Source organism: Nitratireductor sp. CH_MIT9313-5 (genome assembly GCF_037029545.1).
Taxonomy (GTDB): domain Bacteria; phylum Pseudomonadota; class Alphaproteobacteria; order Rhizobiales; family Rhizobiaceae; genus Chelativorans.
In genome coordinates this window covers 1-57228 of sequence record NZ_JAYMER010000006.1, presented here as the reverse complement: position 1 = coordinate 57228, position 57228 = coordinate 1, and the positions used below count along the sequence as shown (strand labels likewise).

Here is a 57228-nt window from a genome sequence, read left to right as displayed (position 1 = left end):
GTGGCCTTGTCGCCCGAGACTTTCCTGTGGCAGTCGTGCCTCAAATCAGGCAGCGGGATGTGCTGCCCGTGGAGGAGAGAACAGACATGCTTGAGAATGACGGCATCTATCTGGGGCGGGTGTGGCGTAGCGATGCAGAAGGCCCGAGCATCGTAACCCTGCGCGACGGCCGTGTGATCGATATCACGTCGCGCGAGGCGCCCACGAGCCGAGATGTCATGGAGCTCGCAGATCCTGCAGGCCATGTGGCATCTGCAAAGGGCGAAGACCTCTGCAGCCTTCAGGAATTGCTCGACAGCAGCCGCAGTACTGCAAGGGGGACGGCTCCCTATCTGCTCGCTCCCGTTGACCTGCAGGCAGTGAAGGCGTGCGGCGTGACCTTCGCGCGCTCCATGATCGAGCGCGTGATCGAGGAACGTGCGGCAGGTGACGCATCGGCTGCCAGCGACATTCGCAAGACTGTCGGCAACATCATTGGCGACAATCTGCGGGACCTGGTGCCGGGTTCCCCGCAGGCCATGGAGGTGAAGAAGGCTCTGGTCGAGGCTGGCCTCTGGTCACAATATCTGGAGGTGGGCATCGGTCCCGATGCGGAAGTCTTTACCAAGGCACAGGCCATGTCTTCCGTCGGATGGGGGGAGGAAATCGGCATTCACCCGATCTCCTCATGGAACAACCCCGAGCCGGAGGTCGTGCTTGCGGTGTCGAGCGATGGCACGGTCAAGGGCGCGACGCTGGGCAATGACGTCAATCTGCGCGATGTTGAAGGACGCTCGGCACTGCTTCTCGGCAAGGCCAAGGATAATAATGCGTCTTCCTCCATCGGGCCGTTCATAAGGCTTTTCGACAAGAGCTTCACGATTGAGGATGTGCGTGCGGCGGAGCTGGATCTGATCGTAGAGGGTGAGGACGGCTATCGCCTTGAAGGTCGCAGCTCGATGAAGGAGATCAGCCGTGATCCCCTGGATCTCGTCAAGCAGACCGTTGGCCGCCATCATCAGTATCCGGACGGTTTCGTTTTGTATCTGGGCACGCTCTTCGCGCCAATCGAGGATCGCGACACGCCGGGCGGCGGGTTCACGCACAAGGTGGGCGACCGGGTAACCATCTCCAGCTCGCGGCTCGGCAGCCTGGAGAACACGGTTCGTCTCTCGACCGAATGCGCTCCGTGGACATTCGGCGCTGCCGACCTCATGAGAAACCTGGCTCGACGCGATCTGCTTTGATCCACCTTCCGGTTCAGCCCAAGCGGGTTTATTGGCTGGGCCAGCCCCTGTGCGCTCGACGGTGCAGGCAGTAGAAGCCTATTGAGCACGAAGGAGAGAGCACAGGTGGCATTGGCAGCGGCAGCAGACGCAGGCACGCGTTTTCAGGCAATCGCCACGATCTGCGTGGGTGTGCTTTTCATGGTCGTCAATGACGCCATGGCGAAATGGCTGACCGAGGATTACGGCGCGCTGCATATCTATGCCTGGCGCAGCATGATGGCGCTGCCAATGATCGCGGCGATGCTCTTGTTGACGCGGGGACGCAAAGGCTTTGCAACCGCGTCTGTCGGTGTACACGCCCTGCGGGGCCTTTTTGCCATTGCTGCGGCCTGGTGTTTCTTCACCAGCCTGAGGCAGCTCACGCTTGCCGGCGCGACCTCGCTGGTATTCGCAGCGCCGCTTTTCATCACGGCGCTTTCGGTATTGCTCCTTGGGGAAAAGGTGGGATGGCGCCGCTGGTCCGCGGTGATTGTCGGTTTTATTGGCGTGCTGGTCATTGTCAGGCCGGGCGCCGAAACATTTCAGGCGGCCTCTCTCTTTGCCGTCGGTGCGGCATTCTTCTACGCCCTGTTCATGATCAGCGCGCGGTGGATCAGGCGTGAAGAGCCGATGACCACCATGATGTTCTATGTCTCGCTCTTTCCGCTTGTTTATTGCGCGCCGGTGCTGGTGATCGACTGGCAACCGGTAGCACTCGAACATCTGCCGCTCTTTGTCGGGATGGCGCTTTTCGGCACGATCGGCATTACCATGATCGGCCATGCCTTTCGTCTTGCTCCTGCTGCCATCGTCGCACCATTCGATTACACGGCACTGCTTTGGGCCACGGTGCTCGGCTTCATGTTCTGGGGCGATCTGCCGGACCTTTGGACCTATGTCGGCGCGCTCATTATTATCGCAAGCGGCATCTACATTGTCCTGCGTGAGGCGCGGGCAGGGTAATGTTCAGCCCGGATGGATGACCGCCCCGGCGTCAAAGCGCCGGGTCGGTTTTCCGCTGTTGCCGGTTCGGCTTACCTGAAGCGGCCGCCGCGTTCGAGCACCTCGATCTGGTAGCCGTCAGGATCAGCGATGAAGAAGAACCGCGCCACCTGCGTGCCGTCGGGAGCGAAGTCGACGATTTTTCGCGGCTCCAGCCCAGCAGCCACGAGGCGTGCATGTTCCTCGTCAAGATTTTCCACCGACACCGCAAGATGTCCGTAGCCATCGCCCAGGTCGTAGGGTTCGGTGCGGCCCTTGTTTACCGTCAGTTCGAGCTCGAACTCGCTTTCGGCATTGCTAAGATAGATCAGCGTAAAGCTTTCGAATTCCAGTCGATCAGCGATCTCCAGGCCGAATGCGGTCTTGTAGAACGCCAGCGAGCGTTCCTCATCCAGTACCCGGATCATGCTGTGAATTGCCTTGGCCATCGCTTTGTCCCTCGAATTGATGATCACGGCGCGGTTTAGGTGAAACTCGCGCCTGGCGAAACCTTTCCAAGGATCAAAGCCACTCTAATTTCGTTACTGGAAGGTCCAACCGGAGCTGACAGCGGGGAAATGGCCGTGAATGTGGAGTGGAACCAGATCTATTGCGGACCGGCTCCTCATCCTGCTGTGTTGTGGGAACGGTGGAATCTTGATCCTGTGGTTCTGCTGGCGCTTCTCCTGATGGCGTATCTGCTCAGGCGGAGCAGGCGTGGTGCTGCAGCGGTGTTTGTCCTTGCGGTCGCGTTTGTCTCGCCGCTATGCGCGCTTTCTTCTGCGCTGTTCTCTGCCAGGGTGGTTCATCATCTGCTGCTGATAGCCGTTGCAGCACCTCTTCTTGCCGATCTCATCCGTTTGCCAAGCCGGGGGCAGGCGGGTCTGGCCCTTGCCGTGTCAACGACCGTGCTCTGGGGGTGGCACGTGCCGCAGGCTTATGATCTGGCGCTCTCCAATATCGGTATCTATTGGCTCATGCAGCTTTCGCTCATCGCAAGCTTTGTATGGTTCTGGCAGTCGGTGTTTGCGCCTGACCGTACCCCCGTGGAAGCGATCGCACTTGTGGTGGCTGGCTTTACCCAGATGGGAATGCTCGGGGCCCTGCTGACCTTTGCTTCCTCGCAGCTTTACGAAGCTCATGCATTTGCACCGCTGGAGTGGGGCATGCTGCCGCTGACCGATCAGCAGCTTGGCGGCCTGATCATGTGGATTCCGGCTGGAATACCCTATGCCATCATTGTCGCGGTTCTTGCTCGACGCTTCTGGGGTGCGGGCAGGGTGTCGGCGACATGATCACGTCGCTACCCGGGTTCATTACCCTGCTGAAAATCATCCATATCACGGCACTTGTCCTGTGGTGTGGCGGGTTGATGGCCATGCCGCTGATGCTCACGCGTCATGATCCGGCAATTGCCGCTGAGGAGTATGAGCGCATTCGACGCGCCTCGCATCGCGCCTATGTCGGGATGGTTACGCCTGCCGCGCTGTTGGCGATCATTGCCGGCACCTGGCTCATCTTTTTCCGAGAAGTCTTCGTCACCTGGCTTTATGCCAAGCTTCTGTTCGTGGCGGCACTGGTTGCCGCTCATGCCTGGGTGGGCCACATCGTGGTGCAGATTGCCGAGCAGCCCGAAGACTACGAGCCGCCGCGGCCGACGGTTCCTCTGCTGCTTATCCTTTTTCCCATCCTGTTCATTCTGCTGCTTGTTCTGGGCAAGCCGGAACTTGAATGGGTACGGTTGCCTGATTGGGTTCAAGAGCCGCGCGGCTATGAACTGCCTTTCGAAGTGCCCAAACGATAGTCAAAGACAAGTTTTCCGCCATGCCAACCCGTAAACGCGACCATTGCAGCACCGAGAGCCGAAAGGAAGATGCCGTATGGCAGAACGCCCTGCTCGTATCCATAGAGGCGGTGGCCCCAATTGGCGCCGAGAACAGCAAGCAGGGTGACAGCTATAACCGCATGGGTCCAGGCTGCAGCGCGGGCGCGGATGCCTCTGACAATCAGAAGCTCGGCCGTGCCGGAAAATGCGGCAAGCAGGCCGAACAGGAAACCGGTGCCCGCCGCCCAAAGTGCGGCCCGGGCCCAGAAGACGTCACCGCTCCACCAGTAGAGAATGTCCGCACCGAGAAGGCAAAAGGACAGCGCCACGGGGAACGCCACGCTCATGGCGTGAATGGGATGCCCCAATATCGCGATGCGGGATTCCGTCTGCGTGTAACTCGGTCTTGCAGCGATTGGGTCGACAAGCTGTTCCCGGGTATCCGTTTCGCTCATTGCAGAAAGCTCCTCATCCTCGGTACCGCGGCTACATGTCTGACGCTTTCGGGCTGCCAGGGGGAATATTCGACGCTTGATCCGGCCGGCCCGGCTGCGCGCTCCATCGCAACACTCTGGTGGGTCATGCTGATCGGTGCGGCGATCATCCTTCTTCTGGTAATGGGACTGCTGGCTGCAGGGTTCCGTCGCAACAAGAAAGAGGTGGGTGATGCCGCGCATATGCGGTTCTGGATCGTGGGCCTGGGACTTGGCTTTTCCATGTCCGTTCTTGCTGCACTTCTGGCCTACGGCCTTGTTGTGGGGGAGCGCTTGCTGCCTCGCGCGGATGCCGATGTGGTGGAGGTTCATGCGCAGGCGGAACGCTGGCGCTGGCGTTTTTCATACGCATCTCAACCTGATTTCGAGACGGAAAATGTGCTGCATATTCCTGCAGGTCGCCCGGTGGATGTTCATGTGACCAGTCTCGACGTCGTGCACAGCTTCTGGGTGCCACGGCTGGCCGGCAAGCTCGACGCCATCCCCGGGCATGTGAACCGCCTGCGCATTGAGGCGGATCAGCCTGGCGTCTTCAAGGGCCTGACGGCAGAGTTCAACGGCGAAGGCTATGGCGGCCACGTCTTTGATGTCATCGCCCACGCGCCCGATACCTGGGAAGCATTCCTGAGGGAGGAGGCCCGATGACCGCACTTCGTCGCCATCGCGCGCTCGACGCCACCTGGAGTTCAAGGCCCGGCTTCAGGGGATGGTTCAGCACGGTGAACCACAGCGATCTTGGCCGCATGTTCCTGGCGACCTCGTTCTTCTTCTTTCTGGTCGGTGGCATATTAGCCATGCTGATCAGGGCTCAGCTTGCCACTGCGGATTCGGCCTTTGCCGGACCCGAGATCTACAGTCAGATCTTCACCATGCACGGGACCATCATGATGTTCCTGTTCGCGATACCGACATTCGAAGGTCTGGCCATCTATCTTCTGCCCAAGATGCTGGGCACGCGCGACCTGGCTTTTCCGCGGCTCACAGCCTACGGCTATTGGTGCTATGCCTTTGGCGGCACAATGCTGCTCGTGTCGTTGCTTCTTGGCATCGCACCGGATGGGGGCTGGTTCATGTATCCGCCGCTGACGGGCGCGATCTACTCGCCCGGCATCAATACGGATTTCTGGCTTATCGGCATTACTTTTGTTGAGATCTCGGCGATCTGCGCCGCAGTAGAATTCACTGTTTCGATCCTCAAATATCGTGCGCCCGGCATGTCGCTGGACAAGATGCCGATCTTCGCGTGGTATGCTCTCGTCACATCCCTGATGATCCTGACCGGCTTTCCGCCGCTCATACTGGGCTCGATCCTCCTGGAGGTGGAGCGTGCGTTTGGCCTGCCTTTCTTCCAGGCTGATCTGGGTGGCGACAGCCTGTTGTGGCAGCACCTGTTCTGGCTCTTTGGTCATCCGGAAGTCTACATCATCTTCCTGCCGGCAGCCGGGGTGATCTCCACCATCCTGCCAGTCATGGCGCGCACAACGCTTCTTGGATACGGATGGATCGTGGCGTCGGCTGTGGCCTTGGCCTTCTTGAGCTTCGGGCTGTGGGTGCACCACATGTTCACGACCGGCATTCCACATATGGGGCTGGCCTTCTTCTCGGCAGCTTCAACTCTCGTTGCGGTTCCTACCGGTGTGCAGGTCTTTGCCTGGATCGGCACATTGTGGAAAGGGCGACCGGAACTGCATCTGCCGATGCTGCACCTTCTCGGCTTCTTGTTCACCTTTGTCATTGGCGGGCTGACCGGTGTGATGGTCGCCGTCGTACCATTTGACTGGCAGGCCCATGACACGGCCTTCATCACTGCGCACCTGCATTACGTCCTGTTTGGCGGCTTCGTGTTCCCAATCCTTGCCGGGATCTATTACTGGCTGCCGCTTTTCACGGGGCGCACGCGCTTCTTCAAGCTGGGTGAGATGGCTTTCGTTCTGATCTTTCTCGGCTTCCATGGCACATTTCTGGCAATGCACTGGGTGGGGCTGATGGGGCAGCGCCGCCGGATCGACACCTATGACGTGGAGACAGGGTGGAGCACGATCAATCTGATATCGTCGGTCAGCAGTTTCATCATGGCCATTGGGCTTGCGATGGTGCTCGTGGACATCATCCTTCACGTCTATGTGGCACTGCGGGGGCGGCGCGATCCCTGGAAATCCGGAACGCTGGAATGGGCGATGATGGCTCCGCCTCCGGCATATAATTTCGCCAGCCTTCCCCGTGTAACTTCGCGTGCGCCGCTTCCAGACATATCCGGGCTTGCAAACAGGCTTGCGCGGGGGGAGGGCTATCTGGGCAATCGGCCAGCAGTCCGGCGGGAAACGCTGGCAGTCGACATATCCTCTGGCCAACCGGACTATCTCGTCGTCTATCCGGGCAATACAGCTTTGCCGATCGTATTTGCCGCGGTCACCGGGCTCTTCTTCCTGTCCCTGCTCATCAAGTTCTACTGGCTGACGCCGCTGGCCGTCCTTGGCATGATGGTGCTTGCACTGGTCTGGGTCTGGCGACTGGGGGCGAGGGAAGATAGCGGGCTTCAGGAGATCGGTCATGGCGACAGGGTGCCCATGGCGGGAGAGACATCGCGGTCGCCGGGCTGGTGGGGTTCTGCCTTCCTGCTGGTCGCCAACGGCACATTTTTCGGGTCACTGCTTTTCGGCTACGCTTTTCTGTGGACCGTAGCTCCGGGTTGGCCGCCGTCACAATGGCTGGAGCCGTCCGTGGCCGAAACGATCGCAGTCACTGGCGGGGCATTGGTTGCTGTTGGTGCCATGCGAATTGCGGCCCGTCACAACAGGCGCGGTGGAAGAGGCCTGTCCTCAACCGTGATTGCCCTTATGGGTACGCTGGCCGTGGCCGCGGCAATTGCCACCATGCTGCATCGGATGCCTTCTGCTGGCAGCCATGCCTATGCGGCAACGCTCTTCGTGCTGGGCTCATATGTTCTCTTCCACGCAATACTGTGTGCGCTGATGCAGGCAAATCTATTTGCGCGGATTGTTGCGGGCTACACCTCGCCCCACCGCCGGGCGGAATTTGCCATCGTCGCGCTCTGGGCAGACTATCTGGCAGTCATTGCAGCAATTGGCGTCGCTGCAGCACAGATACCGGGAATGCTGGCATGAGGGACCTGCTGCGCATACTCGCTCCGCTGGTGCTGTGGCTTGCGAGTTTCAGCGCCATCTATGGCCTGCACGGTCTCGGCTGTGCGCAGGGCTGGGCGCAGATTACCCTTGGGCCTCTCACATTGTTCCGCAGCATGATGATTGCCGCATGGCTGTTCGCCTTGCTCGCACAATTCGCCCTCTTATGGGGAACGCGCACCTGGCCATTTGGTCCGCAGGGAGGGTTTGCGGGGCGCACGGGCATGCTAACCGGTTGGGCTGCAGTTGTGGCTACGCTCTGGACGCTTCAGCCCGTCATGACCACTACGTCATGTGCCTGAGCAAGATGGCAGGCGGGTCGACTGTTACTTGATCGACCGGGATCAGTCGCCGCTTATCCCATGCTAAACAATACTTATGATGTACTCCAATTCTCAACTATAACTGGTACATAAAATAGTCCAAGTTCCCAGGCATCCAGTAGGCGTGTGTGGATTTGACTGATGCGATCGTAAGCGATTGATTGTCAGTCACTTGGTGATGATCTTTGCTAATGCCTGTTACTTTGCTTGCCAGGCCGCTGACGCTTGTCGTGGTGGCGCTGTCCGTTGTCGGCTGTTCGGGAGGTTCGGACAAAGCTGCCAGTTCAGACAAGGAGGGGTCTGACGCTTCATCAAGTGCTCCGGCACCCGCGCCCAAACCCCAACCCGAGCAAACTCCGGCTTCAGCACCGCAGCAAGGCGATGCGCCACCTGCAGAGGAGACCTGGGCCTCGCGTGGTGTCACCTTCGATCCCGTCCGGGCTGAGAAGATTCGCACATCTTCGGAATTTCGCGCAGCAAACGCAGACTGCAACTATGTCGGTTGCGCCAGTTCGGGGGCTGCTGCGGGCAAGCAATCGCATCCCTTTGAGCTTCATAATCTTCATGAGGCGCTTTCTTCCGGACTGACTGGCGCAGGCAAGCTCGTCGCGGTGGTGGATAGCGGCTTTCGCCTCACGCACCAGGAATTTGCCGGCAAGACCATCCTGAAATTTGGCGAAGTGCACAGCAGCGATCACGGCACTCATGTCGCCTCGCTTGTTGCAGGCGTGCAGGATGGCAAGGGCATGCACGGTGTGGCACCCAAGGCCGATCTCCACCTGATGGGCCTCAATCCCAAGGGAGGAACCGCCCTCAATCTTGACCATGTGACCCGGGGAACGCTTGATGCCGCAACCAAGGGTGCGGTTGCGCAGAACAACTCCTGGGGGTTCAAGGTGAAGGCACCGGACCTCGCCTCGCACATGGAAGCCAATCCCGGTAGCAGTGTGGCTGACGGGCTCAATGCCCTTATTGGCAATTACGGCTCAGCGCAGTGGCAGGCTTATCTTGACGCACTGGACAGCTTCCAGAAGGGCGGGGTTGTCGTGTGGGGGCTGTCGAATGACGAGACGATGAGCTCGGGCGACGTGATGTCCACGCTCCCTTATTTCGACAAGCGGCTGAAAGAAGCCTGGATTACAGCCGCCAATGGCTATTTCGAGGTGGACGCAGCTGGCGAACTTACCAAGGCGGTCCGGCTTTCCGCGCCATGTGGATATGCAGCCGAGTTCTGTGTTGCCGGTGACGGCACAACCGCAGCCGCCGGTGCCTCGTCCGACAGCGCCTATGGAACAGGTACGGGTACCTCGTTTGTCGCGCCGCAGATCGCCGGCACCATCGCGCTTCTGGCAGAAGCATTTCCCGACATGACGCCCGAAGAATGGACAAAGCGCGTACTGGCAAGTGCCGACAACAGCTGGTTCAAACGCTTAGGGATACCGGTGAAAGGCACTGTAAATTTCGGCAATGGCGTATCCCATGCCTATTCCCAGGAGTGGGGGCACGGTGTGCTTGATATAGCCGCAGCCCTCAGCCCCATTGGCAGCGTGTCCTACCTTTCCGGAGATAATGTCCTGACGAGCGAACGCACAGACCTTGCGGCTGCAAGGGTGGTGACGCCGCAGAGTTTCGGCGACGGGCTGAATACCGCGTTGGCCGAGACACGAGTTGCCGTGTTTGACGCACTTAATCGCGGCTTCTCCATCGAAGGCTCCCAACTGGTGGGAGTGTCCGAGGAAAATCTGCTGCCTGACCTGATGCGCTGGTCTGCATCTTCGGCTTCTGCCTCACCACTCGCGAGTGAGCCGGTGCCGCTATATGCGCGTGGCTCATATGTCTTGGCCGCGGGCATTTCGCAAAACAGAGATGCGATGGGCCTCCTTTCAGAATCCTACGCGCCGATGACACTCGGCGAGGGCTCCGTTCTTTCACTGGTGGGCGAGAATGTTGCGGCTACCGTCACGCAGGATTTTGGCGGGGTCACCGTCACTGCGGCGGGCTTCCTGGGTGAGGGGCAGAACGAGCAGCCCGGAGCCACAACCGGTGGTGGGGTGAATATTGCCCTTGGCAAGACAACCCGCGTGGATTTTGGTGTCTCTTACATTGCCGATCAGACAAGTCTCCTGGGGCTGGAAAGCAGCCGGAGCTTCAATTGGGGCACAGGTAGCAATCTTGGTGCAGTGCATCTCGGCCTCAGCCATGAGTTGCGCGCCGACTTCAGCTTGTTTGGCCGTTTCGAATATGGTGCAGCCAGGGCAACCGGCCCCGTATCGGGAATGGTCGCAGGTATCGATGATGTTGAATTCTCCGCATTTCAGTTCGGTGCCAGCCTCAGTGATGTTTTGAGCAAACACGACAGGCTAACCTTCTCCGTGTCGCAACCGCTGCGCATCGAGCAAGGACAGATGCGCCTCAACCTGCCCGTGGGCAGAAATGCGACGGGCGCGATCCAGCACGAGCAATTAGCAGCCGGTATCGAACCCAACGGACGCGAACTCGATTTCGGTGTCAGCTATGACCTCGCCACCGAAGCGGGCCATCTTCGCCTGGGAGCGCTCTACCGTGCAGATGCCGGTCACGTGTCTGGCAACCATGCGGTGGGGGCGGTGGTCGGCTTCAGCAAGTCCTTCTAGGATCTGATGCGATAAATGAAGCTTGAAAGCTGGTGCGGGCTTCTGTCCAAGCACCCGGCGCGGCGCGTTGGCAGCGATGGGTGAGGTGAGTTCCAAGCCTCAAGTCTTTGTGGTTTCGCTGGAAATTTCCTCAATTAGATCCGGCTCTGTGTGGAAAGCGGGCAAGAGCCCTGCTGTCCCGTTTCATCAGATGTCTTCACGGAGCGGGAACTGCATTCGGTCGTCCCCGTCTGAGCATCCGCGTGAACGGGGCTACGACCCTTCCAGCGAAGCACTGCGGTTCTGGATGTGCGCAGGAGGGTATTGCGCCGGCTCAATTCAGCAGCCTTAATACGAGGCTGGAACATATACTGGGAGGAACAAATGAACCGCAAGACACTGGTACTGGGCCTTGCCTCGACCATGCTGACGCTGAATGTCGCGCAGGCCGCCACCGAGATCGACTTCTGGCATGCGTTCACCGGTCGCCTGGGGGAGCTGCTGAACGAACAGGTGGATACCTTCAATTCGAACCAGGACGAATACAAGGTGGTTGCCACCCACAAAGGCAACTACTCTGAAACATTGAATGCCGGCATTGCCGCGTTCAGAGCAGGGGAACAGCCGCACATATTGCAGGTGTTCGAGGTGGGTACAGCGACCATGATGGCTGCCGAGGGTGCCATCAAGCCGGTATATGAGGTGATGGAAGAAGCGGGCGGTGAATGGGACCCTGACGGCTACATCTCCGCCGTAAAGGGCTATTACACCACCACCGACGGCAAGATGCTGTCCTTGCCCTATAATTCGTCCACGCCTGTACTTTACGTGAACCTGGATCTGCTGGAACAGGCAGGGATCGATCCGGATGTGGACCTGTCCACCTGGGAGAAAGTCGGCGAAACGCTCGACAAGCTGAAAGAGGCAGGCATCAGCTGCCCGATGACCACAGCCTGGCAAAGCTGGGTGCATCTGGAGAATTTGAGCGCCTATCATGACCAGCCCTTTGCCACGAAGGAAAACGGCTTTGCTGGGGTGGATACGGAACTGAGCTTCAACGGGCCGGTCCAGGTGAAGCATGTCGAAACCCTTGGCAAATGGGCTCAGGATGGCAAGTTCGTCTATACGGGCCGTCGCAATGAGGGTGGGGCCAATTTCCGCGGCGGCGAGTGCGCGCTGTTCACCGAAAGCTCTGCTGGCTATGCCGGGGTCAAGGCCGAAGCCGACTTCGACTTCGAGATCCGGCCGTTGCCCTATTGGAGTGATGTCGAAGGTGCGCCCCAAAACACGATCATCGGCGGTGCATCGCTCTGGGTTCTTTCGGGTCATGAAGACGAGGAGTACAAGGCTGTTGCGGAATTCCTGAAGTTCCTGTCCTCGTCCGACATCCAGGCCCAGTGGCACCAGAACACCGGTTATCTGCCAATCACGACGGCAGCCGCGGAACAGACGCGGGAAGAAGGGTTCTACGACGAAAACCCCGGCACTGATGTTGCAGGCAAGCAGATGACTGCAAAGGAGCCGACCGCCAACTCGAAGGGTCTGCGTCTGGGTAGCTTTGACCAGATCCGCGGCATCATCGACGAGGAATTGGAGGCTGTCTGGTCGGGCGACAAGTCTGCGCAGGCTGCACTCGATTCCGCTGTCGAGCGTGGAAACCAGCTCCTGCGGCGCTTTGAGCGTGCGAACCAGTAATACCGGTTCATGAAGTGGCGGTGTCCCGGACCTTCAGCCGGGACACCCACAGTCGCGCCAAGCGGGGTCTATATGGAAAAACGCGTCATCTTCCGCGGAAAGCTGTTGCCTTTGGCGCTGGTTTTTCCGCAGGTCCTCATTACTGCTGTCTTCTTCTTCTGGCCAGCCGGCCAAGCCATATGGCAGTCCCTGTTCATCCCTGACCCCTTCGGCCTGAGTTCACAATTCGTCGGTCTCGACAATTTTCGCTACCTGCTGTCGGACCCCTATTACCGAAACTCCTTTGTGACGACGGCGATCTTCTCGCTTTCTGTGACCTTTCTATCGATGGGGATTGCGCTCCTGCTTGCGATCTTGGCCGATCGGCTCATCAAGAGCTCGGGCACCTATCGGACACTGCTGATCTGGCCATATGCGGTGGCGCCGGCTGTGGCCGGTGTGTTGTGGATGTTCATGTTCAACACACGCGTGGGCATTGTGAGCTGGTATCTGGGCAAGCTTGGCTATGACTGGAACCACGTCCTCAATGGCGGGGAGGCGATGGGTTTGGTGGTTGTTGCATCGGCCTGGGGGCGCATCAGTTACAATTTCCTTTTTTTTCTGGCGGGACTGCAGGCCATTCCCAGATCTGTCATCGAGGCCGCAGCGATAGATGGCGCGCATTTCTGGACAAGGTTCAGAACGATCGTTTTCCCGCTCCTGTCGCCGATCACCTTCTTTCTGCTCGTGGTCAATGTGATCTACGCCTTCTTCGAGACCTTTGGCGTGATCCACACCATCACGGCCGGAGGCCCGCAGCAGTCCACGACGATCCTTGTCTACAAGGTCTATGCGGACGGTTTCGTCGGGCAGGATCTGGGGTCCTCCGCCGCTCAGTCCGTCATCCTGCTCGTTCTTGTGGGCATCCTGACCGTGATCCAGTTCAAGTTCATTGAGCGAAAGGTGCACTACTGATGTCCGGGATGGTAGAAAAACGCGGACGGGCGCTCTGGTTGAGCCATGCCGTCCTGATCCTCGGGGTGGCAATGATCTGCTTCCCGATCTGGCTGGCCTTTGTCGCATCCACCGTGAGCCAACCTGAGATCGCGCGTCCGCCCATGCCGCTCTGGCCGGGGGACCAGCTTGTCGAGAACTATCGAAAGGCACTATTCGCCGGCATCAATGCGCCGGTTTCGGTCATGCTCCTGAATTCACTGGTCATGGCAATCGGCATTGCCATCGGAAAGATCGTGATCTCGCTGCTTTCGGCATTTGCGATCGTGTATTTTCGCTTTCCTTTCCGGATGGCGTTCTTCTGGCTGATATTCCTGACGCTTATGCTGCCGGTGGAAGTGCGCATTGTACCGACCTATGAGGTGGTGGCGGGCCTGGGGCTGCTCAACAGCTACTCAGGCCTCATCTTCCCGTTGATCGCATCTGCCACGGCGACATTTCTGTTCCGTCAGTTCTTTCTGACCGTACCGGACGAGCTTGCTGAGGCGGCGCGCATTGATGGCGCGAGCGCCATGCGCTTCTTCCGCGATATTCTGCTGCCGATGTCACGAACGAATATCGCCGCGCTCTTCGTCATCCTCTTCATCTATGGCTGGAACCAGTATCTCTGGCCGCTCCTGATCACCACCGATCCGAGCATGAACACCGTGGTCATGGGCATCAAGCAGATGTTCCCCAGCGGGGATGACATTGCTGACTGGCCCGTGATCATGGCCACGTCCATCCTTGCGATGCTGCCGCCGGTTGCCGTGGTCATCGGAATGCAGAAACTCTTTGTCCGCGGTCTGCTGGAAAGCGAGAAGTAATGGCTACTGTCAAACTCAGCGATGTACGCAAGTCCTTCGGGAAGAACGAGGTCATTCACGGCATTGACCTCGACATAGCCGACGGTGAGTTCATCGTTATTGTCGGACCTTCGGGGTGCGGAAAATCTACCCTGTTGCGGATGGTGGCCGGGCTCGAGACAGTCAGTGCCGGTGAAATCCACATCGATGGCCGTCGTGTGAATGATCTTGAACCCATGGAGCGCGACATTGCCATGGTGTTCCAGAACTACGCGCTCTATCCGCATATGAATGTCTACGACAACATGGCCTATGGCCTGCGTATTGCTGGCAAGTCGAAGGAGGAGATCAGGGAGCGCGTCCATCAGGCAGCGGCTCTCCTGCAGATCGAGGATTATCTCGAGCGCAAACCGCGTCAACTCTCGGGCGGGCAGCGGCAGAGAGTGGCAATGGGACGGGCAATCGTGCGCAAGCCTGCGGTCTTCCTGTTCGACGAACCCTTGTCCAACCTTGATGCGAAGTTGCGGGTGCAGATGCGACTGGAAATCAAGCAATTGCAGAAGGAACTGGGCGTAACCTCGCTTTACGTGACGCATGATCAGGTGGAGGCGATGACGCTGGCCGACCGCGTCATCATCATGAATGAGGGAAAAGCCGAGCAGATTGGTACCCCGCTGGAGCTTTACGCCAATCCGGCGTCGCGCTTTGTAGGTGGATTTATCGGGTCGCCGCCGATGAACTTCATCAATGTGCGGGAGGGGCGGTTTGGCGATCTGCAGGTCCGGCCCGAGGCTGACAGTCTGGGGGTGCGGCCAGAGCATATGCGCATTACGAATGAAGGTTCTGGCCTGCTTGCGGGTAAAGTGAAGTTTCTGGAAGCTCTTGGTGCAGAAACGCTGGTGCATGTGGAGTTGGAGAACGGTAACCTGATCACCGTGCGCCAGCCGGGTTCGGAGCCAGCACCTGAGGCAGGATCGATGGCCGATATTTCATGGAAGGCACAGGACACGGCACAATTCAACAGCCAGGGGCTGAGGGTCGACAAATAAGTCGAAGCTCCTCAGCATGCCGTCATCGAGAGGTATTCTGCTGCTTGTACCTTTACAGGCCGCATCTTAAGCTTGCAGCCAAAAGGATGAGAACTTCCGCCGATGGCACTGTTTCTCCTGCATCTGGCCGGTGCTGCCGCGTTGCTGCTGTGGTCGGTCCGCCTGATCCGGACCGGCGTGGAGCGAGCCTATCTCACGCCCTTGCGGCGATGGCTGCGACATAGCGGAAGCAATGCCCTTGTGGCGGCAGGGGCAGGCGGCCTTTCGGCTCTGCTGCTTCAGAGTTCGACCGCCGTGGCACTTCTCGTAGCAGGCTTCATTTCAAGCCAGATGGTGACGCCGGCAACTGCGCTGGCGATAATATTGGGTGCTGATCTGGGATCTGCTCTCATGGCGCAACTGCTGATGTTCAGGGTCTCCTGGCTTTCGCCGCTCCTGATACTGGCAGGCACAATCTTGTTCCTGCGTGCCAAACAGCAACAGATGCGCCAGACGGGACGCATTCTTATCGGATTGGGTCTCGTATTCGTCTCGCTTCATCTGATACGCGAAGCCACCAGCCCGCTACAGGACAACCAGCTGGTGATTGCCGTTGTCGGCTATCTCAACAGCGATCTGCTGTCAGCGTTTCTGATCGGCGCGGTGGCTGCCTGGATCATGCATTCAAGCCTTGCGGCTGTTCTGCTTTTTGCCACACTTGGCGGTGAGGGGCTCTTGCCGGTCGTTGCCGCCGTTGCAATGGCTCTTGGCGCCAATCTTGGTGGCAGTTTCATTCCCTGGTTATTGGCGCAATCCATGTCAGCTGCGGCACGTCAGCCAATCGTTGCCAATCTCTTGGTGCGAGGTGGCGGCGCCATATTGGCGCTTGTCGGTCTATTGGCGGCGACTGTCGCACGGGAGGGAGACCTTCTCCAGGATGCGCGCTGGGTGCTTGCCCTTCACATAGGGTTCAATTTCGTGGTGCTTCTGCTCGGCCTCCTGCTGCGCCGTCCCCTGCTCAAGTTGTCTGCGCTTCTTCTGTCCGGCACATCTGCGGCCACCGTCTCTCGAGTGAGTGCGTTGAACAGGCAAGCACTCTCCGACCCGCGACGCGCTCTAGGCTGTGCGTCCCGCGAGATTCTGAGAATGGGAGAGACGATCCAGTCAATGCTGACGACCATCTTGCAGCTTTACGACAGGTGGGATGACGATCTGGCGGGCCATGTGGCGGCGCAGGAGAAAGACGTGGACCGCATGCATTTCGAGACCAAGCTGTACCTCGCCCGCCTGCAGGAGGGGGCATTGAGCGAGGAGAATGCCAGGCAGATGATGGTTCTCGCCAATATTGCAACCAATCTGGAGGCTGCAGGCGATCTTGTCTCGAGCGACATGATTGCGCTGGCCAAAAAGCTGCATTCCGAGAATCTCGCCTTTTCCTCGCCCGGCTGGTCGGACCTTTCCGATTTTCATGATCGGGTTCTTGCCAATATTCAGGTGGCGCTGGACCTGCTGATAACCGGCGATGTCGACGCTGCGCGCCAACTCCTTGAGGAGAAGGACGCCGTTCGCCAGCTGGAACAGGCGCTGCAGCGGCGGCATCTGGACCGCTTGAGAATGGGAAAGCCGGAAAGCATCGAGACGAGCAATGTCCATCAGGAGACAATCCGGGCTCTCAAGCAGATCAACACCGCTTTCACCATGATCGCCTATCCGATCGTGGAAGAAGCGGGCGATCTTCTCTCGTCACGCCTTGCGCAGCCCAGCCGAAACTAGGAGCGGGGGCTCTCACACCTTGTCTTGCCTTGGCGCGTAGCGGCTACTGGCTGAACCGGCTTGCGGCTTCCGTCGTTTGGCTGTTCAACAAGGCGGCATTTCGCCTGCGGGTATCTTGTGAATGCTCCGATTTGTGATAGCGGGAAGGAATAGAAGCGAGGGAGCCAGATCGTGAGCGAGCCGACACTGAACGAAGCTATCGAGAACATTTATGCATCGCTTCATTCGGACAATGAGGAGATCGACCGGCACATAGCCGAACTCAAGGCCGCCATGGCGCGGGAAGGCGCAAAGGTGGCCGTTTTTGATCCCGCCAGGCTGGCACAGAGCAATCGCGCCGGACGCAAGACCATGCAGGCCTATTTCCGTCAACGCGGCGTAAGCGTGAAATTCTCGGGTTCCTAGGAGCCGGATATCAAGCTGAGACATAGTGGCAGTGGCCGTGCGCTGGCCAACCACTCTCAGATACTCGATCACTGATGCATGATCGAAGGGAAGCAAAGCCCGCGATGAACCGCGAGCAGCTTGCCAGTTCACGGCGTATAGAGTTCGGCGAAGGCGTTGCGCACATTCTCCGTGATGGATTCCAGCCTTCGCTCGATATGTTTTGCCATCTCCGCGCGTGCGGCATCGGCGTCGCGACGCTTGACTGCTTCAAGTATGCGCTTGTGCGGCTCGGTCGTGACCACGTCCGGGCCATTTCTTTCACAAAGCGTCTTGAGATCGATCAGGCGCACGAAGTGAATGCGGCCGTTCATGTTACCTAACATGCGCACCATCTCGGCATTGCCGGAGAGGGCCGTCAGGCGGGTGTGGAACTCTTCGTCAAGTCGGACGAGCTCGACCGGTGAAGTGCCGGGTTTGTAGTCGGGCTTGGAGTTTTCGAGGAATTTTTCCAGCTCGGCGATATCTTCTGCATTCGCACGAATGGCGGCAAGCGCTGCGGCTTCGCACTCAATTGCTGCGCGTGCCTCATAAAGATCCATGATTTCAGCAGGTTTCAGTGAACGGCAGAAGAAGCCCTTGCCGCTCTTGAAGGTCAGAAAGCCTTCGGCAACAAGGCGGTTCAGCGCTTCGCGCAGGGGAGTGCGGCTCGTGTCCAGGCGCTTTGACAGCTCACTCTCGTTCAGCCGGGAATCGGGCTTGAACTCATAGCTTGCCGCCATCTCCTTCAATCGGCGGTAGGTGCGCTCCACCGTGCCTTCAGTCTCATTCATATCGCATCTACGCCCTCTGGCCCAACACACAGTCCCTTTAAGCACCCTTGTGCAAAAGAGGCAATTGATATGTGTTCCAGTCTGTGTATGATTCTGTATACAGAAAAGAATGCAAACCTGTGGCGGAAATCAGTTGATGAAGAAAATGAACGGTGCCGAAGTCATCCTCAGGATGCTGGAGCTTCATGGGGTGGAGCATGTTTTCGGTCTGCCGGGCGAGACAACCATTGGCTGGTACAAGGAGTGGCAGAAGTCTTCCGACATCAAATTCGTCCTGACGCGGGATGAGCGCACTGCCTCTTACGCGGCGGAGGCCTATGCCAAGATCACGGGCAAACCGGCTGTCCTTGAGGCGCCAAGCCCCGGTGTCACCCACTGCACGCCGGGCATCACTGAAGCCTTTCTGTCCTCGGTGCCGGTCATCTATTTCAGCTCCGACATCCCGATCAACCAGGACAAGAAGCACGGTCTGACGGGTGTTGATCAGACCGCGATGTATGAGAGCATCTGCAAGGAATCCTTCTACCTTACAAATGTGAGCGAAATCCCCTTCCTGATGCGCCGCGCCTTTCGCGTTGCGACATCCGGGCGGCCTGCGCCGGTCCATATCCGCGTGCCGATCAACATATTCCATGACGAGGCGGAGATAGGCGATCTTTATGCCGATCCCGACTACCGGGAATATCCCGCGCATCGCCCTGTTGCCGATCATGGCAAGATCCGCAAGGCAATCGACCTTCTGCTTGCGGCGAAAAAGCCGGTGATGGTTTGCGGGCAGGGCGCTCTCATCTCCAAGGCTGGCGAAGCCGTTCTGGAGCTTGCCGAGCTATTGCAGATTCCCGTTGGAACGACCACGCCGGGCAAAGGCACAATTCCCGAGACGCATCCTTTGGCGCTGCGCGTCATCGGCGCGCGCGGGGGCATGGAATATTCCAACGCCTATGTTCATGACGCGGATGCCGTCTTTTTCATCGGCTCCAACACCGATTCCAGTTCGACAAATCACTGGAAGCTTTATGGAGACCCGCAGACAAAGGCTTTCATCCACCTTGATATTGCCGAGGCGCATATCGGGAACAATTTCCCGCTCAAGGTGGGTATGGTGGGCGATGCCCGCGCAAGCCTGGAATATATGATCGAACTCATCAGGGCCGAGCATCCCGATATTCAGCGGCCACGCATCGATCTGACCGAGATGAAGCAGACCGCGCTGAACGCGGTCTTCAACTCCAACATACCGATGCCCGAAGGCACCGTTTCTCCGGTGAAGCTGACGCAGGCGCTGGACAAGCTTCTTCCCGCCAATGCCATTGTCACGGCCGAGCCGGGGGTCAGCGCGATATATCCGTCCGCGCTCCTTTCGGTTCGCGAAGCCGGCCGCCGATACATCACCAATTATTCGATGGGTGCGCTTGGCTATTCCGTCCCTGCCGGCATAGGAGCCGCGTTTGCGTCAGACGGTCCCGTGATCTCCTTCACGGGCGATGGTTCGCTTGCCTTTGTGCTGGGGGATTTCGAGACGATCAAGCGCAGCGGCAAGAATGTCACCGTGATCCTGACGCGCAACGACAATTACGGCTGGATCAGGGGCGAGGCGATCCTGCTGGATGACGTCGATGCGCCATGGACCACAGATTTCGGTGCGGTCGATTACGTCAAGATTGCCGAAGGCTTTGGCTTCGAGACCGCGCGTATCACGTCCGAAGACCAGATCGAGGGCATTCTCGCCGAGGCAATCGCCAATCCCGGTGCGAACTTCATCGAGATGATGGTGCCCTCGCAGGACAAGATCATTCCCTTCGTGCCGCCCTGGGTGGAGGCCGCGAAGGAAAAGAAGTTGCCATACTTCTACTGAAGCCAACCGCCCAAAACCCAACTTCCACAATGATAACAGGAGGGGAACCATGAATATCCGCAAGCTTACCCGCATCACCGTTGCCGCATTGGCGGTCACAGCCGCATTCGCCCAGGCAGGCCAGGCCGAGGACTATCCGACCAAGGACATCATGCACATCATGCCGTGGAGTGCAGGTGGCGGCACCGATACCGTGATGCGCACCTTCATGAACTACGCCGAAGAGCCACTCGGCGTCGGCATCAACACGCAGAATATCACCGGCGCACAGAGCGGTGTGGGTACGCTGCGCCTGATGAAGTCGCGGCCCGATGGCTACACGATCGGTTCGCTTACCTGGGACAGCGTGATTACCGTTCCTTACTATGAGCTGGTGCCGGGTTATGACACGGAACAGCTTGCCTATCTTGGCTCGGTCACCGTTCATCCGACCGCCATCGTCGTGCGCGACGATGCGCCCTGGGCCACTTTGGAAGAGTTCGTGGCTGCTGCAAAGGAAGCGCCGGGCACGCTCAAGATCTCCAATGTGGGAACCGGTGGTGTGTGGCATCTGCCAGCACTGGATTTCGCCAAGCAGGCCGAAATCGATGTGCAGCACGTACCTTATCCGAAGGGGTCGGGCCCGCAGCGCGAAGCCCTGCTTTCAGGCGAAACCGATGCCGCATCCACCAGCATTTCCGCCGCCTATGCTGCAATCGAGGCAGGACAGGCACGCGTGTTGGCCGTCATGGCGGACGAACGCGATCCGCATTTTCCAGATGTTCCGACCTTCAAGGAAGCCGGTTATGACGTGGTCTGGGGTGGTTTCCGCCTGATCGCGACGCAGGCCGATGTGGATGCCGAACAGAAGGCTACACTGGAGAAGGCTTTCGCATCCGTCTTCGACGATCCGGAGTTCCAGGCGAAAGCAGAGGAGACCGGAATGGGCGCTGTCTGGATGGGCAGCGAACAGGTCGCAAACTTCATCAAGAACTCCCAGGACAAGGCGTTTGCCCTGATGGATCAGCTTGTTGAAGAAGGTGTTCTTGACAAGAAGTAGGAAATGGAAGGTCGGAGCCGGCACAAGACCGGCCCGACCCATTCTGGCTCGCGCGCCAGAGCAGGGGAAGATGTAAGCGAAGGGAGCCCAATCAATGACACGTCTGTTTCGCGGGCAGATTATCTTCGCGCTTGGTCTGGCGATCTTGAACACGATCTATGCCAGTCAGCTTGTGCAGATGGATCCGCCCTTCGCCACGGGAGAGCCGGGACCGGCATTTCTCCCGGTCATTCTTTGCGGCTTTGTCTATCTGGCCAGTATCACCATCATCATTCGCGAGTTTCGTGCCGCTGAAGCCGAAGCAAAGCCCGATCCGCAGTCGGATATAGTGCCGCGCATATCCCTGCTGGGGCCGGCGGTGACCATAGGTGCGACAGCGCTTTTTATCGTCGCCTTTTCCTATTTCGGCTATCTGGTGGCGGCCGCCTGTTTCACCTTCATCGTGGCATGGTTCTTTACCTATGAGCAGAGCGGAAAGCATTTGCGATCCACTGGCTTCGCATTCGTGACTGCTGCTGTGGTGACGCTGTTTGGCTGGCTTTTCTTCGTGAAGCTGTTTGGCCTCTATCTTCCGGTCTGGGAGCTTTGACATGATCGGCCAACTGAGCGACGGCTTTCTTGCGCTGGCACAACCGCTGACATTCCTGCATCTGGTGGGAGGGTTTCTTCTCGGCCTCTTTTTCGGTGCGATACCGGGCCTCACGGCGACGCTTGCAATCGCGCTTTTGCTGCCATTCACCTTCGGTATGGATGTGGCCGACGCGCTTGTCATGGTCGCCGGCATCTATATGGCGGGTATCTATTCCGGATCGATCACCGGCATCACGCTGAACATTCCCGGTGCACCCTCCGGCGCGATTACCACGCTCGACGGTCATGCCCTGATGAAGCGGGGCGAGGGGACGCAGGCACTTGGCATGAGTGCGCTTGCATCGGGTATTGGCGGGCTCGTCGGTGTGATCATCCTGATTGCGCTCGCGCAGCCGGTCAGCGCTTTGGCGCTCCAGTTTCAGACACCAGACAAGTTCTCGCTTGTCCTGCTGGCTGTTGTCACCGTGACAATTGTTGCCTCGGGTCCTCTGATCAAGGCGATGATGGCCATGGCGCTGGGACTGATGATCTCGACCGTGGGCATAGATCCGATGGTGCCGGTGGGGCGTTTCGATTTCGGTAGCTACCATCTGGTGGAAGGCATCAGCCTGCTACCGGCGGTCATTGGTCTCTTTGCCGTTTGCGAGTTGATCGCGCAGTCTTCGATACCGGCGGCTGTCGGCAAGGCTGTTGCCGTTGCCGCGACCGAGCGGCCACGGCGCCGGGATTTCTTGCCGAGCCGCGCGAAGATCCGTGAGGTTGGCTTCTTCACATTCCTGAAAAGCGCAATCATCGGCGTGCTGATCGGCATGTTGCCGGGCGGTGGCGCGTCCATGGCCTCCTTTATCGCCTATGCCGAGGCCAAGCGCGGCTCACGCAAGCCCGAGGCGTTCGGTAAAGGGTCTTACGAGGGGCTGGCTGCATCGGAATCGGCCAACAACGCCATGTGCGGCGGTGCGGTAATTCCACTCCTGACCATGGGTATTCCAGGCGATGCGGTGACCGCCATCATTTTCGGTGTTCTTCTGATCCATGGTCTCGTGCCGGGCCCGGCTCTTCTGGCCGGCAATTTCCATGTCATTGCGCCGATGTTTGCAGCGCTCTTTGTCGCCTCCATCTTCGTGTTTCTCTCGGTGCTGGCATTTGGCCCGCTCTATCTGCGCCTCTCGCAAATCAATCGCGGCTTCCTCTATGCCTTCATCGCGATGATCTCGATGGTGGGTGTCTACGCCTCGTCATATTCGTTCTTCCAGATGTGGATGGCGCTTGCGATCGGCGTACTGGCCTTCCTCCTGCGCAGGTTCGGCTATCCTGTCGTGCCCACTCTGATGGGCATCATTCTGGGGCCTTATCTGGAAGAATTTCTACGTCGCTCGCTCATCGTCTCGGAGGGAGATCCAACGATTTTCCTGCGCAGTCCTGCAAGTGTCGTGCTGCTTGCCCTCACGGTTCTGTTTGTGTGGCTGCTGCGGGTAAGGCCGGCACTGAGGGTAGGAGCGCAGGCTGCAAAGCTGTAGCGAACCGCTACTGCAGCCATTAGCTGCTCGGAAGCTTGCGCGATGAGGGGTATACACGGCTCATCTTCGGTTTAGTCTGCCAACACCGCGAAGCGAAGCGGGGAATGGCGGGTCAGATTGCGGAGAAGCCGTGGGAGGCGATGAGCTCGATCATGAGTTCCTTCGCCTTGATACGATGCTGACGGTGGATTTCGCGGGCCTCGTCGGCTTTGCCGGCGGCAATGGCTTCCACCAATGCGCGGTGGTCGGCGTTGGATTTATGCGGGGCAGGGCGGATATAAAGCGTCAGCAGGCGGGCGCGGTGCACCTGATCGGAATAGGTCGAAACGATACTTTCCAACCGCCGGTTGCCGGCAAGCTGGATCAGGCGGCGGTGGAAGCGGTCATCCACCTGCGCCCAGAGCTGGCGGTCATCACGCCCAAGCGCCTTCTCCATCTCGTCGATATGGCTGCGCAGCTCGTTGAGTTCATCTTCGCTCAGACCCTTTACGGCAAGATCATGAGCGGCGAGCGATTCAAGTTCGGTGAGGATCGAATAGATCTCTTCCATGTCCTTCGGCGAGATCGGCAGGATGCGGATGCCGCGACGCGGGCGTACTTCCACAAGCCCCTGACCTTCAAGAATGATGGCCGCTTCACGCACAGGCGTACGCGACATGCCAAGCATTTCGGCGAGTTCCGCTTCCAGATGGTTGGAGCCGGGCAGGAGCTTGTTCGAGATCACCATCTCACGCAGAAGCATCACCGCACGCTGTGTCTGCGATTGCGGCTTGTTCTCCGGGGATGTGGTCGAAAGCGTCTCGCCCATGAAGCCTGAAACCCTATTTCGGCCCAAGCGATACCATGCTGCCCGTCTCGGCGGAATGGTAGATGGCGTTTTCGATCTGGATATTGCGCAGATAGGAAGCGGCATCATTCTCTATGGCGCTGCCGTTGAGCAGATGATCGCTGACATGCTTCTGCAGGAAATAGACGCAGTCACCGCCAAAACGGCTGGCGTCGAATTCGAGCGGGATTTCCTGCCATTCCCTCGCACCGCGCCTGCGAGATGTAAGCCTGCCGAAACCGTCGAGCGCGATCGTGCCTTCACTGCCCTCGATGAGGCATTCACCCATGGTCAGGCGCGGATTGTCGGCGGCATGATCGGCAAGGCGGTTTCCATCGAATAGCGCGCGCCTTCCGTCGCCGAAGCGGTAGATGAAGTAGCCTGCGTCTTCGCCGGCAATCACCGGATTGAGCTTGCGCAGATCGGCAAACACATCCTCCGGTTCGCCCATCAGGAAGCGGAAGGTGTCGATCCAGTGCACGGCGGTCTCGTGCACCAGAAAGCGCTCCATCTTCTGGAAATAGGGTTGGCGGGACAAATAGGCTTCCGCTCCCTGTCCGTCGCCGGGGCGCAGACGGAAGGTCACCTGATAGAGCTGCCCGATGCGCCCGTTCTCGATCTCGCGGCGCATGGCGCGGTACCAGGGCTGGAAGCGGAAATTTTCGTGGATCACGAGCAGCTTGCCCGCCTGCCGCGCTTCGTCGGTAACAGCTTCGGCTTCCTCAAGCGAGGTGCAAAAAGGCTTCTGGCAGATGATCGCTCGCGCGTCGGTGCGAAGTGCCTGACGGACGAGTTCAGCATGGGCGACTGGCGGTGCGGCGATGTCGATGATGTCGAAGCCGCCCTCGTCGGGCAGGCGCTTCGCCACAACCGCCTGCCTTGCCCCATGCTCCGTCAAAAGGTATTCGGCCTTGCTCCGGTCAAGGTCGATCAGGGCCTTGAGTTCGACGTCGGGATTACGCTGCCAGGCTTCAACATGGAAGCCGGCAAAATAGCCTGCACCTATGACGGCAACCGAAAGCGTCATGCGGCGGCCTTGAGACGACGGTTGAAGGCTTCCAGAACGGCGCCTGCAACGGCATCCGTGTTGGCGCTGCCGCCGAGATCGGGCGTCATGATGCGGCCTTCGCCGATCACGTCATTGACGGCAGCCGTCACCCGTTCGGATGCATCAAGCATTTCTGAAACCCCGTGCTCATGCCCAAGCCATTCCAGCATCATGGATGCTGAGAGGATCATGGCAAGCGGGTTTGCAAGACCCTTCCCTGCAATATCCGGCGCGCTGCCATGGCAGGGCTGGAAGACCGCACTGTCGAGGCCGATATCGGCGGATGGGGCAAGGCCGAGGCTGCCCATGATGCCAGCACCAAGATCGGACAGGATGTCGCCGAACATGTTTTCCGTCACCATGACGTCGAACATCTCGGGCCGCTGCACCATCCAGAGCGCCGTTGCGTCCACATAGGCAGTCTGCGCCTCGATATCGGTGTGCCGCTCGGCGACTTCGTGAAAGATCTTGCGGAAGAAGGCGAAGGCCTGGAAGACATTGGCCTTGTCCACGCAATGCACCTTGCCGGGGCCCTTGCCCGTCTCCTTGCGGCGACGTGCAAGATTGAAGGCGAATTCGAAGAGCTTTTCCGACACCTCGCGGGTGATGACCAGCGTTTCTTCCGCCGACTGGTCACCATTCACGCGGCCCTTGCCGTGAGAGGCGAAGAGGCCTTCGGTGGATTCGCGGATGATGACGAAATCGAAGCCCTTCTTCTCCGCGACCTTCAGCGGCGAACCCTGGCCCGGATGGATGAGCACCGGGCGGACGCCCGCGAAAAGCCCAAGCTCCATGCGCAGCTCGATCTGCGGCGAGATCTCGGTGCCATCGGGATAACGCACTTCCGGAAGACCCATGGCGGACAGGAGAATTGCATCGGCGTTGCGCGCGATCTCCAGTGACTCCTTGGGCAAGGAGACGCCGTGGTCGCGATAATGTCCCGCACCGGCGGGCACGGAAGTGAAATCAAGCGCAAATGCGCCGCTCGCTGCGGCGACCTCGCTCAGCAGTTCAACCGTCGGTGCCATGATTTCAGGCCCGATGCCATCGCCTTCGAACACGGCCACTGTAAAGCGCGGCGGCGCGTTGCGCCCGTTGGTGCTGCCAGAAGGTGGGTTTGAAACACTCATCGATCGTCATCCTCCGATTTCACCGCAGACTTATCGGTAAACAATGTCGTTGACAATGCATAAATTAATGCATACGCAATTTATGACCTTGTGATGTGGCTGACGCCGCGCAAGTGTTGAACGCAATCTCGGGAGGAACCGAAATGAAGCTCGGACTTGGAACTTGGGGTGCGCTTGCAGCCCTTTCGGCTGCCGTCATGGCTGCACCTGCGCAGGCGCAGGAATATCCCTATCGCGACATCACGACCGTCGTTGTCTGGGGTGCAGGCGGGGGTACCGATTCCATCAACCGCATGATAATGGCGGAGATGGAAAAGGAGCTGCCGGTTAATATCACGGTCACCAACACGACCGGCGGCGTCGCCGGCTCCAACGGCATGACATATGTGCTGAACCAGCCTGCTGATGGCTACACCCTTGCCGGCATTTCCGAATCCAACGTGACCGCTGCCGTGCAGGGCGGCTGGGACAAGAAGTTCGATGTATGGCATCCCTTCATCGTCGGTGGCTCGCCGGATCTGATCTCGGTGACGGCCGACTCCGAATATGAGAGCCTCGAAGCGCTGATCGAGGCCGCGAAGAATGAGCCGGGCTCCATTACTGCAGCGGCCTCAGGCGCCGGCTCGATCCACCACCTGAACCTGCTTGCGCTCGAGAACGGCACCGGTGCCAAGTTCAAGTTCGTGCCCTATGGCGGCTCAGGTCCGGCACAGGAAGCAGCCGTTGCCGGTGAAGTGGACGTCATCGTCACTTCGCTTGCCGAGCAGCAGGGCCTCATCAAGGGTGGCCAGCTGAAGCCGCTTGCGATGCTTGTTCCCGAAAAGGGTGACCTCGACGGTACGGAAATTCCGTCCGCCTTCGACAGCTATTCCGACCTTTCAAAATATCTTCCGCTGAAGCAGGCCATCGGCTTTGCCGTTCTGGCGGATGCGCCGGATGACGCCAAGAAGGTGCTTGAGGAAGCATTCGCCAAGGCCATGCAGTCGGAAAAGGTGAAGGAGTGGGCCGCGTCGAACTATTACGACCTGTCCGGCCTTGCAGGTGCGGAAGCTTCCGCGCAATTCGCCAAGCTTGAAAGCAACTTCGCCTGGACGCTGAAGGAGTTGGACTCTGCCGCAGTCGATCCAGCCGAACTGGGTATTCCCAAGCCTTGACCGCCATGTGATGCGGGGGCGTCTGCACCGGGTGTTTGAAGCGCCCGGTGCAGTGATCTTTTGACAAGCAGAGGCGCTTGGTAATGCAAGACAAGACAAGGCTGCGTCAGCAGGATTTCTGGACGGCTCTTGTGCTGATCGCGGTCAGCATCTTCTTTCTCTACAAGACGAGCGAGATCCCGTTTTTCCGCGCCAATGCCGCAGGCGTTGAATCCGGCCAGTGGTACAATTCGGCGGCCCTTGTTCCCTATGGCATCTTCGCGGCCATACTACTTCTGGGCCTGAGCCTTCTGCTTACCGCGATCCGCCAGGGCGGGGCGCCCAATGCGCTTCAGGTGCAGGCCGTGCGCGACTGGATGACCTCATCATCGGCTGGCCGCATGGGGGCGGTGGCGCTGATCCTGCTTTGCTACATCTTCGGCCTCGTGCCGCGCGTAGACTTCATCATCGGCAGCGCGCTGGTCATTCTGGCGCTCACCTTTGGCTTCCATATTCAGCGCCCGCGCGCGACCTTCATTGCGCTTGTCGCGGTCCTCATTCCGTCGATCTACGCTCTGCTGGTCCACTTCCCGCAATCGGAATGGAATACGCCGCATGATGACGACTGGCTGGCGCTGGCTGCCTTCTTCGCCCTCTCAATCACCATGTTCAGCGACATCCGCATGGCCGGGGAGAAACCCGATGGCTTCCTGAAAGCCGCACCGCTCGTGGCGCTTCTTGTGCCAGCCTTCCTGATCGTCGCCATGGCCTTCGGCTTCCGGCAGAACGTGCCGAACCGCACCGGTCTCTTCTTCAAGCAGATCGAGTACCAGTATTACGTCAATGTCCGGCCCTGGCTTTCGGGCAAGAAGGGCGGCTGATCATGTTCGAATTTCTCCTGTCCCAGTTCGCAAGCTTCGGCATGATCTTCGCCGAACTCGCGCTTGATCCGGTCACATATCTCTATCTCGTCGGCTCGGTCGCGCTTGGTATCATTTTCGGCGCACTGCCGGGCCTGACTGCCACGCTCGCGGTCACCATCCTGACCGGCTTCTTCGGCAACAAGTTTCCCGTCGAGCAATCGCTTATCGCACTCATTGGCGCCTATGTCGGCGCGATCTATGGCGGCTCCTATCCCTCCATCCTCCTGAACATTCCCGGCACTGCCGCGTCTGCCGCAACCGCGATGGATGGCCATCCGCTTGCCAGGCAGGGCAGGGGCGGCGAAGCGCTCGGCATGACGACCACGGCCTCTTTCATCGGAACCATGATCGGCACTTTCTGCCTTCTGATCTTCGTCTGGGTGCTGATGGCGGTTTCAAAGCAGATTGCGTCGCCCGAAAAGGCGTTGCTCGCCCTGTTTGGCATTCTCGTGTCCGGCACACTGATGAGCTCCGATCTCGTGGTGAAGGGCTGGATCGCGGGGCTTATCGGACTGGCAATGGCGATGGTTGGACTTGACCCTATCCTGTCTGAGCAGCGCTACACCTTCGGCTGGTCCTATCTGCTCTCCGGCTTCATGGTCGTTCCGGTCCTGATGGGCGCATTTGCCATTCCGCAGATCCTTTACGGCCTGCGTGAAGGCGCACAGGTAGCGAACCCCATCCAGATCGGGCGCATAGTGCCAAGTTTCGGCAAGGTCCGGAAATACCTCCCCACCATCACACGTTCCGGCGCGATCGGCGTTGGCATCGGCTCGCTGCCCGGCGTCGGTGAGGATGTCTCCGGCTGGGTATCCTATGGCGTGGGCAAAAGCTTCTCCAAGGAACCGGAGAAGTTCGGCAAGGGTTCGCTTGAGGGATTGCTCTCTTCGGAGACTGCGAACAATGCCTGTATCGGGGGTGCGCTCATTCCGCTCCTCGTGCTCGGTATTCCCGGGTCGCCTCCGGCAGCCGCATTGCTTGGCGCGCTGATGATCAACAATGTGACGCCGGGGCCGACCATCGACCCGATGCTCATCATTCGCATCGTTGCCATTCTGGTGCTGGCCTCCTTCACCATGTTCGTGCTTGGCCTCTTCATGGCGCGGGTCTTCATCACCGTTCTGCGCCTGCCTCAAACGATCTTCCTGCCTATCGTCATGGTGCTCACCACGATTGGCTCGTTTTCGGTCGGCGGCGGGGTCAATGACCTCTTCCTGATGGTCGTGGTGGGGCTTGTTTCTTTCGCCTTGATCCGGATGGAATATCCGATCGCACCACTGGTAATCGGCGTCATTCTGGGCGGTCTGTTCGACGAGACCTTCCGCCGGTCGCTGCTGGTCTCCGATGGGGATCTGACCACTTTCATCACAAGGCCGGGTGCGGCCATACTGGTCGTCCTGAACCTGCTTCTGATCCTGTCGCAGATCCCCGCCGTGAAGCGCGCGGCAAGCCACCTGTTCAGGCGGAAAGCACCCGCAGTCATGCCTGCCAACAATGAGAGTGCCTGATGTATTGTGTCGCCGTCAGCTTCCGCCTTCACGCAGAGAATTTCTCGGCATTCGAGAAGCGCGTGGTCCAGCAGGCCAGGGATTCGCTTGCGAAGGAACCCGGCTGCTCCGTCTTTGATGTATGGACGGATGCAGAACGCCCGAACGAGGTCTTCCTCTACGAGATCTATGACGACCGGGCAGCCTTCGACGCGCATCTGGCGAGCGAACACTTCAAGGCATTCGATGCAGAAGTCGCGGACTGGGTTGCAGACAAGAAGGTTCTGACCTGGAGCGCGAAGGCATGATGCTCCCGCGTAACGAACTGGCGCCGAAGGGCCCGGAAGTGTCGCGCCTTTGCCTTGGCACGATGATGTTCGGAGATCAGGCAGACGAAGCCGCCTCTGCCGCCATACTGGATCGCTACCTGGAAGCGGGTGGGAATTTCATTGATACCGCTGATTCCTATGCGGGTACGCGTTCGGAGTCGATATTGGGCAGGCTGCTTGCCGGTCGCGATCAGAAAGTGGTTCTCGCCACGAAATGCGGCAACCCCCTTCCCGGTGTGGAAGGCAGTGGAGGTCTCTCGCCGGAATGGATCAGCCGCGCGGCAGAACTTTCACGCGAACGACTGCAACGCGAGGTGATCGATCTCTATTATCTCCATCACGACGACAACCTTACGCCACTCGATGAAGTGGTGGGTGCCATTGGCGCGCTTTTGGGAAGCGGTGCCATCCGCTCCTGGTGTGTCTCCAATTTCCGGCCATGGAAGATCGTGGAGATGGTGCGGCTGGCTGATCGTGCCGGCATTGCCCGTCCTGTTGCCGCGCAGCCCTATTACCACATGCTCAATCGCATGGCGGAAGCCGACTACCTTCCCGCATGCCAGCATTTCGGTATCGGGGTGGTACCCTATTCGCCGCTCGCCCGTGGTGTGCTGACCGGCAAATACCGCGCCGGCATGCCCGAAGGTTCACGCGCGGCCCGCGGCGACAAGCGCATGCTTGAGACCGAATTTCATCCGGCCACGCTCGAACTTGCCGCCAGGGCGGCAGATCATGCCGATACCAAAGGTCTGACCCCGGCGCATCTGGCACTTCAATGGGTGCTCGCCAATTCCGCCGTCAAAAGCGTCCTGATCGGTCCCCGCACGCTGGAGCAGCTTGAAGCCTATCTGGAAGCGATGAACGTACCCTATGATGCCGAAGACGAAGCCCTTCTTAGCGCGCTCTGTTCGCCGGGCACCACGCCCGTGCCGAACTATTGGGACCCACGTGCACCGCTTCACGGGCGCAAGGTTTCATTTCCGGGGGAATGAGGATGCACGACACATATCAAGTCTTCGCCCTGAAATATGCCGAGCGCAACACGCGCACCCGGGCGGACTCCTTCCTCTTCGACGATGACCATGCAAGCCCGCATGACATGGACTATTCCATCTGGGTCATTCGCAACGACGATCGCGTCATCGTTGTCGATACCGGCTATGACGAAGTGGAAGCCAGGCGCAGAGGCCGGCCGATCCTGCAGTCACCGGCGAAGTGCCTAGCCGATTTCGGCATTGATCCGGCAAGTGTCGATACGGTTATCATCACCCATCTGCACTATGACCATGCGGGATCGCTTGGCGACTTTCCCAATGCCTGCTTCCACCTGCAGGCTGCCGAGATGGCCTTCGCCACCGGTCCCTGCATGTGTCACGGCGTGCTACAGGCACCTTTCAGTGTGGAGCATGTGGTGGAGATGGTCCGCCATGTCTATTCGGGGCGTGTTGTCTTTCATGAGGGAAACAGCGAAGTTGTGCCCGGCGTGGAAGTTCACGCAGTTGGAGGGCATTCGCGCGGCCTGCAATGTGTGCGGGTGAAAACGGCACGCGGCTGGCTGGTGCTCGCCTCGGACGCCTCGCATTATTACGAGAACTTCCTGCGCAAGAAGCTTTTCCCCATCGTGGAAAACAGCCAAGCCATGCTGGATGGTTTCGAGCTTCTGCCGCAACTTGCGGGTGGCCCGTCGCTCATCATTCCCGGTCACGACCCGCTCGTGCGCAAGCTGTTCCCGCTTGTTGCTTCCAGCGGCAAGCTGGCCGTCAACCGGCTGGATGTGGAACCAGCAGCAGATTTCCTCCAGCGGACAGGGCAGGACCAGGCGTAGCCACCTCTTGGGCGATGAGGTTATCCGTGCTCCCCATTTCTCTGCCGTCTGCCATGATGGGCCGTACGCAATATGTGGATTGATGGCACCATGCCTTCAATCCAGGTACCCGTGCGGGCCTTCACAACCTTGTGCCACCTGCTTCGCCCACCTCTTTCTCCTGCACGCTGCGTCCACGAAACCCGTCCATGCTGCTCGCAACGCCAAAGATGCGGTTGAGGACGAAGTCGAGCGCCCGCGTGGGCAACAGGCCACGCAGAAGCGGCAGAAATCGTATGATGGTCGGCATGTGGAGAAAGACCGCGTCGCGCTCTACGGCGCGCAGGATGCGGCGCGCCACGTCTTCGGGCTGGAGGATTGGAATGAGGCGCGAGCGCACGCCCTCGAACATGCCGGTATGAATGTAGTAGGGCAGCACCGTCGTGACGCGCACACCCGTATCGGCGCGCTCCAGTTCCTGCCTGAGCGAGTCCGACCAACCGGTCACAGCCCACTTGCTTGCGGCATAGACGCTCATATTCGGGTTTGACACAAGCGACGCCGCCGAAGCGATGTTGATGACATGCCCTCTGCCTCGCCTCACCATTCCGGGGAGGAGCGCGCGCGTCAGATGCATCAATGCACCCGTATTGATTGCCAGTGTCCGATCAATGTCGGCATGGTCGTTCTCGAGGAACGGCTTTCCCACCACGATACCCGCATTGTTGAACAACAGATTGATCTGCGCCCCCGCAGCTTCCAGGCGCCCTGCCGCGGCAAGAACGTTAGCGGTGTCCGACACGTCGATCTCTTCAAATTCGACAGCACGAGAGCGGTTCAGCACGGCACGCGCTGCCTCGATATTGGCTGCACTCGCATCCCATATGATCAGGCGCGCTGCGCCTTGCTCCAGCAACATCCGGCCCATCAATAGCCCGATGCCGGATGCGCCACCGGTGACAAGCGCCGTGCTTCCTGCGATCTGTGTCATTGTATTTTCTCCGGACCCTACTCGATCGCGTTACCTGAGCATGAATTTCAGCAACCGGTTTGCCAGTCCGCCAAAAGGTGCCATGGCGAGATCGGCGAAGTTCCAGCGGCCTTGGACAAAGATGCCCTTTGCGTGGCTGAACCGGCGGAAGCCTTCCACGCCGTGATAAGCGCCCATGCCACTCTCGCCGACACCGCCAAAAGGCAGATCGTCCTGCGCGACATGCATCATGGTGCTGTTGATGCCGACATTGCCGGAGGTTGTTTCGGCCAGGACGCGATCCTGATCTTCGCCCGAAGGTCCGAACCAGTATAAAGCGAGGGGGCGGGGGCGAGCATTGACAAAGGTGATAGCCTCATCCAGCGTCCGGTAGGTCATGACGGGCAGGATTGGACCGAAAATCTCGTCCTGCATCACATCCATATCCGGCTTCGGGTTCAGGATCAGGGTGGGCGCGATCGTCCGTTTACGATTCGGCGCCCTCTCCGCGTCATGACCCATGGTCATGATCTTGGCGCCTTTGGCTCTCGCATCCTCGATCAGGCCGATAAGCCTGTCGTAATGCGCGTCACTCACGATGGTGCTGTAGTCGTCGCTGACCGGACCCTTCGGATAGAGGCGTGCGGTCGCGGTGTCGAGCGCAGTGGTAAAGACCTCAAGGTCATCTTCATGTATCAGCGCATAATCTGGCGCAACGCAGGTCTGGCCGGCATTGGCCAGCTTGCCGAAGGCGATGCGGCGGGCAACCGTTTGATCAACCGCCCCTTGCGCGATGATGGCGGGTGACTTGCCGCCGAGCTCCAGCGTCACGGGCGTCAGGTTCTCACTGGCCGCGCGCATCACCGCGCGCCCGATTCTGGTGCTGCCAGTGAACATCAGGTGGTCGAAAGGCAAGGCGCTGAAGGCTTTCGCCACCTCGGCATCTCCGGTAATTACAGCAACCTTCTCTGCGTCGAAGGCCTCCGCCAGAAGGTGTTGCATCAGGGCACTGGTGCGCGGCGTCAATTCCGAAGGCTTCAGCATGACCCGGTTTCCCGCCGCAAGAGCGGTTGCGAGCGGCATCAGGGCGAGGTTCAGCGGATAGTTCCAGGGCGAGATGATGCCAATCACCCCGAGGGGTTGATATGCGACGCGGGCGCAGCCCATGCGAAACACCGCCGAAACCTTCCTGCGCTCCGGTGACATGAATCGCCTTAGATTTTTCGACAGGTAATCGATGCCTTCGACAGTCGGCACGAGTTCCATGAGCGCCGTTTCATGGCACGAGCGGTGACCAAAATCTGCCGCAACGGCTTTTTCCAACTCGCCTCGATTGTCGATCAGCAGCGCGCGTAGCCGCGACAAGTCCGAACGGCGGGTCGCCAGATCGGGCGCGCCATCGCGCAGATATGCCTCGCGCTGACGCTCCAGAACGGTTGCTGGCGCTTCGGCGGATGCATTGCGCAGATCATTCACATCTGCCTCCTATGTAGACAGTGGAAACTTGCAATTGTGTAGCGCGGCATGTAGACGCTGTCAACTTAAAGCGAAGAGACAGGGACAGGATGACCAAGCAGGAAAAACGGCCCTATCATCACGGCGATCTGAGGCGTGTCGTGCTGAACACTGCGATGGCCATGCTGACGGAGCCGGAGGGTGTGAATTTCACGCTTCGCGAGGTCGCGCGCCGCGCGGGTGTGAGCCATGCGGCGCCCTACAAGCATTTTGCAGACAAGGCAGCGCTTTTGACCGAAATGGCGCTGGTCGGGTTCGACAGATTGACGGCGACACTCACCGAAACTGTGCAAAAAGCGCCAGAAGATTTCGCATCGAAGTTCTTCACCGCGGCAGCGGCCTATATGGATTTTGCAAAGCAGAATCCCGCACTCTACCGATTGATGTTTGGGGGCGAGTTCGGAACGATTGCCGCTCATCTTGATCCGCGCGCCTTGAACGCTTTCGATTTCGCGGTTTCGCTGATCGAAGAGGGTCAACGGCAAGGCAAGGTGCGCGAACGGCCGTCACGTGGACAAGCCACGGCTTGCTGGGCGCAAATTCACGGACTGACAATGCTGGAACTGAACGGCCTGCTCCAGCCCGAGAAAGTGGGCGACAATGCCATCGAACTGGCTCTGACGGCCCTTCTGGAGGGCCTCCAAGCCTAGCGCGTGCTGATGCGGCCTTCGCGGTCATGGGGCACGGGAGAGCTTACCTGAACGCGCAAACGCCTAGAAAGGCGGCTGCTTGTCTGGACGCAGTAAATGCTTTGATCCTCATCCAGCTCCCGGACGTTCTTCTGGAAGAGCGAGGCGTAGTCGACGCTGTCATTCATTCTGTGGATCCAGCCCAGATGCTCGGCAAGACGGATGCGAGCTTGACGATAATCGCTGGTCCTTAACGAGACTATATAGAGCTGCTTGCCGAGCAGGCGGGCAGGTGTACGGCTAAGACGAACCTGCAGATAGTAACGGCCATCACGGCGGGAAAGATAGGAAGCACAAGCCATGACATTCTCACCAACGGCTGGCGGCGCTTTGCCGTCGCATACTAATTCCTAGGCAGGGTGAGGGGGCATAAGGACAGCTTTCAGCAAACTTCCGCGTTTGCAAAGCAGAAGACTATAGCTGATAGATGGAAGTTGGACTAAGCGGCGGTCCTGCGTTCCGGAGCCAAGTACGTGTCTCAGTCATTGTCGGAAGTTAATTCAATCGATTTCGCAGCTATCGTAGAGCATTGCGAAGACGCGATCATAAGCCTCACGCTCGACGGGACCGTCACAAGCTGGAACCGAGGCGCAGCCAAGCTCTTCGGCTATGATGCCAGGATGATGATAGGTGAATCCATCACACGTATCATCCCAGCTGAACGCCATGCTGAAGAAGATGACATTCTATCTCGCATCAGCAATGGCGAGATCGTCAGACATTTTGAAACACGACGCGTGACGAGAGATGGTCGGGAGCTGGACATTTCCCTGACAGTTTCGCCAATCAAGAATCAAAGCGGGGCCATCATCGGAGCCTCCAAGATTGCGAGAGACGTTACGCATCGCAAACGTGTGGAATCTGGTCGTCAGAAGTTGATAGAGTGCTCCAGACTGGTCGGGCGCGCCTTTCTTGACGCAGTGGTCGAGGCATTGGCCACGGCACTGGAAGTGCGATGGGTCATCCTGTGCGATCTTCATCCAGAGGAGCCAGACACCGCGCGTGTGGTTGCTGGTTGGAGTGACGGACGAGCGCAGGAGTATTATGAATATCAGCTTAGGGGCACACCTTGCGCGAATGTGCTGCGAGCGGAAGCCTGCTTTTACCCAACTGATGTTTCCGCTTATTTTCCAGACGATCCACTGCTAGATGAAATGGGGGTCGACAGCTATCTAGGAGTGCCGCTCCGTAGTGCTGAGGGGGAAACTTTCGGGCTGCTTGCAGTTTTAAATGATAAGCCCATTGATCCTGATCTTCAGCCTCGCCACACACTCGACCTTTTTGCAGGTCGTGTGGCAGCGGAAATGCAACGTCTTGCCGCTGCGTCAGCGAACGAGCGGCTGGGTCGTATCGTGGAAGATGCGGCCAGCGAGACATATGTTTTTGATGTCGAGACTCTGAAGTTCATCCTGGTGAACAGGGGGGCTCGTGAGAATCTTGGCTATTCGATAGAAGAGCTGCGAGAACTTACACCCCTGGACCTGAAACCAGCGTTGACCGCAGAGGAGTTCGAGCGACTGATTGAGCCGCTGCGGGCACGAGAGATTTCGGTACAGCAGTTCGATACCATCCACCGACGCAAGGACGGCAGCGAGTACAACGTCTCGGTCTCACTGCAGCTTCTGGATGATGAGACACGTCCCGTTTTCTTTGCTGCAATCGAAGATACGACAGAGCGAGACCGTGCTTTGCAGGCTTATAGGCAGGCGACGCAACGTTTGGACTCCATCCTGAACAACACCACCATGGCGGTGTTCTTGATGGATGATCGACAGGAGTGTGCCTATATGAATCCGGCCGCTGAGGCTCTGACTGGGTATGCTTTTGAAGAGACGCGGGGCCGCCCTCTACACGACGTCATTCATCACACCTACCCTGATGGACGACCCTTTCCACTTGAGGAATGTGCCATTGACCGTGCCTTTCCGGAAGACAATCAGGTTCAGGGTGAAGAAGTGTTCGTCCACAAGGATGGAAGTTTCTACCCTGTGGCTTTTACCGCCAGCCCCATCCGCAACGATAAGGGCCAGCCTGTCGGAACTGTTATCGAAGTGCGGGAAATATCGGCTGAACTAAGCGCACGTGAAGCTATGACTAGCTTCAACGAAGCGCTCAAAAAGCGAGTAGAGGAAGCCGTTGCCGAACGTGCTGTTGTTGAGGATCAACTTCGACAAGCTCAAAAGATGGAAGCCATCGGCCAACTGACAGGTGGTATTGCGCACGACTTCAACAATCTTCTTCAAGTGATCAGCGGCAATCTCCAGCTCTTGAAGCGTGGTTTGTCAGGAGATCCGTGGGCGGAGGAGCGTATCGACAACGCTTTGGCTGGAGTCAATCGCGGTAGCAAACTGGCTTCACATCTCCTCGCCTTCGGTCGTCGGCAGCCTCTGGCACCGAAAGCGGTCAATCTAGGCCGCTTGCTCCGGGGCATGTCGGACCTGCTTCAGCGCGCTGTCGGGGAAGGCGTGGAGATCATCGTAAACACGCCCGACGACTTGTGGAATTCACTGATTGACGAGCCACAGGTGGAGAATGCCTTCCTCAACCTGGCAATCAATGCTCGTGATGCGATGGACGGCCACGGCCGCCTGACGATCGAGCTGAGCAATTCCGTTCTTGATGATAGCTATGCAAACAAACATCCGGACGTGAAGGCGGGTGAATATGTGAAGGTCAGCATGTCCGATACGGGATGTGGCATACCTGCCGACATCATGGATCAGGTATTCGATCCATTCTTCACGACAAAAGGGCCTGGCAAGGGATCAGGACTCGGACTGAGCATGGTCTACGGCCTTACCAAGCAATCAAACGGGCATATAAGCGTCAGTAGCGAAGTTGGGCGAGGTACGACATTCAGCATCTACATCCCACGCACGCAGCAGGAAGAACAATCTGATCTACCCGCAACATCAGTGTCGGTGCTTGGTGGGCACGAAACCATTCTCGTTGTTGAAGATGATCAAGATGTTCGCAGGATGGTTACAGAGATGTTGCGCGAGCTCGGCTATCAGGTGCTGGAGGCAGGTGACGCGGAAAGCGGATTGGAGCTCGTAAAAGGTGGTGCCTCGGTTGATCTTCTTTTCACTGATGTTGTGATGCCCGGCACGCTACAGAGCCGTGAGTTGGCACAACGCGTACAAGAACTTGTGCCGGGTGTCAGAGTCCTCTTCACTTCTGGGTACGCCGAAAACGGAATAATACACGGTGGTCGCGTGGACGAAGCAGTAGAGCTTCTGAGAAAACCATACACCCGCGAGGAACTGGCGCATCGACTGCGGACGCTGCTTGATGCGCCGCGTGGCACCGACAAAACGCTGGATCAGCAGGCTAGTAACGCTGGTGAGGATTCTCCCCGGAAGGTGCTTCTTGTAGAAGATGAGCCGCTGATCCGGATGACAGGGGTCGAGATGCTGGAAGAGATCGGGCTCACTGCGTTCGAAGCAGGAACTGCAAAGGAAGCGCTGCAGCTGCTTGAGAGGACTGCGTTTGACGTATTGATATCGGATCTCGGTCTCCCCGACGCTTCGGGCGAAACACTGATTTCAAAAGTTCAGGAGAAATGGCCGTCAGTCACTATCGTTGTAGCTTCTGGTCGCGCAGAAAAAGAAGCCGCTGAAATGCCAAGTGGTGGTGCGGGAATCAGGTGGTTGTCAAAGCCCTACAGTGCTGAAGATATCAGGCGAGCGCTATACTCATCCAAGTGACCGCGATAGCACCCAATTTTTGTGTTGCGGAGATGCCCAGTAGCAGCCCCGGACCTACCATGCGTGTAGAATACGACCAGGAGGTTCGAGAGTGGGGCGGATGGAGTGCTCGGCAAGCCGCAATCGCGAGCTGGTGGTCCAAAAATGCTGCACCCCGTATCCTACACGAGTCCCTTGCCGCCCGCACCATGAAGTTGTGTTTCTTGCCGGGACTCGCTGCGCCGAGGACAAGACAAGTATAAGATGGGAGTTATTATCAATTCCCTCTGCCTCTGGACCTGTCCACCAATTTTCGACGATCTTGCTTCGTAGAGAGCTTGCACTGGGGACATTGCAGCCAGATCTGCAATGCATTCCGTTCACCAAGGAGCCAATGTCTCGAAACGAATAGCAGATCCCCTCCGGAGTGATCGGCGCGGACGGCGAACCGCAAATGAGACAGCAATGGGTAACATATGCCTCTGTTGCTGTACCCCGTCCAAAACATGAAGGTTGCATGGCAGGAACCCGGGTAATCGGTGCCCGTTTACGATAGCCAGGAGAGGTGAGTGCCATGCGTATCTTCGAATGCAGCAATTGCCGACAGGCTGTCTATTTCGACAGCACAATCTGCGTTCATTGCGGCTCAGCTCAAGGTTATGATGCACACCACTTCCAAATGATGGCGATCGGTGTTCAGCATCGGCCTTGTGCCAATGCCAGCCACGGTGCCTGCAACTGGCTTGCGCAGGCAGACGGTGAATTTTGCCTCGCCTGTAGCCACAATCTCACCATCCCGGACCTATCCCTAGCGGAAAATCGGAGCAACTGGCGGCGGATTGAAGAAGCCAAACGCCACCTCTTCTATTCGATCCTGAGCTGGCAGTTGCCCGCGCCCACCAAAGCTGAGGACGTTAAACGAGGGCTGGCTTTCGAGTTTCTGTCAGACACTGAAGGCACAGACGGGACTGTGGAGCGGGTGATGACCGGTCATGACAACGGACTCATCACGATAAATATTGCGGAGGGTGATGACGTTGAGCGGGAACGACGTCGGACGGCCATGGGGGAACCCTACCGAACACTTCTCGGCCATTTCCGTCATGAGATCGGTCACTATTACTGGGATCGCCTGGTGCAGGAGGGTGGCAGACTGGAGGCGTTCCGCTCGGTATTCGGTGATGAGCGAACGGATTATGCAAGCTCACTCAAGCGCCATCACGAGCAGGGACCACCCTCGGACTGGAGCAGTAACCACATCAGCGCATATGCGACGGCCCATCCGTGGGAAGACTTTGCAGAGACATTCGCGCATTTCGTGCACATGGTGGACACGTTAGAAACCGCGAAAGCCTGGGGCTTGCAGCTTGTTTCGAGCGGTCGGGCGACAAGTTTCAACTTTGAGCCCTACCGCTCTAGCGACATGGAACGAATGCATCAAGACTGGGTGCCTCTCACTCTTGCAGTCAACGCACTCAACAGATCCATGGGACAGCCGGACCTCTATCCATTCGTGATGCCGGAGGCGGTGTTGGAGAAAATGGGCTTCATTGCATCGCTGGTGGCTGGTGTGCGCCACTGACGCATCGAAAGACCTTTAAATCAGGTGGTTCACGCCCTCGCGCGCACCGAGATCTAAGGGCGAGCGTCCGGGCGGGCCCAAGCGGCTGCGGACGGGATTCCCTGGTCGCTGGGGAGATGCGGCGGCTATCGTATCCACCTCGTCGGTCCAGACGCGAAACGCCTTGAGCGTGTGCAGCCCGAAAGTGTGTAGGAGCGGGACATCCATGGCATCGCGCCCCCGGGCTACGACAACCCGGCCGGTGCGCGGACGGTTGTGGCGTGCGTCAAAGGCGTACCATCTCCCGCCGAGATAGACTTCGAACCATGCGGAGAAGTCCATCGGCGACGGATCAGGCTCCACGCCGATATCACCAAGATATCCGTTCACATAGCGCGCGGGGATGTTGAGGCAGCGGCAGAAGGTGATTGCCAGATGGGCGAAGTCACGACAGACCCCGACACGTTCGTGATGGGCTTCAAGCGCGGTGCGCGTCGCGCGAGCATAGCCATAGGAGAAGGTGAGCCGGTCATGAACATAGTCGCACACCGCCTGCACGCGTGCCCAACCCGGCTCCACATTGCCAAACAAGCGCCACGCCAACTGGCTTAAGCGGTCTGTCTCGCAATAGCGGCTGCCGGTGAGATATCGCAGGCATTCATCCGGCAGTCGCTCGGTGGGCACTTCCATGGCTTCCGGATGAACCGGATCAGGTTCTCCCGTGTCGCTTACGATCGCATCTTGAGTGATCGTGAACTCACCGGCTGGCGCAACCATGCGCAGGCAGCTGTTGCCGTGCTGGTCGATGAAGGCGCGTTTTGGTGCTTGCGGAACGGTTTCGGTCGGACTTTGCCACCTGATGTGGGCTGCACGGTCGGGATGAATGGCCATCATGGAGAAGAGATGGGTGGGCTGACCCACCTCGATCGTCATGCTGTATCCAACGCGTATCAACATGACGTCTCTCCCATGCATGTTTGCTCATGAGAGAAACTGCGCAAGTGCCCTGGCTGTTCCGGTGGATGATGAAGAATAACTCGAAGGCTCGATCAAGGGACCGGAAAGACAAACATCTACCCCTTGCGAATTCAGAAAGTCGCACCATCTGTTCCGGAAACGTCGCAATGAGGATCATGATTGATAGAAACTTGGTTGCCGCTTTCCGCCGGATTGTTTCTACTGATTGCTGGGGGAGAGTTGCTCGTTCGCGGTGCCGTGCAGGCGGCTGAGCGCCTTGGTGTTTCGTCGCTGGTGATTGGATTGACCTTGGTCGGTTTCGGTACATCCATGCCGGAGCTCGTGACCTCTGTTCAGGCAAGCCTGAGCGGCTTTCCCGGGATCGCGTATGGCAATATCGTTGGCTCCAACATTGCGAACATTCTCCTGATCGCAGGTGTGTCGGCGCTGATCTTCCCGATAGTCGTAGCCCGTGCAGCGCTCAAAAGAGATGCAGCTGTAATGTTAGCAGTCGCTGCTGCTTTCGCCGTGCTGCCCTTCGCTCTGCCAATGAGCCGCCTCGTTGGCATTGCTGCAGTCGCGCTGTTGATTGGCTATATCTGGTTCGTCATTCAGCAGGAGCGGACCAGCGCCGACGGAGGAGCGATACACGACAGGAGTGCCGCATTAGCGGAGGCAGATCCGGGAATTGCGCCGCCGCATGGCGAGGGCGGACTGCTCCTCCCGCTGATCGTCGCGCTTGTCGGGCTAGTCTTGATCGTTTTCGGAGGTTCGCTGCTAGTCAATGGGGCGGTTGCAATCGCGCGCAGCTTTGGTGTGTCAGAGACAGTCATAGGGCTCACGATCGTTGCGGTCGGTACGTCGATGCCGGAGCTGGTGACGTCGGTGATTGCCGCTCTTAAGCGGCATGGCGACGTTGCTTTCGGCAATATTGTCGGATCCAATATCTACAACATCCTCGGTATCGGCGGAGCAACCGCGCTGATTGCTCCATCCAATGTGCCGCAGGAGATCGTACAGTTTGATGCTCCGGTCATGCTAGGTGTGTCTCTGCTACTGGTTATTTTCGCAGCAACGGGATTGCGCATAGGCCGCCGCGAGGGCGCATTCCTTCTGGCAGGATATGCGGCCTATGGCTGGATGCTCTGGCCTTGAAAGATGTTGATGCTTCGACCGTGGTAACCCAAGCGCTGGTCGCGATCGGGGGCTACGCCAGATCGAAATTGGCCTCTACACAGGCTGCGGTTGAAGAATTCGCGGGGCACCGCTGATGCCGCAGCTAAAGATGATCAAACAGCGACGACCCCACCAGCATCAAGGCTTCGATCAACAGCCTCAGCGAGTTTGATGCAGGCGATGACAGATTGGCCGCCGGGATAACGCCCTTCAACGTCTTGTCCTGCGCGATGGGCATTGACCACGTCGATGAAATGCCGGATCGCTTCGAAGGTATATCCCTCTGTCACCGGACCGTGCAGCGGGTGGTCGTATTCCAGGGTGCTGAACGGGTTTGAGACGGCACTTCTGTTCTGGGAGCCGTAGGCGGCGAAGCTCCCTCTATCTTGGCTATCTATCTCGGCGATCCCTTCGCTGCCGATCATTCTCAATCCTTGGTTCACGATCGAGGGGAAGCAGTCGGGTAGTATCCAGCTGAAGCCATAGGCTGCCGTGAAACCATTCTCATAGCGAACATGAGCTTGAATGCTGTCCCATACATCTGGCAAACCTGCCTGATGCAGCACGCCTTTCTGCCCCGTGGCCCAGACCTCGACAGGCTCAAGATCGGTGAGCCATCCGATCAGATCGTAGAAATTGATGCCGAGGAACCAGGAAGGTGAGGATTGGGAAGCCCAGTTTTTCAGCCAAAGTTTCGGCACCTCAATCCGATCTTCCATATGGACCGCTGCGTGATGCAGCCGGCCGAGGTGACCGGAACTGATGTCCTGCCTGAGGCGGATATGGGCCGGATCGAAGCGCTTGTGCATGTCGACGTAAAGTACAAGTCCCGCCCTGCGAAACCGCTCCACCATCTGTTCTGCCCGTCGTGAGCGGACATCCAGCGGCTTTTCCGTCATCACGTGAAGACCATTGGAAAGAGCAGATGCTATCGTCTCATGATGCAGGTGGTCCGGGGTTGCTATGGCGACTGCATCGAGCGAGGTGTTGGCGATCATCGCCTCTGCGCTTTGGAATGCCGCCAGCCCAAATCTCTCCGCTGCCCCTGCGCGGGTTTTCTCGTCAGGATCAGCCAGCGCTGCAAGAACGATCCTGTCCCTGCGTGCCTCGGCCGACAGGCATTTGAGGATATGCGTCCCATATGTGCCGCAGCCGATCACCCCGATACGCAGTTTCTCAGGCATGCCGTCTGCTCAGTTCGGGTTTGCGGATCAGCCTTGGCTTGAGGTTATCGTCCCATTCGATCTCGCCGGGGGATATCTCCACCTCGTGGGCCTTAAACGTATCAGCCAGAACGGATCGGGCGGCTGTGCTTGCCATTCCCACGGCTTCTCCGGGCGAGGCGATCGACCAGGCGACGATGTTGCGAACCCCCTGATCAAGCTGCAGGGCGGAGCCCGCGAGCCCCATGGCGCCGGGTTGCGTGACCCTTCCATCGGTCCCGCGCGCCACTTCCATGCCTCCGAAATTGTAAATGCCGGCAGGCATGGCAGCTGCAAGGACAGCATCCGTGACGAGCACGCAGTTTTTCGGGCCCTTCAACCGGACGAGCGCACGTAGTGCTTCGGGAGGAATATGCAGCCCGTCGGGGATAAGGCATGCTGTCAAACGTGGCTCTGCCAGTTGCGCCAGAAGCGTGTTTTCCAGCTTGGGCAGTGTCTGCGGGAGGCCATTTCCCAGATGGGTCGAGAGGGTAAGGCCGGCCTCGGCTGCTTCTGCGACGCATTTGAAGTCGGCAGCCGAGTGACTGATGCCGAGCGTTTTGCCTTGTGATTTCCAGTGGCGGATCGCCGCGAAAGCGCCTGCCCGTTCTGGTGCCAGGGTGATCAACATGATTGGCAGGCTTAGCTTGCTCTCGAGTCTCGCAACCAGCTCCACGTCCGGATCAGACATGACTTCTGGCGGATGACACCCGCAATAGCCGGGTGCATCATTCAGGAAGGGGCCTTCAAGATGATAGCCAGGCACCATCAATTGCCCGAGGCGGCTGCCGCGTACCGCTGCATCCACGGCAAGAAACCGTTCTTCCAGGTCTCGCGGCGAAGCGGTGATCAATGTGGGAAGACAGCCCGTCACACCATCGGCGAGCATGGCTTCCAGCGCATGATCGAGATCTCTGGCGGTCAGGGTGGAGCTGTTGAAGTCCACCCCGGCATAGCCATTCACCTGCAGATCGAAGAGCCCTTCGCTGCGCATCACTGACCTTCGGGCTTGCTGTCGAGCAGTCCAGCCGCTGCAGGGTCCAGATGTACCGACACGTTTTCATGCGTCTGGAGTATGGATGCTGGTGCGGTATTGGTGACTGGGCCTTCCAGTGCGGCCTTGACCGCTGCAGCCTTGCGTGTGTCGGAGACTGAAAGGATGACCTGGCGCGACTTCATGATCTGTCGGATGGACATGGAAATCGCCTGGGCGGGGACTGCCTCAAGGGAAGGAAACCACCCTTCGCCGTATTGCTGCTGACGACAGGCTGCGTCGAGCTCGACAATGATGAAGGGCACATCCGTTTCGAAATCAGCCGGCGGGTCATTGAAAGCAAGGTGGCAGTTTTCGCCGACACCTGCGAAGCAGACGTCTATATCAAGTCCGCTGATGCGTGAATTCAGTCTCTCAAGTTCTTCATTCAGATCGGGCGCATCACCGATGACCTCGATGAATTCACCCAGTTTTCCGACCGGCCGGACGAAACGTTCCTGCAGGTAACCTCTGAAGCTGGCAGGATGGGTCGCGGGAATTCCGACATATTCATCGAGGTGAAATGCAGTCACCTTTGTCCAATCGACATCTTCGCGCACAAGCTGTTCCAGCATTTCCAGCTGGCTTGCTCCGGTGGCTACGATGATGTTCGCATGGCCCTTGCGTGCAATGGCGGCTCGAATTGCCGCCGCCCCTTCGCGGGCTGCGGCGAGCCCGAGCTTCTGCTTGTCGGGGTGGAGGGTGACATCCATGTGCATTTCCTTTTGAACGGATATGTTCGTAATAGAACGACTGGATTTATCAGGGGTTGTCAATCCAAATCACGGTCAAATTTTTTTTTTGAACGATATTGTTTAAATATCTTGACGACCCGTGTGAGACGCGGGATTGTTGCCCCAACAAGAAATGAAAAAGGGGAACATGAAGATGAAACTACGTCACGTAATGCTTGGCCTGTTGGCTGGTGCAACCCTGATGCCGTTCGTTGGGGTTCAGGCCGCAGATGCCCAAATTGTCATGCGACTGGCCGAAAACCAGCCAGAGACAAATCCTGTCACCGTCGCAATGTACCGCTTTGCTGATCTGGTGAAGGAATACTCCAACGGCGAGATAGAAGTTCAGGTTTTTCCTGGTGCGCAGTTGGGTCAGGAGCCTGAGACCATTGAGCAGGCACAGGCTGGGATCATTGATTTCACCCGCGTGAATTCAGTCGGGCTAGCCAATGTAAGTCCCTCCATGGGCGCATTCACCTTGCCCTATGTCTTTGCCGACTGGGACCATAAATATCGTGTTCTCGACGGCGAGATCGGTGCGGAAGTGCTGGCTGATCTCGAAGAGGTCGGTCTGAAGGGCTTTGCCTATATGGATGCCGGCTCCCGGTCATTCTATACGACCGAAGGAAATAAGATCGAGAGCATCGAGGACCTCAAGGGAAAGAAGATTCGCGTGCAGCCGGCACCGATTTCGATCCGGATGATGGAGCTGCTCGGCGCGGTCCCAACTCCCATGAACTATGGTGAGGTTTACTCCGCGTTGCAGACCGGGGTGATCGATGGCGCGGAGAACGACTTCGTCAGCTATCATACATCCGCGCATTACGAAGTCGCACCCAACTATGTTGTTGACGCGCATCTCAGCCCGCCGGCGCTGCTTCTGATGAACAAGGCAAAGTTCGACAGCCTGTCACCCGAGCTGCAGGATGCGGTCACCCGTGCAGCCGTGGATGCTTCGATGTATGAGCGCGAAATCATGCGCGAGGCAAATGAAAAGGCGCGTCAGACGGTGATTGATGGCGGGGCTACGGTGACGGAAATCGACAATGCTCCGTTTCAGGCGGCTGTGCAGCCGATCTATGAGGAGTTCCCGGATCTGATGCCGCTTCTGGATCGCATCCAGGCCGCAAAGTAATCACCTGTCCAGAGACAGAACATGGCTTGGCATCGCACGCTGGCAGTTGCGCTGAACCGTATCAATGACCTGGCTGCGCTTGCCTGCCATGTTCTGTTGATGGTGATCACCGGTATTACCGTTGCGCAGGTTTTCCTGCGCTTCGTGTTGAACAATCCCACGAGTTGGTCCGAAGAGATCGCGCTGCTTTGCCTGATCTGGTTCGGCCTCTTGGCGGTAGCCGTCGGCATCCGACGGCACGAGCACGTGGCCATCACCTTCTTCCGCGACCTGCTTCCAAGGCGGATCGCCTTGGGGCTTGATTATATCGCACAACTGGCAATGGCCTGCTTCATGTTCACGGTCATGTATTACGGCGCGGATCTGATCGCGCTGTCGGGCGTGCAGGTCCTGCCCGCATCCGGTCTGGCGAAGTCGCTGCTTTACCTGCCAGCTATCGTTGGAGGCGTGTTGGGCATGATCAATGCGTTCGGGAACATGTTGCTGCGCGACGTGACATTGGCCGAACATGCTGTTGAGGTGACCAATGTCGGTTGATTGGATCGGGATCACCCTTTTGCTGGGGGGCTTTCTCGGACTGATGCTCCTGAGAGTGCCGATCGCCTTTGCCCTTGGTCTCGCATCGCTTGCTACTGCACTTCATCTCAACCTGCCGCTGTTGCTCGTCGCCCAGCGCATGATCAATGGTCTGAATTCCTTCACCTTCCTGGCCGTGCCTTTTTTCATCCTGGTTGGAAACATCATGACCGAGGGGGGCATCTCCGACCGGCTGGTTCGACTGGCTGATGTGCTGGTTGGAAGGCTGCGCGGCGGGCTGGCGCATGGCAATGTGGTCGCCAGCACCATGTTTGGCGGTATTTCCGGCTCTTCGGTTGCCGATGTGGCTTCGATCGGATCATTCCTTATTCCCGCAATGCGCAAGGCAGGCTACCCCGCTGGCTACTCCGTTGCCGTGACGGTCACTTCGTCCGTGCAGGGAGTGCTGATCCCGCCGAGCCAAAACATGATCTTCTATGCCCTCGCTGCCGGGGGGCTCCCGATTTCGACGCTGTTTCTTGCCGGCTATATCCCGGGCCTGATGCTTGGCATTGCGTTGATGGTTCTTTGTGCCGTCATGGCCAAGCGCCACAATCACCCGCTTGGCGCGCGCTATACTTTGAATGAGGGTTTACGGGTGGTCGCCGATGCCGCGATCGGGTTGTTCACGATTGTCATCATCATCGGCGGGATCTTGAGTGGCGTATTCACGGCGACGGAATCTGCAGCAGTCGCCGTGGTCTATGCGCTGCTCGTGACCCTGTTCTGGTACCGAAGCCTTTCGCGTGCTGCGGTCGCCCGGATATTTTCCACGACGTTGACCACATTGGCGATGGTTACGGCCATCATCATGACCTCATCGGTTTTCGGTTTCCTGCTGTCCTATCTGCGCATACCGGCGCTTCTGGCAGAAGGCATCTTCCTGATCTCCGAAAACAAGATCTTCGTCCTCATGGCGATCAACATTCTCCTGCTGATCTTGGGGATGCTGATGGATATGGGAGTGTTGATCCTTCTGCTCACGCCGATCCTGTTGCCGATCGTTTCGAAGGTCGGTGTCGATCCAATCCACTTCGGCGTGATGATGATCCTCAATCTCGGTATTGGGCTCTGCACGCCGCCCGTTGGCACATCGCTGCTCGTTGGCAGCGGCATCGCCCGGATACGCCTTGGGTCGGCGATAGGCAGCATGTGGGGCTTCTATATCGCCATGATTGTAGTTTTGCTCCTCGTGACGTATTTTCCGGCGCTCACCTTGACCCTGCCAGCCCTGATGAATTGATAGCTACAGATGGATACAGCCCGAACCCATGATCTTCTGGCGATCGCGGATCTGGTGCGGACTGGTCGAGCTACAAGTCGAGGTATGATCGGGCGTGAACTGGGTATTCGGTCAACCACAGTATCCGATCTGGTCGGTCAACTGGTTGCGCGTGACCTTGTCCATGAGAACACGCCCCGGAGTCGCACAAAAGGACGGCCAACCTCCATCTTGTCGTTCAATGCGCAGCGCCTTGGCGCGGTATATGTAACTGTTACCGATCAATCGCTTGTGGCAAGCGCTGTCGATTTGAACATGCGCACGATTGGGCAGGTAATCGCAAATCCGCCACCTGAAGCCGACAACCACTATCTTGTGCAAAGCCTGCGCCATCTGATCGATGATGCTGCGCGGTATTTTCCTCCCGGAATGGAGAACGGCGCGATCGTATTCTCGCTATCGGGTCTGCTGGACGTTCCAGGCAAGATCTGGTGCGTTTCGTCTCGTTGGCCGCGGATGCGCAATCTCGATCTTGGTCAGGCTTTCGGTGATCTCGGACCCAAGATCTGGCTCATCCGCAATCTTGATGCGGAGTTGGCCGGGATCAGCCAGGCAGAGCAGCATGGCGAGGAGGAGACCTCGCTCCTACTGCATTGGGGGCATGGTATCGGTGCTGCTTACGCTGTTGGACGCGAAGTGGTGAACCGCAATCGTGGCAGGTTCTGTGAAATCGGGCACTGGATGTTGGGCAACGGCCAGAACAGACAGTGCACCTGCGGCAACAAGGATTGCCTGGAAACGGTCGCTGCACTTTGGGCTATCGGACCAAAGCTGGCCGAGGAATTTCCGGGATTGCCGCAGAACGAACGTGAGGCAGCGATAACCCTGGCGCGACTCGATCTCCTGGACTCGCCCGTGATCAAATCCGCGCTTTCCGACATGCTCCGCTTGACTGCAAACCTGTGCCGCCTGCTGTTTCCCGATCGGGTTGTTCTCACGGGGCCCTTCGTCCAGAATCCGGATATCTTCCGCAGGTTCGTAGATACGCTGGCGGTCGCACCGATGCTACGATCCGTAGACAAGGTTCGCGTGTCAATCGGAGACGCACATCAATCAGCAGAGGTTTCGGGAGCCTTGTCTGGTCCGTTCGAGGAGTGCCTGGCAGCACTTGTATCGCGCGATGTGTAATGGCGCAGACTTTTTCCCGCACTGACATTCGCGGGAGCGTGAACGTTCGCTCTTTCTGGATTCTCGAGTTCGACTGGCGCTGGCGCAGGCGCTGGTTGAGGCGATGTGTGGCTAGCTACTGAATGGTGAGAAGCGGCAGTAGGTGCAGGTCTGGTTCTGCGGAAGCTTTTGGGCACCGAGGCATGAGCTTGAGCGTGTAATGTCTCTCTCCTGCCACGCTCATAGGCCTCGACCTTCTCCTGCTGACGCAGGTGGCTTTCGGCATCCACATTCTGTCGAACGAAGAGGTTCAGGAGGTCAATGAAATCGGGCTCGATCATGGTGGGATCGCAGTTGGCAGCCTGCGCCCGGCGGTTCAGATTCTTCAGAAGCTCTTCATAGTTCTGACGCGCCTGCAGTCGCTCTGGCGACAATGGCCACGGGTCCTGCAGGTAGGCCTCCAGCTCCCGGACGTTCTTCTGAAAAAGCGAGACGTAGTCGATGCTGTCATTCATTCTGTGGATCCAGCCCAGATGCTCGGAAAGACGGATGCGCGCCTCACGATAATTGCTGGTTCTTAACGAGACTCTATAGAGCTGCTTGCCGAGCAGGCGGGCAGGTGTACGGCCAAGACGAACCTGCAGATAGTAACGGCCATCACGGCGGGAAAGATAGGAAGCACAAGCCACGACATACTCACCAACAGTAATGCGAGATGTCTCACAGTCATCGGAACCTCCGTTCCTCGTAACTGCTTGATGTTACTAGCGTGCTTCTAGTGGTAGCGGAGGAGGGAATCTGTCCTCCAACGGCGCTTCTAGAGCATTAGTGCCGCAACATCGCGAGACGCTCGCGACGCAGAGATGTACGCTTGTACGGCCGTTTGCCGTGTGGATCAAGCTAGCCCTCTTCAAGACTACCCAGACCCCTTGGAAAAAAGCTCGGAACAGTGGGTGGCGGGTCTCAGGGGCTTCAGTTCGGCGGTAAGGATTTTCCCTGCAATGCAACTTGAGCGCACAACGTAAGGCGGCTGCGCTTTTCGGTGTACAGGCTTCTGCGGCAGTGCATATTGAGCGGCGCATTGGGGGTGGTGGATGTATATTGCGATGCGATCAGCCTTTAAGGTTCTCGTTCTGCTGACGACAAGTTATGCCTTTTTCTCCTCGTCACTATGGAGTGCCGCCAAGCTGGCGATCATATATTCCAACCCTGTAAACATCGCTCACTACCGATTGGAGCGGTTGGAAGCCCATGAATACGAAACGAAGATCAGAGAGGCCATTGCTGATGGTGATTTCGATGATGCTGCGTCGAGCTATCGAAGATCCTATCAGGCGTTCGATGAATAGACCTGCACAAGCTCGATCTTGATCTGTTCAGAACGGTTGCTGCCAGAGCTGAAGGAGTTGAAGCTTTCGTCGCGCTACCTGCTGCCACCAAGTCGGATCTGCGAGAAGCTCTGAAGCAACATCGACAATGGCATCAGGCCAAGTTGCGCGGCAAGAGTTTGCAAAATTCAAGTCCGGAGAAAGCCTCTCACGAACAGGTGCGGGCTGCAGCCTGAGCCCACCGTTAACCATGCGATCGCGAAACTCGCGAGAACGCAAACTTGCAACTTGTGATCCAGGAAAATCCGATCCACATTCTGTCGTGCTCTAATTGGTGAGCAGACAAAGCGGCCTTCGAGAGTGCGGGAACACTCAGCGAAGGCCTGACCCTTAACCTTACGCAGAAGGCATCGGGCTATGAAGACTGCTATCCTATTCGCTTCCCTCGTGGAAGCATCTCTCCCTCCAGATCATGTGCATGAGCGTACTCGGATAGCGCCAAGCTGCCGTTTGGGCTGAACTTAGCCGCTCATCTCCATCTGCAGATGTTATGCCGTGTCACTCCGCTCCCTTTGGGTGCGGAAGCGTCCTCGATCGTCTGCAGTCCTGCATATCTATCGATCTCGTTGGAGTTCCTCCCATGTCGCACGTACATCGTGCTGCCACGCGCAGCGCTTCCGTTTCTCATGCTGCTCTCGGCCCGTCGTCCGTTCCTCCCGAGCTGGAACCGATCCTCGTTGGCTTGGTGAAACAAAGCTTCGAAAACATTTGCTCCGGAGCAGCCAGGGAGGATGAAGTCTTCGGCGACTATGCGGACCTCAACTTCCTGGTTCGTGCTGTCACCTTCCATGAGGGCAAGCTGCTCGAGGCGGGGCTTGAACGTATTGCAGCACTTAACCCTGATCTGCGTGTGGTTCGGCTCGCGGAACCGCTTCCAATTGTGCCCGCTGCACTTGAACTTTTGGAGCGCAATGACTGGGCGACACTCGAAGCCATTGCCCTGCCATCCGAAGTCTTCGCCAAGACGAGCTACATGCCTGATCTGGTGATCGTCGATCGAGTGGCGCGACGTGCGCATATACTCGATGTGAAGCGGTCGCTCGCCTCCTATCCCGAGAACAAGATCAAGAATCTGCGTAGGAAGATGATGGCCTCGGCTCTTGCGGCTGGCGATGTTCTCTACAAACAGGGACTGCGCGGCATTGAGGAGATCGACGTCGCGATCATTGACGGCTCCAGCGAACAGAGCGAACCGCAGCGCGGTATCTTTGCACTGCACGAAGTGGGCGACCTGTTCCGTCTGAGCTATGCAGGCGCGGCCATGCTGAAATTGCGCCAACTGTTCGCACACCGCGTCCGCGAGGAGATGAGAGAGTTGTGTCTGCGCATGGCAGGTGTTGCAGATACTCCAACTCCTCCGCGTCTTACTGAATTGATGGATGAGGCAGAAGACAAGGCAGAAGCTGACGATCCGCAGGATCATGATGCTTCTGGCACAACAATGCCACGGATCCGGGTCGGGTTTCCACGCGGCCTTGGCGCGATAGATCCCGCTGGTCGCGCCTGAAGCGCGCCGAGCACGCTCTTCATCCCATTCTTCAATTTCATCAGCGCAGGCGATCGCCTGCGACAGGAGGCTTTTGCCATGGATGATCATCAGACAACTCTGTTCCCCAGAAGCATCGGCTTGAGCGTGGAAGATTTGCGCCGGGGTACGCATTTCGAACGCGATTACAGACGCGACAGGTCAGCGCATGCTGTCGGTTCCGCCATCCGTATGGCGCGGCTTGGACGGCATCACAACTTGCCGATGGCGCGATGGGTGATGCGTCGACTGGTCGAGATGGTCGATGAAGGTGATCCGACAGCTATTCTCGTATGGCATTGGCTTGCCTCGCGAGGTCAGCTTACCGTGGACCAGCAGCATCGACCGAAGCTTAAAGTGGTCTCGGCGGGAGAGGGGGCATGAGCATGGCTTTTCCCTACACTCCGACACGCGAGCGCCTCGTGCGCTTTTGGCTTCGATGTCTGCGGCATCAGACATACAGGCACGCGCTGCAGGCGGCGGTAAACCTCAAGATCCTTCAGCGCGTATCCGCGGGCGAGGGCGTGTCCGTGCGCTATGCGCCAGGACGCAAGAGCGAGACTTTCCTGAAGGGCGGACTGCGCCGGAAGTTGCGCCTGGAGATGATCGCCAACCGCGCTTTCAACGGCGACGAGGAAGATGAGGTTTTTGGTAAGAAGACAGACACGCAGATCGGTCCTGATGACGATGAAGAGATGGGCGACGCGGAGCAGGTGAAGGCGCTTCTGGCTGCCATTCGAGAGGCAGTGGAGCCAGCTTTGGCTGCAGAGATCGCGGTCATCCTGATGCTGGGCGATGCGGCCGCACGCAGCGGCTATACGCTGACGGAGTTGTACGCCCTGCTGTCACGGCCGCGCCCTGTTGTTGTTCTCCATGGGGCAGCCAAAGGATTCGAGCGATGCTGCTCGCATCTGCTATGCCGCGGCATCTTGCTGCCGCGTCCGCTCGCCTTGGTCCCCGTGGATCGTATCAGCCATGATTGGTCAGCGCCATCTGTCATGCGGCCATACTCACCGCGACTGACGATCCTCCTTGAAGCGACGTATGACATGTCCAGGAGGGACGTGGAACGGGGACTGCGGCATGCACCCACCACGGGCCTGCCTCTGCTGGCGATCGCCGATCAGCCTGATCTCCTGCCACAGCGACTGGTGCAGTCGGCTGATCTGGCACTGCGCTGCGAGCCTCTGTCGCCTGAACTCTTGAAAGACGTTGCGTGGCATGTGATCGGCGCGGCAGGTGATCTGGATGTGCTGGATGTAGTGAGTCCAGAAAAGAGCAAAATGCTGTCTCTGGACGATCTACTCTGGTGCATCCGCCCTGGCATGAGCGGCTCGGAAGTCCTCAAGCGGCTTCAGGCAAAGATTGCCCAACCACCCGAAAAATATTCCTCTCAGAGCAAGAAGAGCGCTCGCAACGCTCCATCATCTCACGGCAGAACTGCAGACACAGGTGGTGAACTCATTCAACCAGCTGCTCCGGATGACGAGAACGCGCTGCGGGTAGAAGCTCTCTCCGGCTATGGCGAAGCCGCTGACTGGGCTCTTTCATTAAAAGAGGATCTAGCCCTGTGGCGCGAAGGGCAGCTCCAATGGTCGGACATGATCACGCGACTTCTGCTCCACGGTCCACCTGGAACGGGCAAGACTACCTTCGCGAAAGCACTGGCAAATTCGCTTCAGCTGCCTCTGCTCGCAACATCCGTCTCAACATGGCTGGAGCCGAGTGCGCTCGGCGAGGTGCTGCAGCGCGTACGCGCAACCTTCGAGGAGGCGGAGCGGCACAATCCGATTGTCTTGTTCATTGACGAGATCGACGGTCTCGGCACCAGAGGAGGGCACAAGGACAGGGACAGCAGCTACTGGAATTCGTTCATCAACAAGGCACTGGAGCTTCTTGACGGTGCAGTCGCACGTGAAGGGGTGATCATTGTTGGCGCGACCAACCAGCCTGAGCTGCTGGATCGAGCTCTAGTTCGCTCCGGCCGCCTGGAGACACACATCGAGATCCCGCTCCCGGATACACAGTCGCTCTCTGGGATCCTGCGGCACCACCTCAAGCACCATCTCACGATTGAGGGTGCCGAAATGGAACAGCAGCTTCTGCGTCTTGCACGGAGAGCCAGTGGCGTGAGCGGCGCTGATATCGAAAAACTGGTGCGGGAAGCGCGGCAGCTGGCACGTCGTGAACGCCGCGCCGTGACACTCGATGATGTGCAAGCACGGCTTAAGGATCGGCTTCCTCAGCTGGATAAACAGCTGCGCCATCGCTTTGCGGTGCATGAGGCTGGGCATGTGGTTGTGCGCACTTTGACAGGTGTAGCGGAAGTTGAGTTGGTAACGATAGAGGGATCGGATGGACGGCCTTACACGCAATCCACGTTCCATCCGGATGTCATGCATCACGAAGAAGGCCGAATGAACTTGATCCGGTCATATTTTGCAGGTCGAGCGGCTGAAGAGGTAGTACTGGGTAGACCAACGCTCGGCGCAGGCGGCGGTCCGCAGTCTGATCTGGCTCAAGCAACGAGCCTGGCCTTCTCCTTGGAAGCTTCTGTCGGAGCGGGGAAGCATCAGCCGCTTGTATATCGATCTCCGGATGCCTGTGAGGATGCTCTTGCAAGTGATCCGGAACTGCGAGCAAGAGTAAGCCAGCGCCTGGATGAAGCATATGCGGAAGCGCTTGCCCTGGTTCGGCAGAATGTTCCTGCAATCACGCTCGTTGCTGAAGCTCTGAGTGAGCACGGTACACTCGAAGGCGAGCCGCTTGCTCGGGTGCTCGACCAGGTGCGGCAATGCCCAATGATGCATGATGAGGTGCAGCCAACGCATAATGCAGTGCCCACAGCGCGAAAAACTTTGAGATGTCTGGATTCAGGAACGGTGGAAGCCGATTCCGGAATGCGGACCAGCGATTCCGAATAAGGAAAAAGCGATTCTGCGAGCTGAAGAATGCATCTCGAAGTGCAGGCAAGGCATCTCACTTCGAAACAAATTGAGATCTTCGGATTCTGAAGCACGGACGAGCGATTCAGATCTCTCAGAAGTCGATTCCGAGAAGGAGGAAAGCGTTACTCCGGCAAACGGCGTGCACGGGCAGAAGGGCAGGAAGGCTGTCGTTGTTCGTGCAGCAGTCGCTTCCTAGTATGCCTTCCGCCGGCTTTTGTTCCTTGCATGGGTGTCCCTCATCCTTGTCTCGTAGTGACGGGACAGAGGAGAAAGAGCATGCGCCGAGCAGTAAAGTCAGATGATGCATCCCACAGGGAACGCCAGCAGCGATACCGAAAACGGCTGGCGGCGGAGAGGCGGCGGGAAGCGTCAGCCATTGATGTTGCGGTTGCTGCGGCTGTAGCTGCCGTCGACGTCCCTTAGCTACTTACGCAGTGGAACAGATTGTCAGTCTGCTCAGTTACAGCGTCAAACGGCAGAGGAGTCTAGCTATGCAAGTTAATGATATAATGACTCGCTACCCCGCCTGCTGCGGACCGAATGAGACGATCGAGGCGGCCGCGAAGCTTATGGCGGAACGATCGGTTGGATCTATCCCAGTGCTGAACGAGGCGGAGGAGCCAATTGGAGTAGTCACTGACCGCGATATCTGCTGTGGCGCGGTCGCTGAGGGGAAAGGTGGCGACACACCTGTCTCTGAAGTGATGACCACGGATGTGCTCACGGTTTCTCAGGACGAGGACGTATCGTCTTGCTGCAAGAAGATGGAGCAGCGCCAAGTCCGCCGTGTGGTCGTAACGGACGAGGACGGAAAGTGTTGCGGGATTGTTGCTCAAGCGGACATCGCGCGAGACGCTAGCGGAGAAGAAACGGGGGATTTGGTTCAAGAGATCTCACGGCCAAGCAGTAAGTCGGGCTGCTGCTAAGGCTGGCAAGTTACCGCGGTGCTGTCTCGTCCTGTATGTAGACGGTAATGCCGCTGCCCCATAACCAAGGCGCAGAAAAGGATTGGAGGGTAGCATGATGGACGGCGGGATGATGTTTGGTATGGGATTGGGGTGGCTTCTGATCCTCGTAGTTCTGATCCTCGCGGTCTTTGCTTTAATCAAGTACCTGCGAAAGTAGGTCGTTGCAGAGCGGCGCGCCAATGCGGTCCACGAATATGTACGTTTACCCTGCAGGCCCTCCGGGGAATGTCGTGGTAGCGAACCTGCGGGAGAAAGGTGTGCTGGCCAGTCGGTAGATCGCGGCCTCGTTCGCCATTCCGCTTTGCAGCACTGCGTGCGCTGAATGGTTACTGCTGAAGGATGCGTCGGAGGTGGTTGAGTACGCCCCGGCAACGTTTCGTCGCCGGTCAGCTCACTTTCCTGGCCGATGAGGCGCGCTCGATGAGAAACATGAAGGAACGACTGACTTACGGGCGTTGCGCTCGCCATTGTCAGCGTACTTGTGCTTTTACCGCTTATCCCCTCGGTCTCAAGCCAACTGTTAGCGACGACGCAGCAAGAGGGCGCAGCTACGCATTCCAGTCGGTCACTGGGAGGTCACCAATGCCGCATGATCACGGCCCCACTCATATCGATCCCAAGTCCGGCGATCGACGGGTATCGGTCGCTATTTGGGCGAACGGTCTCCTGACGGTCGCGCAGGTCGTCGGTGGCATATTGGCGGGCAGTGTCGCACTGATCGCGGACGCGCTGCACAATTTTTCCGACATGGCTTCGCTCATAATTGCCTTCGTGGCACGCAAGATCGCGCGGCGGCCAGCCGACGAGCGCATGACCTTCGGCTACGGGCGCATCGAGATCGTCTCTGCGCTGATCAACTACACCACTCTGATCCTGATCGGCCTCTACCTGATCTACGAGGGCGGAATGCGGCTGATCGACCCGCCGCAGGTGCAGGGCTGGACCGTAGTCATCCTCGGCGGTGTGGCGCTCCTCGTG

Annotated in this window: 53 protein-coding genes; 39 read left to right on the top strand and 14 right to left on the bottom strand. The window is 58.3% G+C overall.

What is annotated here, in order from left to right:
• Positions 1 to 86: 86 nt before the first annotated feature.
• Complete coding sequence (locus WA367_RS00620; protein WP_336054959.1) at positions 87 to 1226, top strand: fumarylacetoacetate hydrolase family protein; 1140 nt, start codon at positions 87 to 89, stop codon at positions 1224 to 1226.
• 105 nt (positions 1227 to 1331) lie between these two features.
• Positions 1332 to 2210, top strand: coding sequence for a DMT family transporter (locus tag WA367_RS00615; protein WP_336054958.1), 879 nt, complete (start codon positions 1332 to 1334; stop codon positions 2208 to 2210).
• 71 nt (positions 2211 to 2281) lie between these two features.
• Here the strand turns inward: WA367_RS00615 and WA367_RS00610 are convergent, their stop codons facing one another.
• A complete protein-coding gene (locus WA367_RS00610) occupies positions 2282 to 2677 on the bottom strand; it encodes a VOC family protein (protein WP_336054957.1) in 396 nt (131 codons plus the stop codon).
• A 129-nt stretch (positions 2678 to 2806) separates the two neighbouring features.
• Here WA367_RS00610 and WA367_RS00605 point away from each other — a divergent pair, with 129 nt between their 5' ends.
• A complete protein-coding gene (locus tag WA367_RS00605) occupies positions 2807 to 3523 on the top strand; it encodes a cytochrome c oxidase assembly protein (protein WP_336054956.1) in 717 nt (238 codons plus the stop codon).
• Positions 3520 to 4032: a CopD family protein gene (locus tag WA367_RS00600; protein WP_336054955.1), complete on the top strand. Its 513-nt coding sequence runs from the start codon at positions 3520 to 3522 to the stop codon at positions 4030 to 4032. The genes WA367_RS00605 and WA367_RS00600 overlap by 4 nt, the downstream gene beginning before the upstream one ends.
• Here WA367_RS00600 and WA367_RS00595 read toward each other — a convergent pair.
• Positions 3999 to 4508: a DUF2231 domain-containing protein gene (locus WA367_RS00595; protein WP_336054954.1), complete on the bottom strand. Its 510-nt coding sequence runs from the start codon at positions 4506 to 4508 to the stop codon at positions 3999 to 4001. The two genes, WA367_RS00600 and WA367_RS00595, sit on opposite strands and share 34 nt — an antisense overlap.
• 126 nt (positions 4509 to 4634) lie before the next feature.
• Between WA367_RS00595 and WA367_RS00590 the strand changes: the two genes are divergently transcribed.
• From WA367_RS00590 to WA367_RS00545, 10 genes are all read left to right on the top strand, one after another.
• On the top strand, positions 4635 to 5192 hold the full coding sequence (locus tag WA367_RS00590) for a cytochrome c oxidase subunit II (RefSeq protein ID WP_336054953.1): 558 nt from the start codon (positions 4635 to 4637) through the stop codon (positions 5190 to 5192).
• The gene (gene ctaD / locus WA367_RS00585) at positions 5189 to 7672 is read left to right on the top strand and encodes a cytochrome c oxidase subunit I (protein WP_336054952.1); all 2484 of its coding nucleotides are present in this window, start codon (positions 5189 to 5191) and stop codon (positions 7670 to 7672) included. The genes WA367_RS00590 and ctaD overlap by 4 nt, the downstream gene beginning before the upstream one ends.
• The gene (locus WA367_RS00580) at positions 7669 to 7992 is read left to right on the top strand and encodes a hypothetical protein (RefSeq protein ID WP_336054951.1); all 324 of its coding nucleotides are present in this window, start codon (positions 7669 to 7671) and stop codon (positions 7990 to 7992) included. The genes ctaD and WA367_RS00580 overlap by 4 nt, the downstream gene beginning before the upstream one ends.
• 212 nt (positions 7993 to 8204) lie before the next feature.
• A complete protein-coding gene (locus tag WA367_RS00575) occupies positions 8205 to 10646 on the top strand; it encodes a S8 family peptidase (protein ID WP_336054950.1) in 2442 nt (813 codons plus the stop codon).
• 363 nt (positions 10647 to 11009) lie between these two features.
• On the top strand, positions 11010 to 12320 hold the full coding sequence (ugpB, locus tag WA367_RS00570) for a sn-glycerol-3-phosphate ABC transporter substrate-binding protein UgpB (protein ID WP_336054949.1): 1311 nt from the start codon (positions 11010 to 11012) through the stop codon (positions 12318 to 12320).
• Positions 12321 to 12392: 72 nt separating this feature from the next.
• The gene (gene ugpA / locus WA367_RS00565; protein ID WP_336054948.1) at positions 12393 to 13274 is read left to right on the top strand and encodes a sn-glycerol-3-phosphate ABC transporter permease UgpA; all 882 of its coding nucleotides are present in this window, start codon (positions 12393 to 12395) and stop codon (positions 13272 to 13274) included.
• Positions 13275 to 13282: 8 nt separating this feature from the next.
• A complete protein-coding gene (gene ugpE / locus WA367_RS00560) occupies positions 13283 to 14119 on the top strand; it encodes a sn-glycerol-3-phosphate ABC transporter permease UgpE (RefSeq protein WP_336054964.1) in 837 nt (278 codons plus the stop codon).
• The gene (locus WA367_RS00555) at positions 14119 to 15147 is read left to right on the top strand and encodes an ABC transporter ATP-binding protein (protein ID WP_336054947.1); all 1029 of its coding nucleotides are present in this window, start codon (positions 14119 to 14121) and stop codon (positions 15145 to 15147) included. The genes ugpE and WA367_RS00555 overlap by 1 nt, the downstream gene beginning before the upstream one ends.
• A 102-nt stretch (positions 15148 to 15249) precedes the next feature.
• A complete protein-coding gene (locus WA367_RS00550; protein WP_336054946.1) occupies positions 15250 to 16899 on the top strand; it encodes a Na/Pi cotransporter family protein in 1650 nt (549 codons plus the stop codon).
• Between the two features lie 168 nt (positions 16900 to 17067).
• The gene (locus tag WA367_RS00545) at positions 17068 to 17304 is read left to right on the top strand and encodes a hypothetical protein (protein WP_336054963.1); all 237 of its coding nucleotides are present in this window, start codon (positions 17068 to 17070) and stop codon (positions 17302 to 17304) included.
• Positions 17305 to 17432: 128 nt separating this feature from the next.
• Here WA367_RS00545 and WA367_RS00540 read toward each other — a convergent pair whose 3' ends face one another.
• Positions 17433 to 18116 carry a GntR family transcriptional regulator gene (locus tag WA367_RS00540; protein ID WP_336054945.1) on the bottom strand — a complete coding sequence of 228 codons (684 nt, stop codon included), beginning with the start codon at positions 18114 to 18116 and terminating at the stop codon, positions 17433 to 17435.
• A 136-nt stretch (positions 18117 to 18252) separates the two neighbouring features.
• Here WA367_RS00540 and WA367_RS00535 point away from each other — a divergent pair, with 136 nt between their 5' ends.
• From WA367_RS00535 to WA367_RS00520, 4 genes are all read left to right on the top strand, one after another.
• A complete protein-coding gene (locus WA367_RS00535; RefSeq protein WP_336054944.1) occupies positions 18253 to 19971 on the top strand; it encodes a thiamine pyrophosphate-binding protein in 1719 nt (572 codons plus the stop codon).
• Positions 19972 to 20020: 49 nt separating this feature from the next.
• Positions 20021 to 21010 carry a tripartite tricarboxylate transporter substrate binding protein gene (locus tag WA367_RS00530; protein ID WP_336054943.1) on the top strand — a complete coding sequence of 330 codons (990 nt, stop codon included), beginning with the start codon at positions 20021 to 20023 and terminating at the stop codon, positions 21008 to 21010.
• A gap of 94 nt (positions 21011 to 21104) precedes the next feature.
• Positions 21105 to 21599, top strand: a complete 495-nt coding sequence (locus WA367_RS00525) for a tripartite tricarboxylate transporter TctB family protein (RefSeq protein WP_336054942.1) — start codon at positions 21105 to 21107, stop codon at positions 21597 to 21599.
• Position 21600: 1 nt separating this feature from the next.
• On the top strand, positions 21601 to 23118 hold the full coding sequence (locus WA367_RS00520; RefSeq protein WP_336054941.1) for a tripartite tricarboxylate transporter permease: 1518 nt from the start codon (positions 21601 to 21603) through the stop codon (positions 23116 to 23118).
• A gap of 112 nt (positions 23119 to 23230) precedes the next feature.
• Here the strand turns inward: WA367_RS00520 and WA367_RS00515 are convergent, their stop codons facing one another.
• The 3 genes from WA367_RS00515 to WA367_RS00505 are packed head-to-tail and all read right to left on the bottom strand — an operon-like array spanning position 23231 to position 26122.
• Complete coding sequence (locus WA367_RS00515; RefSeq protein WP_336054940.1) at positions 23231 to 23926, bottom strand: GntR family transcriptional regulator; 696 nt, start codon at positions 23924 to 23926, stop codon at positions 23231 to 23233.
• A gap of 13 nt (positions 23927 to 23939) precedes the next feature.
• Positions 23940 to 24971, bottom strand: a complete 1032-nt coding sequence (locus WA367_RS00510; RefSeq protein WP_336054939.1) for a Gfo/Idh/MocA family protein — start codon at positions 24969 to 24971, stop codon at positions 23940 to 23942.
• A complete protein-coding gene (locus WA367_RS00505; RefSeq protein WP_336054938.1) occupies positions 24968 to 26122 on the bottom strand; it encodes an isocitrate/isopropylmalate dehydrogenase family protein in 1155 nt (384 codons plus the stop codon). The genes WA367_RS00510 and WA367_RS00505 overlap by 4 nt, the downstream gene beginning before the upstream one ends.
• A 143-nt stretch (positions 26123 to 26265) precedes the next feature.
• Between WA367_RS00505 and WA367_RS00500 the strand changes: the two genes are divergently transcribed.
• The 6 genes from WA367_RS00500 to WA367_RS00475 all read left to right on the top strand — a co-directional run bounded on the left by WA367_RS00500 (position 26266) and on the right by WA367_RS00475 (position 31819).
• Positions 26266 to 27276 (top strand): tripartite tricarboxylate transporter substrate binding protein, encoded by a 1011-nt coding sequence (locus tag WA367_RS00500; protein ID WP_336054937.1) that lies wholly within the window; start codon positions 26266 to 26268, stop codon positions 27274 to 27276.
• An 83-nt stretch (positions 27277 to 27359) separates the two neighbouring features.
• Positions 27360 to 28136 (top strand): hypothetical protein, encoded by a 777-nt coding sequence (locus WA367_RS00495; protein WP_336054936.1) that lies wholly within the window; start codon positions 27360 to 27362, stop codon positions 28134 to 28136.
• Between the two features lie 2 nt (positions 28137 to 28138).
• Positions 28139 to 29686 carry a tripartite tricarboxylate transporter permease gene (locus tag WA367_RS00490; RefSeq protein WP_336054935.1) on the top strand — a complete coding sequence of 516 codons (1548 nt, stop codon included), beginning with the start codon at positions 28139 to 28141 and terminating at the stop codon, positions 29684 to 29686.
• Positions 29686 to 29973 carry a putative quinol monooxygenase gene (locus WA367_RS00485; protein ID WP_336054934.1) on the top strand — a complete coding sequence of 96 codons (288 nt, stop codon included), beginning with the start codon at positions 29686 to 29688 and terminating at the stop codon, positions 29971 to 29973. The genes WA367_RS00490 and WA367_RS00485 overlap by 1 nt, the downstream gene beginning before the upstream one ends.
• Positions 29970 to 30986 carry an aldo/keto reductase gene (locus WA367_RS00480; protein WP_336054933.1) on the top strand — a complete coding sequence of 339 codons (1017 nt, stop codon included), beginning with the start codon at positions 29970 to 29972 and terminating at the stop codon, positions 30984 to 30986. Before WA367_RS00485 ends, WA367_RS00480 begins: the two co-directional genes overlap by 4 nt.
• 2 nt (positions 30987 to 30988) lie before the next feature.
• On the top strand, positions 30989 to 31819 hold the full coding sequence (locus tag WA367_RS00475; protein WP_336054932.1) for an N-acyl homoserine lactonase family protein: 831 nt from the start codon (positions 30989 to 30991) through the stop codon (positions 31817 to 31819).
• A gap of 121 nt (positions 31820 to 31940) precedes the next feature.
• On the opposite strand, the gene WA367_RS00470 is transcribed toward WA367_RS00475, so the two are convergent.
• Complete coding sequence (locus WA367_RS00470; RefSeq protein ID WP_336054931.1) at positions 31941 to 32789, bottom strand: SDR family NAD(P)-dependent oxidoreductase; 849 nt, start codon at positions 32787 to 32789, stop codon at positions 31941 to 31943.
• A gap of 30 nt (positions 32790 to 32819) precedes the next feature.
• Positions 32820 to 34244 (bottom strand): coniferyl aldehyde dehydrogenase, encoded by a 1425-nt coding sequence (locus WA367_RS00465; RefSeq protein ID WP_336054930.1) that lies wholly within the window; start codon positions 34242 to 34244, stop codon positions 32820 to 32822.
• Positions 34245 to 34333: 89 nt separating this feature from the next.
• Here WA367_RS00465 and WA367_RS00460 point away from each other — a divergent pair, with 89 nt between their 5' ends.
• A complete protein-coding gene (locus tag WA367_RS00460) occupies positions 34334 to 34933 on the top strand; it encodes a TetR/AcrR family transcriptional regulator (protein WP_336054929.1) in 600 nt (199 codons plus the stop codon).
• Here WA367_RS00460 and WA367_RS00455 read toward each other — a convergent pair.
• Positions 34930 to 35274, bottom strand: a complete 345-nt coding sequence (locus WA367_RS00455; RefSeq protein ID WP_336054928.1) for a DUF6538 domain-containing protein — start codon at positions 35272 to 35274, stop codon at positions 34930 to 34932. The two genes, WA367_RS00460 and WA367_RS00455, sit on opposite strands and share 4 nt — an antisense overlap.
• Positions 35275 to 35445: 171 nt before the next feature.
• On the opposite strand from WA367_RS00455, the gene WA367_RS00450 reads away from it, so the two are divergent.
• Positions 35446 to 38679, top strand: coding sequence for a PAS domain S-box protein (locus tag WA367_RS00450; RefSeq protein WP_336054927.1), 3234 nt, complete (start codon positions 35446 to 35448; stop codon positions 38677 to 38679).
• 553 nt (positions 38680 to 39232) lie between these two features.
• Positions 39233 to 40240, top strand: coding sequence for a zinc-binding metallopeptidase family protein (locus tag WA367_RS00445; RefSeq protein ID WP_336054926.1), 1008 nt, complete (start codon positions 39233 to 39235; stop codon positions 40238 to 40240).
• A gap of 15 nt (positions 40241 to 40255) precedes the next feature.
• Here WA367_RS00445 and WA367_RS00440 read toward each other — a convergent pair whose 3' ends face one another.
• Entirely contained in the window at positions 40256 to 41176 is a 921-nt protein-coding gene (locus tag WA367_RS00440; RefSeq protein WP_336054925.1) for a transglutaminase-like domain-containing protein, read from the bottom strand.
• 180 nt (positions 41177 to 41356) lie between these two features.
• On the opposite strand from WA367_RS00440, the gene WA367_RS00435 reads away from it, so the two are divergent.
• Positions 41357 to 42331, top strand: coding sequence for a calcium/sodium antiporter (locus WA367_RS00435; RefSeq protein ID WP_336054924.1), 975 nt, complete (start codon positions 41357 to 41359; stop codon positions 42329 to 42331).
• A gap of 134 nt (positions 42332 to 42465) precedes the next feature.
• Here WA367_RS00435 and WA367_RS00430 read toward each other — a convergent pair whose 3' ends face one another.
• The 3 genes from WA367_RS00430 to WA367_RS00420 are packed head-to-tail and all read right to left on the bottom strand — an operon-like array spanning position 42466 to position 45300.
• Positions 42466 to 43536: a Gfo/Idh/MocA family protein gene (locus WA367_RS00430; protein WP_336054923.1), complete on the bottom strand. Its 1071-nt coding sequence runs from the start codon at positions 43534 to 43536 to the stop codon at positions 42466 to 42468.
• Complete coding sequence (locus WA367_RS00425) at positions 43529 to 44548, bottom strand: N-acetylglucosamine-6-phosphate deacetylase (protein WP_336054922.1); 1020 nt, start codon at positions 44546 to 44548, stop codon at positions 43529 to 43531. The genes WA367_RS00430 and WA367_RS00425 overlap by 8 nt, the downstream gene beginning before the upstream one ends.
• A complete protein-coding gene (locus tag WA367_RS00420) occupies positions 44548 to 45300 on the bottom strand; it encodes a glucosamine-6-phosphate deaminase (RefSeq protein WP_336054921.1) in 753 nt (250 codons plus the stop codon). Before WA367_RS00420 ends, WA367_RS00425 begins: the two co-directional genes overlap by 1 nt.
• Positions 45301 to 45469: 169 nt before the next feature.
• Here WA367_RS00420 and WA367_RS00415 point away from each other — a divergent pair, with 169 nt between their 5' ends.
• The 4 genes from WA367_RS00415 to WA367_RS00400 are packed head-to-tail and all read left to right on the top strand — an operon-like array spanning position 45470 to position 49442.
• The gene (locus WA367_RS00415) at positions 45470 to 46456 is read left to right on the top strand and encodes a TRAP transporter substrate-binding protein (protein WP_336054920.1); all 987 of its coding nucleotides are present in this window, start codon (positions 45470 to 45472) and stop codon (positions 46454 to 46456) included.
• A 21-nt stretch (positions 46457 to 46477) separates the two neighbouring features.
• Positions 46478 to 46993 (top strand): TRAP transporter small permease, encoded by a 516-nt coding sequence (locus WA367_RS00410; protein ID WP_336054919.1) that lies wholly within the window; start codon positions 46478 to 46480, stop codon positions 46991 to 46993.
• On the top strand, positions 46983 to 48275 hold the full coding sequence (locus WA367_RS00405; protein ID WP_336054918.1) for a TRAP transporter large permease: 1293 nt from the start codon (positions 46983 to 46985) through the stop codon (positions 48273 to 48275). The genes WA367_RS00410 and WA367_RS00405 overlap by 11 nt, the downstream gene beginning before the upstream one ends.
• Positions 48276 to 48284: 9 nt before the next feature.
• Positions 48285 to 49442 (top strand): ROK family protein, encoded by a 1158-nt coding sequence (locus WA367_RS00400; RefSeq protein ID WP_336054917.1) that lies wholly within the window; start codon positions 48285 to 48287, stop codon positions 49440 to 49442.
• Here the strand turns inward: WA367_RS00400 and WA367_RS00395 are convergent.
• Positions 49364 to 50110 carry a DUF6538 domain-containing protein gene (locus WA367_RS00395; protein WP_336054916.1) on the bottom strand — a complete coding sequence of 249 codons (747 nt, stop codon included), beginning with the start codon at positions 50108 to 50110 and terminating at the stop codon, positions 49364 to 49366. The genes WA367_RS00400 and WA367_RS00395 overlap by 79 nt on opposite strands.
• 417 nt (positions 50111 to 50527) lie before the next feature.
• On the opposite strand from WA367_RS00395, the gene WA367_RS00390 reads away from it, so the two are divergent.
• The 7 genes from WA367_RS00390 to WA367_RS00365 all read left to right on the top strand — a co-directional run.
• Positions 50528 to 50770, top strand: coding sequence for a hypothetical protein (locus tag WA367_RS00390; RefSeq protein WP_336054915.1), 243 nt, complete (start codon positions 50528 to 50530; stop codon positions 50768 to 50770).
• 619 nt (positions 50771 to 51389) lie between these two features.
• The gene (locus WA367_RS00385; RefSeq protein ID WP_336054914.1) at positions 51390 to 52316 is read left to right on the top strand and encodes a hypothetical protein; all 927 of its coding nucleotides are present in this window, start codon (positions 51390 to 51392) and stop codon (positions 52314 to 52316) included.
• Between the two features lie 78 nt (positions 52317 to 52394).
• Positions 52395 to 52718 (top strand): hypothetical protein, encoded by a 324-nt coding sequence (locus WA367_RS00380; protein ID WP_336054913.1) that lies wholly within the window; start codon positions 52395 to 52397, stop codon positions 52716 to 52718.
• Complete coding sequence (locus WA367_RS00375) at positions 52715 to 55258, top strand: AAA family ATPase (protein ID WP_336054912.1); 2544 nt, start codon at positions 52715 to 52717, stop codon at positions 55256 to 55258. The genes WA367_RS00380 and WA367_RS00375 overlap by 4 nt, the downstream gene beginning before the upstream one ends.
• A gap of 300 nt (positions 55259 to 55558) precedes the next feature.
• Positions 55559 to 55705, top strand: a complete 147-nt coding sequence (locus WA367_RS00370; RefSeq protein ID WP_336054911.1) for a hypothetical protein — start codon at positions 55559 to 55561, stop codon at positions 55703 to 55705.
• A 68-nt stretch (positions 55706 to 55773) separates the two neighbouring features.
• Positions 55774 to 56208 carry a CBS domain-containing protein gene (locus WA367_RS18135; RefSeq protein WP_036479655.1) on the top strand — a complete coding sequence of 145 codons (435 nt, stop codon included), beginning with the start codon at positions 55774 to 55776 and terminating at the stop codon, positions 56206 to 56208.
• A gap of 624 nt (positions 56209 to 56832) precedes the next feature.
• A partial coding sequence (locus tag WA367_RS00365) for a cation diffusion facilitator family transporter (protein ID WP_336054910.1) occupies positions 56833 to 57228 on the top strand: 396 nt, incomplete at its 3' end.

Excerpts from the sequence above, each read along its gene's own strand:
- WA367_RS00540 (WP_336054945.1), bottom strand. The coding sequence starts at position 18,116 with ATGAATGAGACTGAAGGCACGGTGGAGCGCACCTACCGCCGATTGAAG.
- WA367_RS00485 (WP_336054934.1), top strand. The coding sequence starts at position 29,686 with ATGTATTGTGTCGCCGTCAGCTTCCGCCTTCACGCAGAGAATTTCTCG.
- WA367_RS00445 (WP_336054926.1), top strand. The coding sequence starts at position 39,233 with ATGCGTATCTTCGAATGCAGCAATTGCCGACAGGCTGTCTATTTCGAC.
- WA367_RS00500 (WP_336054937.1), top strand. The coding sequence starts at position 26,266 with ATGAAGCTCGGACTTGGAACTTGGGGTGCGCTTGCAGCCCTTTCGGCT.
- WA367_RS00415 (WP_336054920.1), top strand. The coding sequence starts at position 45,470 with ATGAAGATGAAACTACGTCACGTAATGCTTGGCCTGTTGGCTGGTGCA.
- WA367_RS00580 (WP_336054951.1), top strand. The coding sequence starts at position 7,669 with ATGAGGGACCTGCTGCGCATACTCGCTCCGCTGGTGCTGTGGCTTGCG.
- WA367_RS00595 (WP_336054954.1), bottom strand. The coding sequence starts at position 4,508 with ATGAGCGAAACGGATACCCGGGAACAGCTTGTCGACCCAATCGCTGCA.
- WA367_RS00430 (WP_336054923.1), bottom strand. The coding sequence starts at position 43,536 with ATGCCTGAGAAACTGCGTATCGGGGTGATCGGCTGCGGCACATATGGG.
- WA367_RS00460 (WP_336054929.1), top strand. The coding sequence starts at position 34,334 with ATGACCAAGCAGGAAAAACGGCCCTATCATCACGGCGATCTGAGGCGT.
- WA367_RS00505 (WP_336054938.1), bottom strand. The coding sequence starts at position 26,122 with ATGAGTGTTTCAAACCCACCTTCTGGCAGCACCAACGGGCGCAACGCG.
- WA367_RS00550 (WP_336054946.1), top strand. The coding sequence starts at position 15,250 with ATGGCACTGTTTCTCCTGCATCTGGCCGGTGCTGCCGCGTTGCTGCTG.
- WA367_RS00555 (WP_336054947.1), top strand. The coding sequence starts at position 14,119 with ATGGCTACTGTCAAACTCAGCGATGTACGCAAGTCCTTCGGGAAGAAC.
- WA367_RS18135 (WP_036479655.1), top strand. The coding sequence starts at position 55,774 with ATGCAAGTTAATGATATAATGACTCGCTACCCCGCCTGCTGCGGACCG.
- WA367_RS00475 (WP_336054932.1), top strand. The coding sequence starts at position 30,989 with ATGCACGACACATATCAAGTCTTCGCCCTGAAATATGCCGAGCGCAAC.
- WA367_RS00390 (WP_336054915.1), top strand. The coding sequence starts at position 50,528 with ATGCGATCAGCCTTTAAGGTTCTCGTTCTGCTGACGACAAGTTATGCC.
- WA367_RS00455 (WP_336054928.1), bottom strand. The coding sequence starts at position 35,274 with ATGGCTTGTGCTTCCTATCTTTCCCGCCGTGATGGCCGTTACTATCTG.
- ctaD (WP_336054952.1), top strand. The coding sequence starts at position 5,189 with ATGACCGCACTTCGTCGCCATCGCGCGCTCGACGCCACCTGGAGTTCA.
- WA367_RS00515 (WP_336054940.1), bottom strand. The coding sequence starts at position 23,926 with ATGGGCGAGACGCTTTCGACCACATCCCCGGAGAACAAGCCGCAATCG.
- ugpE (WP_336054964.1), top strand. The coding sequence starts at position 13,283 with ATGGTAGAAAAACGCGGACGGGCGCTCTGGTTGAGCCATGCCGTCCTG.
- WA367_RS00470 (WP_336054931.1), bottom strand. The coding sequence starts at position 32,789 with ATGACACAGATCGCAGGAAGCACGGCGCTTGTCACCGGTGGCGCATCC.
- WA367_RS00535 (WP_336054944.1), top strand. The coding sequence starts at position 18,253 with ATGAAGAAAATGAACGGTGCCGAAGTCATCCTCAGGATGCTGGAGCTT.
- WA367_RS00620 (WP_336054959.1), top strand. The coding sequence starts at position 87 with ATGCTTGAGAATGACGGCATCTATCTGGGGCGGGTGTGGCGTAGCGAT.
- ugpA (WP_336054948.1), top strand. The coding sequence starts at position 12,393 with ATGGAAAAACGCGTCATCTTCCGCGGAAAGCTGTTGCCTTTGGCGCTG.
- WA367_RS00425 (WP_336054922.1), bottom strand. The coding sequence starts at position 44,548 with ATGCGCAGCGAAGGGCTCTTCGATCTGCAGGTGAATGGCTATGCCGGG.
- WA367_RS00510 (WP_336054939.1), bottom strand. The coding sequence starts at position 24,971 with ATGACGCTTTCGGTTGCCGTCATAGGTGCAGGCTATTTTGCCGGCTTC.
- WA367_RS00410 (WP_336054919.1), top strand. The coding sequence starts at position 46,478 with ATGGCTTGGCATCGCACGCTGGCAGTTGCGCTGAACCGTATCAATGAC.
- WA367_RS00575 (WP_336054950.1), top strand. The coding sequence starts at position 8,205 with ATGCCTGTTACTTTGCTTGCCAGGCCGCTGACGCTTGTCGTGGTGGCG.
- WA367_RS00405 (WP_336054918.1), top strand. The coding sequence starts at position 46,983 with ATGTCGGTTGATTGGATCGGGATCACCCTTTTGCTGGGGGGCTTTCTC.
- WA367_RS00370 (WP_336054911.1), top strand. The coding sequence starts at position 55,559 with ATGCGCCGAGCAGTAAAGTCAGATGATGCATCCCACAGGGAACGCCAG.
- WA367_RS00600 (WP_336054955.1), top strand. The coding sequence starts at position 3,520 with ATGATCACGTCGCTACCCGGGTTCATTACCCTGCTGAAAATCATCCAT.
- WA367_RS00385 (WP_336054914.1), top strand. The coding sequence starts at position 51,390 with ATGTCGCACGTACATCGTGCTGCCACGCGCAGCGCTTCCGTTTCTCAT.
- ugpB (WP_336054949.1), top strand. The coding sequence starts at position 11,010 with ATGAACCGCAAGACACTGGTACTGGGCCTTGCCTCGACCATGCTGACG.
- WA367_RS00380 (WP_336054913.1), top strand. The coding sequence starts at position 52,395 with ATGGATGATCATCAGACAACTCTGTTCCCCAGAAGCATCGGCTTGAGC.
- WA367_RS00495 (WP_336054936.1), top strand. The coding sequence starts at position 27,360 with ATGCAAGACAAGACAAGGCTGCGTCAGCAGGATTTCTGGACGGCTCTT.
- WA367_RS00525 (WP_336054942.1), top strand. The coding sequence starts at position 21,105 with ATGACACGTCTGTTTCGCGGGCAGATTATCTTCGCGCTTGGTCTGGCG.
- WA367_RS00420 (WP_336054921.1), bottom strand. The coding sequence starts at position 45,300 with ATGGATGTCACCCTCCACCCCGACAAGCAGAAGCTCGGGCTCGCCGCA.
- WA367_RS00440 (WP_336054925.1), bottom strand. The coding sequence starts at position 41,176 with ATGTTGATACGCGTTGGATACAGCATGACGATCGAGGTGGGTCAGCCC.
- WA367_RS00530 (WP_336054943.1), top strand. The coding sequence starts at position 20,021 with ATGAATATCCGCAAGCTTACCCGCATCACCGTTGCCGCATTGGCGGTC.
- WA367_RS00610 (WP_336054957.1), bottom strand. The coding sequence starts at position 2,677 with ATGGCCAAGGCAATTCACAGCATGATCCGGGTACTGGATGAGGAACGC.
- WA367_RS00490 (WP_336054935.1), top strand. The coding sequence starts at position 28,139 with ATGTTCGAATTTCTCCTGTCCCAGTTCGCAAGCTTCGGCATGATCTTC.
- WA367_RS00605 (WP_336054956.1), top strand. The coding sequence starts at position 2,807 with ATGGCCGTGAATGTGGAGTGGAACCAGATCTATTGCGGACCGGCTCCT.
- WA367_RS00400 (WP_336054917.1), top strand. The coding sequence starts at position 48,285 with ATGGATACAGCCCGAACCCATGATCTTCTGGCGATCGCGGATCTGGTG.
- WA367_RS00520 (WP_336054941.1), top strand. The coding sequence starts at position 21,601 with ATGATCGGCCAACTGAGCGACGGCTTTCTTGCGCTGGCACAACCGCTG.
- WA367_RS00590 (WP_336054953.1), top strand. The coding sequence starts at position 4,635 with ATGCTGATCGGTGCGGCGATCATCCTTCTTCTGGTAATGGGACTGCTG.
- WA367_RS00375 (WP_336054912.1), top strand. The coding sequence starts at position 52,715 with ATGAGCATGGCTTTTCCCTACACTCCGACACGCGAGCGCCTCGTGCGC.
- WA367_RS00480 (WP_336054933.1), top strand. The coding sequence starts at position 29,970 with ATGATGCTCCCGCGTAACGAACTGGCGCCGAAGGGCCCGGAAGTGTCG.